Raw genomic sequence first — 55,608 nt, 5'->3', positions numbered from 1 at the left:
CGCACTATCCAAGATAGAATGCGAACCCCTACCTGACCCTCAACCCCCTCGCGGGGTGCGCCCCAGCGTACGTTTGTAGGCACAGGAAAACGCGCTCTGAGAACTGTAGCCAACGGATTCAGCGACTCTTGCAACAGACTGACCTGAGTCAAGTGCTTGCTGAGCCACTAGCATGCGCCACCGGATCAGGTAAGCAATTGACGGGATTCCGACTCGTGCCTTAAAACGATCCGTGAACGCGGTACGCGACATGCCTATCGCCGTCGCGAGCATGGGTACCGTCCACGGGTGGGCAACATTACCGTGCATCATTTGCAGCGCCTTACCGATTCGACGATCGGCCAGCGCCGTAATCCACCCGACACATTCCGACGGGCCGGAGGCGATATGGGCACGCACCGCTTCAATAACAAGAATTTCTGCTAACCGCTCGGCTATCAGCGATCCGCCCACCCCTTCCCGATCAACTTCACTTTGCAACGCGGCGAGCGTACGACCAATTGCATCGGCATTTTGAGAATCGCGTTCGATCGGCAAGTAGCGGGGCAACGCATCGAGAATAAATCCGGCACCGCCTTCGACGAATTCGCTGCCGCCACCGATCATAGCGGTCTCACGCCCCGTACCTAATCGAACCAGGTTCTGACCGGGCGCCGCGTACAGCGGCATCCCATCAGTGGGTTCGATTGCTGGGTCGCTTGCCACCACGTAACGCGTGCCGCTGAGCAGAGAGATGTCTCCGGCTACAAGCCGTCTTGGCGGGTCGTCGGGTAGCCATAGCCAACAATGACCACGAGTCACGGCTATGAATTTCAAACGGCTACGGCCATCAAAGGCGAGCGCCCAGTCGCCAGAAGCCTCTAGACCAGTGCCACGAACGCTTCGTGTGCCGATCGTAGCGAGAACATGAGAAAACGGGTCAGTCATAATTCTGGAGCATCGCGACAAAAATCCGATGAATCAAGCATAGATCCTCCAGTTGACCGCGAGTACTTTGAATCGCATGTCGCAAGGAGGTGAATGCTCATGACCATTCAGAACAAGACCGTTATCGTGACCGGCGCCGGAAGGGGAATTGGCCGTGCAACGGCTCGCCACTTGGCCGCATGCGGTGCACGTCTCGTTCTCGGCGCGCGCACCGAGCCCGAAATCGCCGCGGTCGCCGCCGAGATCAAAGCAGCTGGCGGCGAAGCAGCCTATCGCGCAACCGACGTAACCCGACGTTCAGAGCTTACAGCGCTAGTCGACCGCGCCTGCGAGCGGTTTGGCGGCCTTGATGTGATAGTCAGCAACGCCGGCATCGGGCCGATCTCCCGGTTCGATGCACTACGCGTCGATGATTGGGACGCCATGATCGACGTTAACCTGAAGGGTACCCTCTATGGCATCGCTGCCGCGCTGCCTGTGTTCGCTCGGCAAGAAAGCGGTCATATCATCAACGTCCTTTCGACGGCCGGGCTCCAGATCCTGCCAACCATGGGTGTATATGCAGCGACCAAGAATGCGCTACGAACGGCAACCGAAGCGTTGCGGCAAGAATCTGGTCAGGGCCTGCGTGTCACTGAAGTGTCGCCAGGTTTTGTTGATACCGGCTTCGCAGATTTCAGTATTACGGATCCTGAGCTGAAGGCAGCGATCAATAAACGAAAGGACGAGCTCGCTATCTCACCCGATGCCATTGCTCGAGCTGTCGCCTTCGCGATCGATCAGCCAGAAGACGTCGAGATAGGCAGCATCGTTGTCCGACCAACCGCGCAGCATTGATGCCGCCCCTTGGTTGGTATCTCCGCTGTTAACCCGCATCTGACAGGGGGTGGCCTTGCCGCGGGTGAAAAAGCACCCCTTTGACGAGCAATTCTTCGCCCAGTCCGGCATTTACCACCAGTGCTGTGGATAACGCCGATGCCGTGCCAGATTGTTGATGAGCACGGCGATGGTGAGCATCAACAAACAGCCGGCTGCCACCGGGAACAGCACATAGCCCCAGCCCAGGGCATGCAGCTCCTCGGAACCGATGACGGCGATCAGCGCCGTCGCCCCGCCCGGCGGGTGCAGGGTATGGGTCAGTTGCATGGCCAGGATCGCCGTCGAGACGGCGATCGCCGCCGACAGCCAGGTCTCGCCGAGCAGCTGCCAGCTGAGTACCCCGACGAGTGCCGAGAGCATGCTGCCGAAAAGCACGTTGCGGGGCTGGGCCAGGGGGCTCTCGGGGGCCGCATAGAGCAATACCGAGGTGGCGCCGAAGGACCCCACCATCAGTAGCGAGTGCGTACCGAGCGATTGAGCGCTCAACCAGCCCACGCCGGCAATGCCCAGGAAAGCGCCGAGCCACGACCACAGCGCGTCGCGCCAGCAAGGCGGCGTGCGTTCGACGCGCGCTCCCTTCATCTTGCCAATGTATGTTCTGACCATGGTCCTTCATCGCGCGTCGGGAAAGCCGGCTATCCTGCCAGAGCCTGTCAGGCGCTTGAAATAACCATTGGCTATAGAGGTAATTCCCTTCACCCGTGCCGAATCCGCGCCGGCACGCACTCCCGGCTCACGCCCCCTCCCGACGTCCTCTTTTCTTGCAAGTTGCCACAGTTGACAACGTGGTGCTAATGTAAACTATTATCATTAGCTTGTGCTAACACTAATCACCAACTTCTAAGCGACAAAAGAATGCACCCACACAGATCGCACCCTGTCAGGCTTTCCGGCTACGCCCTCCTTCCATTGACCACCGCCGTCCTCCTCGCCTTTTCTTCGGCACAGGCCGACGACAACTCAACCTCACCTGCCTCCGGGAGCGGTGATGGCAAGGACGCCGCGCTCGATTTACCCAGCGTCCAGGTGACTGCCGAGCGGCCGGTCGCCGCCACCGAGCGGACCGCCAGGGAAGAGGGCTCGGTCAGCGTGGTCGATGCTCAACGCCTGGAAAACACGGTGGCCTATTCCGCTGCCGACCTCTTTCGCTACGATCCCAGCATACTGACGACCGACCATGGGCGTTTCGGCCTCGCCGGTTTCAATGTCCGCGGGCTCGACGACAACCGGGTCTCGATCCAGCTCGATGGCGTCGAGATGGCCGAAAGTTACGGCCCGACCTCGAGTTATCTCGACACCGGGCGCCTGAGCACCGATATCGCCTCGCTTTCCGGTGTATCGGTGGTCAAGGGCGGCAATGCCCAGCGGGGGTCGGGCTTTGGTTCGGTTTCCTTGCGACTGCACTCGCCGCAGGACTTCCTCGACCCGAGCGGCGACGACACCCATGCCAGCGTTCAGGGAGGCTATCGCAGCGACAGCGATGGCGTCTTCGAAAGCGTCACGCTGGCCGCACGCCGGGGCGATTATGAGTCCCTGCTGGTCGCCACCAATCGCAATGGCGACGCGACCGAGAACCACATCGGCAGCGGTGAAAACGACCGGACCAGCGGCGATGGGCGCACCACACCCGATCCCGGCGAGGTGGACAACTACGATGTGCTGCTGAAACTCCAGAAGCTCAACGACAACGGGAAGATCGGGCTGGTGGCACAAAAGTACCGATCGACGTCCGACCTTCATCTCTATTCCCTGGAAGATGCCCGCCATGGCGACTATTACGCCGACGACTCGCTGACGCGCTATCGGCTGGGTATCTATCAGGACGCCGAATACCAGAGTCCCTTGTTCGACGCTTTCCACTGGCAGATCGACTGGCAACGCACCGAGACGGTCAACGACAGCTCGATGGTCTACAACGGCTACAATCGCCTGGTCGATCGCGATTTCGACCAGACCACCTGGCAGCTCAAGACGGACTTCAGCAAGCAGATCGATGCCGTGATCCCCCAGCAGCTGGCCTACGGGCTGACCCTGAAACGCGATGAGTACCAGAGCCTCAGCGAAGACTACAACCTGGATGCCGACACGGTGGACAAGTCGCGCTTTTCGCCACCGGGTACCGCGACGCGCGTCGGGCTCTATCTCCAGGACCGCTTGTCGCTGGCAGACGAGCGCGGCAGCCTGACCCCCGCGCTGCGATTCGACCATTACGAGTACGACCTCGACAACGATGGCCTTACCGCGCAATCCTACGAGGGCGCCAACGGCCAGGCACTGACCGGCCAGCTCGGCGGGACCTGGAACATCGCCCCGAGCACCGAGCTATTCGGCAAGACCGGCTTCGGCTTCCGCGCGCCTTCCTATGAAGAGCTTTACTACGACTACAACGCGGGCAGAGGCTATCGTATCGTCGCCAACCCCGACCTCGACGACGAGCACAGCCGCTTCGTGGAGTTCGGCATACGCCAGCAGGGCACTCTCGGCAGCGCCGAGCTCACGGGCTTCTACACCGACTACCGTGACTTCATCGAGAGTTCGGTCTCGGTGAGCATCGACCCCGCGAACTACCCCGCCGGGGAATACAGCACCAAGAACATCGATCGCGCCATCATCCGGGGCGCCGAATTCAAGGGCCGCCTGGACCTGCACCAGGCCATCGGCGTCAGCGATGGCTGGTATGCCCGCACGGCGGCGGCCTATATCGAGGGCAAGAACCTGGAGGATGGCGGCGCGATAGAATCCATCCCGCCCATTCAGGTCGTCGTTGCCCTCGGCTACCGGGCCCCCGGCCAGCAATGGGGCAGCGAACTCGCGGGCACGTTCGTCAACCATGTCAGCGACCACGATGCGGACGACAACTACGCGCCCGCCGCCTACCAGCTCTACGACCTGACCGGACACGTGAGCCTGGGTAGCCACCTGACACTGCGTGGCGGCGTCTTCAACGTGCTGGACAAGAAATATTGGGTGTGGGACGACGTCAGAGGCATCTCGGCAGGCTATGCCGGGGACGAGCGTTATACACAGCCAGGACGCAACTTCGGGGTCAGTGCGGAATACGTATTCTGAATTCTTGAAGCGATAGCCTGGGCAATATGCAAAACAACGGCACCCATCGCTATGGGTGCCGTTGTTTTATTTGGTTCACCGCATTTTGCCGGAAAATGCGGCACGGATCATCGGGAACACGCTCCCTCCCACAGCCCCTGCCGGTTAGCTTGTCCTTGTGGGGGCGAATTTATTCGCGATGGCGGGGCCTTGACGTTTCACGCCGATCCGCGAAGGACCTTGGGTTGCCACAGGCTGTCGCGGTGGCCGTATCAACGCTCGAGCAGCAGCGCCTGGCCGCGGCCGTCGGAGAAACTCAGCGTGGTGAGTTCGGCACCGAAGATCCGGGTGATCGTCTCTGTCGTGAGGACCTCCTCGGCACGGCCATGCGCGACGCGCTCCCCCGCCTGCAGCAACCAGACGCGATCGGCATAGCGCGCCGCCAGATTGAGATCGTGCAGGACGCACACGATGGCCAGCCCGTCCTGATGCGCGCAACGCAGCAGCAGTCGCATCAGGCGCTGCTGATGGCCGATATCGAGCGCACTGGTGGGCTCGTCGAGCAGGAGCATGCCGCCCGAACGCGGCCATTCGCTGTCTTCGCTGCTCGCCGCCAGCTGGCACAGGGCACGGGCGATCATGACGCGCTGCGCCTCGCCTCCCGAAAGCCGCGTGACCACGCGCGAGGCCAACGAGGTCAACTGCATCGCTTCGAGGGTGCCGGCCAGGCGGCGAGGGGACGGCTCGCCGCCGAGCGCCACCAGGTCACGCACTTTCCAGGCAAAGCTTGGCAATTCCTGCTGAGCGACGATGGCTCGCCGGGTCGCCAGTTCGCTGGGCGACCATTCGTCGAGTACCCGGCCATCCAGTTCGACGCGCCCCCGCTCGGCCTGGCGCAGGCCGGCCAGCATCGCCAGGAGCGTGCTCTTGCCGGCGCCGTTGGGTCCGACGATCGCCAGCATTTCGCCAGGGACGATGCGATCGCTGATCGGCCTCAGCGCAGGCGTCGAGGTCAGCCCCGCTTCTTTCAATCGCAGCATGCCGGTTCCTTAGTGAATCTGGCGACGTAGCAGCAGCCACAGGAAGTAGGTTCCGCCGACCAGGCTGGTCAGCAGACCCACCGGAAGTTCGGCGGGGCTCGCCAGGGTCCTGGCCAGGGTGTCGGTAACCACCAGCAGCAGCGCGCCGCCCAGCATCGAGGCCGGCATCAACAACCGGTGGCCCGGGCCCAGCCACAGCCGCAATGTGTGCGGCACCAACAGGCCGAGGAAGCCGATGATGCCGGCCAGCGCGACGCTCAGGCCGACGCCGAGCGCCGTGGCAACGATCACGCCGCGACGCAGGCGAGCCGTATCCAGCCCGGCACCGAAGGCCGTGAATTCGCCCAGCTGCAGCAGGTCCAGCCCATGCGAGCTGCGCAGCAGCAGGATCAACGTCGGCGGAATGACCAGCAGCGCGGCAACCACCCCCGGCCACAGCGAATGCGCCAGCGTCCCCATGCCCCACAGGCTGAGCTGACGCAACTGTTCGTCATTGGCGATGAACGCCAGCAGCCCGCCGGCGGCGCTGGCCAGCGTGTTGAGCACCAGCCCGGTCAGCAATAGTGCCGTCAGCGTGCCTCCGCCCTGGGCCCGCCGCCCCAGGGCAAAGACCAGCACGGTAATTCCCAGCGCACCGAGAAAGCCCGCCACGAACTGCCCGTACAACCCCCAGGCGCTGCCTGCGCCACCGAGCAGCACGATCCACGCCGACACCGCCAGGCCCGCGCCGCTGGCGATCCCCAGCAAGGTGGGGTCGGCGAGCGGATTGCGAAACAGGCCCTGCATCGCCGTACCGCTGGCCGCCAGAATGGCGCCGATCAGCACGGCGGCAAGCAACCGGGGCAGACGAAGCTGCCACCACACGTAACCATCCATCGTCGAGGGCAGTTCACCGAGCAATAGACTTGGCGAGAGCCCCACCGAGCCGCTGAACGCCGCCACGCCGAGTGCCGCCAGCAGCAGCAGGACGAAACTGCATAGCACACGATGCCGGTGGCGGGCGGCATCAGGCGGCCCGCCCGGATCGGTCACGATGGCCGACTCGCTCATTGCAGCGTTTCCAATGCCCGTCTGAGTTTCAACAAGGTCTCGGGGGTACGCGGACCGAAGCCCAGCAACGCCAGGTCATCGAAGACCAGCAGGCGTCGATGACGGCCGGCCGGTGTCAGCGACATCCCCGGCAGCGCCCAGACGCCCTCTTCACCGCCCAGCGCCTGCACGCCACGGGTCGTGGCGATGATGACCTCGGGCTGGTGCGCGACCAGGGCTTCCGAGCCGACGGGACGATACCCGTTGAGCGAGGCAAAGGCGTTGTCGATGCCCACCGCCTGCATGATTCCCCCGCCCCCGGTTTCCTGCCCGGCCGCCATGGGCGTCATGCCGGAATGGCTGAGCAGGAACATGCCATGCAGAGCGAGAGGCGGCAGCTCGCGCAGGGCCTGAATCTGCGTGGCCAGCGATTCGGCGAGGGCTTCCCCGCGCTGCACGGCTCCCACCGCGGCTGCCACCTCGCGCACCTTGTCCGGAATGGCAGCGAGGCGCTTCTCCGCAGGAATGGTGACCATCGAGACGCCGCTGGCACGCAATTGCGCCAGCACTTCTTCCGGTCCGGCATCGGCGCTGACGATCAATCGCTGCGGGTGCAACGAGAGCACGCTTTCGGCGGTCAGCCGTCGCAGATAGCCGATACTGGGCAGGGCTTCCAGTTCAGGTGGATAGAGCACGGTATCGTCACGCCCCACCAGTGAATCGGTCGCGTCCAACGCCGCCAGGATTTCGCCGATATCGCCACCGATCACCACCGTGCGTGGCGCTTCTTGGGCCGATGCGGCCGACGCGATGCACAGCGAAAGCATGATCGCCAGAAACGTCCTCGGCACGGCCCGCAACAGTGCGAACAGGGGGCATGAGACGAAGGCTGCCTTGCGGTAGCGAGGCGATCGGATAGCGGGGTACGGTGGCATCGAAGACTCGGTGGCAGGAATTTAATGCAAATAATAATAATTATCTTTACACGAAATACAACCGCCATGAGCGCCTTTCCTCCGCCCCGCCCCGGCAGGCGCATCGTGTACCTGGGGAAACGTGTAACCTGGAAAAGAGTGTGCATGCGCAGCGAGGCCCAACCGGCCTGTATTAACATGGCCCGTTGTGTCCCCCTATCTGGCCGCCCCTGTAAGGCGAGCAGCGTGTACAAGGAGAACCCATGACTGACTTCGACGATCCCCGGCTCGACATGGACGCTGCCATGCGGCAGACCCTCGCGCTGTATCACCAGCGTATCGAGGCCGAACGCCAGGGTCAGGGCGGCCCGCACCGGCACATGGCGGTGGGGCCGGCGACCGGGCGGCTCATCAACCTGCTGGCCGGCAGCCTCGACGCACCGCACATCCTCGAACTGGGCACGTCGCTGGGCTACTCGACGATCTGGCTCGCCGACGCCGCCCGCGCCACGGGCGGCCGGGTGACCACGCTGGAGCTGGAAGCCGAGAAATCCGCGTCGGCCAGAGAGATGGCCGAGCAGGCAGGGCTGGCCCGGTGGGTCGACTAGCGGGTCGGCGATGCGCTGGAACTGCTCGAGTCTCTCGACGGCCCGTTCGACTTCGTGCTCGTCGACCACTGGAAGGATCTCTACCTGCCGAGTTTCGAGGCCTTCCGCGACAAGCTCGCACCGGGGGCCATCCTGGTGGCCGACAACATGATCCGAGGCGGGGGCAGCGGCGGCCAGGCGGAATATGCCGCCGCCGTCCGCGCCACCCCGGGGATGACCAGCGTGCTGCTGCCGGTGGGCTCGGGGCTGGAGGTCAGCCGCTACGAGCCGTAACGGCGAGACAAGGCTCGCCTCGCTCGCCCGGAGCGGTCAGGTTGCGTCTATCGGCGGCGTACCGTGGGTGTGGAACGTCTCGATGGTTTTCATGCCCCAGGCCTGCCCCTTCTTGCGTTCCGCTTCGGTCCAGACGATGGGCTCCCAATCCGGGGCGAGAATCAGGCGCGCGCCGGCGTTGGCGAGTTCCACACGGTTGCCGGCGGGCTCCCACACGTACAGGAAGAAGGTGCCCTGGATCGCGTGCTTATGGGGACCCGTCTCGATATGCACGCCGTTCTGCAGGAAGATATCGGCGGCACGCAGGATATCCTCGCGCTGATCGGTGGCGTAGGTGACATGGTGCAGTCGCCCATCCCCCCTGCCATGTTCCTCGGTGCAGGCCAGGTCGTAGCTCTTGTTGTTGACCGTGAACCAGCAGCCGCCGATGCGGCCGTTGTCGAGCTGGATCAGTTCCGTCACGCGGCTGCCAAGGCAGGTTTCCATGAACAGACGGAATTCGCTCACGTCCTCGGCCAGCAGGTTCACGTGGTCCAGTCGCCGTGGCGCGGCACCGGTAAAGGCCGAGGCGGTGTTCTTCAGGGCGGCGCGCTCGGCCTCTTCCTGCGGCTCGTACCACACCGTGTCGTAATAGATCTCGAACACATGCCCGAACGGATCCTCGAAGCGGAACGCCCGGCCATGGCTGTGGTCGCCGTCGATCCAGCCGAGGGTCGTGTAGCCCGCGGCCTGGATCGCTTCGACGCGGCGCTCCAGCGCCTCCGGCGAGGCGGCGCGATAGGCAATATGCCCGACCCCGGTGGTTTCGGCCCGCGTCAGTTTCAGGGAGGCGTATTCGTAGTCGTCCCAGGCGCGTAGATAGGCACTGGTATCGTCCCGCCCGGACAGCTTCAATCCATAAACGCGGGTGAAGAAATCCAGGCTCTCTTCGAAGCGGTCCGTCAGCATCTCGACATGAGCCAGATGGGCAATATCGTTGCAATGCTCCATTACAAGTCCTCAAGGTTATCTGGTGGCGCAGCGACTGACTGCCACGGGGTCCCGGCCCGGCCCGGCCCGGCCCGGCCGATGGAGCGTCACTCGTACTTCAGGCCCTTCTCGGCCAGGCGCGCGCGCATGTCGTAGATGTCCAGCCCCAGCTCGCCGTTGGCCAGGCGCACGCGCTTTGCCTCCTCGCGCTCCATCCGCGCCTTCGACAGCGCCAGTACCTCCTCGGCCTCTTCGCGACGCACCACGACCACTCCGTCGTCGTCGGCGACGATGACATCGCCGGGGTCGATCAGCGCGTCGGCGCAGACGATCGGCACGTTGACCGAGCCCAGCGTCTCCTTGATGGTGCCCTGCGAGAAGACATGTCGCGCCCAGACCGGGAAATGCATGCCGCGCAGGTCGCGGGTATCGCGCACGCCGCCGTCGATGACCAGCCCGACGACCCCGCGCGCCTGGGCGGAGGTGGCCAGCAGGTCGCCGAAGAAGCCGTGGTTCGACGGCGAGGTGGGCGCGAAGACCAGCATGTCGCCGGCCTGCGCCTGCTCGATGGCGACGTGCATCATCCAGTTGTCGCCGGCGGCCCCGCTGATGGTCAGCGCCGAGCCCGCGACGCAGGCATCCTGCTGGATGGGCCGCAGGTATTCGGCAAGCAGGCCGCGGCGCCCCTGGGCCTCGTGGATCGTCGCCACGCCGCAGGCCTCGAGCCCGCGAATCGTCTCGGGAGCGGCGCGCTCGATCTGCTGCACGACACGATGTTCGTTCATGGTCTGGCTCCTTGGTCGTCAGAGACTCAACCGGCTGAAGACCCGGCGCGCGTTGCCCTCGAAGATCTTGTCGCGCTCGGCCTGGCTGAGATTCGGGTAGTTGTCGATGTAGCGCTTGGTGTCATCGAAGGGGTGCCCGGTTTCCGGATCGATGCCGCGCACGGCGCCGATCATTTCCGAGGCGAACAGGATGTTGTCGACGGGCAGGATGTCCAGCAGCAGATCGATGCCGCGCTGGTGGTAGACGCAGGTGTCGAAGAAGACGTTGTTCAGCACGCGCTCCTCGAGCCTGCCGAGCCCCTGGTCCTGCGCCAGCCCGCGGAAGCGCCCCCAGTGGTAGGGAACGGCGCCGCCGCCGTGCGGGATGATGACCTTGAGCGTCGGGAAGTCCTTGAACACATCGGACATCATCAGCTGCTGGAAGCCCGTGGTGTCGGCGCCGAGATAGTGGGACCCGGTGGTGTGGAAGCAGTCGTTGCAGGCGGCGCTGACATGGATCATGGCCGGGATGTCGTACTCGGCCATCTTCTCGTAGATCGGATAGAACGCCCGATCGGCCAGCGAAGGGCCCTGCCAGAAGCCGCCGCTGGGGTCGGGGTTCAGGTTGATGCCGATGAAGCCCATGCCGCCGACGGTGCGTTCGATCTCCGCCACGCACAGCGCGGGGTCGGCACCCGGCGATTGCGGCAGCTGCGCGACCGGGGCGAAATTGTCGGGGAACAGGTCGCAGACCCGGCGGATCAGGTCGTTCTGATGCTCGGTCCAGAACTGGCTGGTGTGGGCGTTGCCGATATGGTGGCCCATCCAGCTGGCTCGCGGCGAGAAGAGGGTCAGGTCGGTGCCACGCTCGCGCTGCAGTCGCAACTGGTTGTTCTCGATGCTCTCGCGGATCTCGTCGTCGGAGATGTCGAGGCGGCCCTTCTCGCCGACATGGTCGGGGTCGCTGGCCACGGCCGCCTTCTGACGTTCGCGATAATCGCCGACCTGGGGCGGCGTGGTGGTGTAGTGACCATGACAGTCGATGATCATGCACAAACTCCCTCGGATGGGGCAGCAACCAAGGCGATTGCCTGCCCACGGCCCATAAGATTTTCGGTTCTGCGGATGTTGCACGCGCCGGGGCGCCCTTCGTGCACTTCATGCAGCGCAACCCGTCGCGGACAGCGGCCAGGCAAGGCTCATCGACCGGCCGGACGCCAGCGCGCTGCCTCGGCATGTCCGCCGGCTAGCGCTTCCACACGGTGCCGGGCACGAAGACCCGCCCTTCGGCCAGCAGCCGCGCGGTCCTGAGCACGCCGCTACTGACGATGTTCCCCTGGGTATCGAGCCGCAGCTCGACGGTGAATTCACCGGTGGGATGCTCGATCGACAGGCGCTTGCGATCGCCGGCGGGCAGCGCCACCAGGGCGCCGGTCACCGAGCCGGGAATCAGGCAGGCGGTGGCGACGCTGACGGCCCCCAGCACCCCGATCGCCTGGTGGCAGCGGTGCGGAATGAACGAGCGCGTGGTCAGGGTGCCGCCCGCGTCAGGCGGAGCGACGAGCGTCATCTTGGGCACGGTGCGGGCCGCGACGTCGCCCAGGTTCATCAGCTCGCCCGCCTGCAGGCGGATGCGCTCGAGGCGTCGTTTGAGCGCGTCGTTGGCTTCTAGCTCGCTGCAGCTTTCGTGGCCCTCGATGTCGAGATCCCCGGCGCGCAGCACGACCACCGGCATGCCGTTGTCGATGCAGGTCACCTCGACGCCGTCGATCCGGTCGCTGGCGTTACCGCTCGGCAGCAGCGCGCCGCAACTCGACCCGGCGGTATCCTGGAACTCGACGATCAGCGCCGCGGCACTGCCCGGCACGCCCGAGATACGCGCATCCCCGGCGTATTCCACATGACCGCCGGGTGTCGGCACCGTGATGATGGCAAGCTGGCCGGTATTGACCATGTGGATGCGTACCGGGGTCTCGCCGTCGCGGGCCGCCACCAGCCCCCGCTCGATGGCGAACGGGGCGACCCCGGCCAGGATGTTGCCGCAGTTCTGGCCGTAATCCACGCGGGGCTCGTCGACCACCACCTGGGCGAACAGGTAGTCGATGTCGGCGTCGTCGCGCGAGGCACGGTCGACGATGGCCACCTTGCTGGTCAGCGAGTCGGCGCCGCCCAGACCGTCGATCTGGCGTGCGTCGGGGGAGCCCATCGCCGCCAGCAGCACGGCGTCGCGGGTCGCGGTATCGCGGGGCAGGTCGTCGGCGAGGAAATACAGCCCCTTCGAGGTGCCGCCGCGCATGTGCAGGTAGGGGATCGCTGTTTGCATGGGCTTTCTCTCTCTTTCACCCCGGTCGACATCGGCCCGGTCAACGCGGCATGGCCTCGTCACGGCACGCCTGTCCGAGGTGTGGATCTCTCGTTGCGCTTCATCGTGACATCCCGGCAATGGCGCTGAGTAATGCTTTATCCCGTACCTGCATGCGTTTTTCTTATGGGCGCTGTGATGCCAAGCTCTCCTCTTCCGCCATCACGCTAACCGGCCGCGCTGACTCTCAGTCGCGATCGATCGGCCCCGCGCAGCGCGTTTCATGCGTCATCTCCCGTTGGGCAGCCGCCACTTCCTCGGCGGAGAACCGGGTCGTATGGCGTGCGGCGAAACGCTCGAGGTCCGCGGGCGTGCAGGGTTGCCCGGTAAAGATAGCGACGTACTGCGCCACGCGGCTTATGCGCGTGTCCTTGCTCTCCTGGGTATGCATCGAGATATAGCCGATCTGCAGCAGGTAGACGGTCCTGGCGCGGGTGTCGGCTTCCGAGGCTTCGTAGCCGTAGCGGATGAACATCGCCTGCAGCGCCTCGAGGCGTCGTTCGTCGGCATGGCGGACCCGCTCGGCGACGGCGCTGTCCTGCAGGCTCCAGCTTCTGACGGCGTATTCGAACTCCGAGTCGAAGAGGGCGGGGTCGAACCAGCAGTCGAAGACGTTCAGCAGGGCCTCGACGATCGACGCGGCATATCTTTCGGTCTGCAGGACCAGGGCGCGGGTGTTCTGGTGTTCCCAGCGCTCCAGCAAGGCGGCAAGCACCTCTTCGCGATCCCTGAACAGCCAGTAGAAACTGGTGCGCGACGTGCCCAGCTTCCTGGCCAGCGGCACGATCTTGACGGCGCCTACGCCGGAGTCGATCAGCAGGTCGTACGCCGCATCGACCCAGGCAATCCGGTTGCTCGTGGAGCGGTCACTTTTCACGCGGTTCCCTCCCTCCCATGGGCGTGGCAGCGATGATAACAGAAGCCTTGTCAGCTCTCTGTACACAGATGTCATCATTATTGACAACCTAGTACAGCCACGGCTAGCTTGAATCGATATCACAACAACAAGCGAGTACTCACCGTGAACAACGACCCTCTGCTGCGGCCCCTGCAGCTCAAGCACCTGACGCTGAAGAACCGGGTCATGCTGACCTCGCACGAACCCGCCTACCCGGAAGACGGCATGCCCAAGAAACTGTACCGGGCCTATCACGTCGAACGCGCCAGGGCCGGCGTGGCGCTGACCATGACGGCGGGTTCCGCGGCGGTCTCGAAAGACAGCCCGCCCGTCTTCAACAACATCCTCGCCTACAAGGATGAAGTGGTGCCGTGGATGCGCGAGCTGACCGATGCCTGCCACGAACATGGCACGGCGGTGATGATCCAGCTGACCCACCTGGGGCGCCGCACCCGCTGGGACAAGGGCGACTGGCTGCCCATCGTCTCGGCGTCGAATCACCGCGAGGCCTCCCACCGCGCCTACCCCAAGAAGGCGGAGCTCTGGGACATCGAGCGACTGATCAGGGACTACACCGATGCCGCCGAGCGCATGCACGCCGCCGGTCTGGATGGACTCGAGATCCAGGCCTACGGCCACCTGATGGACCAGTTCTGGTCGCCGCTGACCAACGAACTCGACGGGCCCTACGGCGGTAGCCTGGAAAACCGGCTTCGCTTCACCTTCGAGGTGCTCGCCAGCATCCGCGCGCGGGTGGGCGAGGAGTTCCTGCTGGGTGTGCGCTATACCGGCGACGAATGCCTGCCGGGGGGCTTCGATGCCCGCGACGGCATGGCGATCTCGCACCGGTTGAAGGACAGCGGCCTGGTGGATTTCCTCAACGTGGTGAAGGGGCACATCGATACCGACCCGGGGCTGACGGACGTCATCCCGATCCAGGGCATGCCCAGCGCGCCGCATCTGGACTTCGCCGGCGACATCAAGCGTGAGGTCGATTTTCCCACCTTCCACGGCGCCAAGATTCAGGATGTCGCCACGGCACGCCATGCGATCGCCTCGGGCAAGGTGGACATGATCGGCATGACGCGCGCCCACATGGCCGACCCGCACCTGATGAAAAAGGTCATGGAGGGCCGCGAGGCGGAAATTCGCCCCTGCGTCGGCGCCAACTACTGTCTCGATCGCATCTACCAGGGCGGGGCGGCGTACTGCATTCACAATGCGGCGACCGGCCGCGAAACCACCATGCCGCATACCATCGCCCCGGCCGCTACCCGACGCAAGGTCGTGGTGATCGGCAGCGGGCCCGGCGGGCTGGAAGCGGCGCGCGTGGCCGCCGAGCGCGGGCACGAGGTGGTGGTGTTCGAGGCCGCCGACGCCCCGGGTGGCCAGATCCGCCTGACGGCACAGAGCGAACGCCGTCGCGAGATGATGGGGATCATCGACTGGCGGATCGAGCGCTGCCGGGCGATGGGCGTCACCTTCCATTTCAACGTCTTCGCCGAACAGGACGAAGTGCTCGCCGAGTCTCCCGATGTGGTCATCGTGGCGACCGGCGGCCTGCCCAACGAGCAGGCGCTGGCGGAAGGCAACGAACTGGCGGTGACGGGGTGGGACATCCTCTCAGGCCACGCCAGGCCGGGGCGCAACGTGCTCGTCTACGATGACGCCGGCGACCATACCGCGCTGCAGGCGGCGGAGATCATCGCCAAGGCGGGCAGCCGGGTGGAGTACATGACCGCCGACCGCGCCCTGGCGCCGGAAGTGATGGCCATGAACCTGGTGCCGTACATGCGCGCCCTGCAGGTGCGTGATGTCACCTTCACGCCGACGTTTCGGCTGACCGGCATCCGCCGCGACGGCGGCGCTCTGGTGGCCTCGATCAGCAGCGACTATACCCGGCTCGACCTGGAGCGACGCGTGGATCAGGTGGTGGTCAACTTCGGCACCCTGCCGTTGGACGATCTCTACGAGGAACTCAAGCCGCTGTCGAGCAACCGGGGCGCCGTCGACTACGACGACCTGATCGCCGGCAGCCCGCAATCGCTCGACAGCCATCCGGACGGCAAATTCCAGTTATTCCGGATCGGCGATGCGATTTCTCACCGCAACACGCATGCGGCCATTTACGATGCGCTCAGGCTGGCCAAGGACCTGTGAAATCGACACGTCAATTGCCCAATACCACCGTGCGCCCCGCATGCAGGAATACGCGACGCTCCAGGTGATAGCCAATGCCGCGTGCCAGCGTCAGGCACTCGATGTCGCGCCCCTTCGCCACCAGGTCTTCCGGGTAGTGGGCGTGATCGACCGGCTCGACGCCCTGGGCGATGATCGGTCCTTCGTCGAGATCGTTGTTGATGTAGTGCGCCGTCGCGCCGACCAGCTTGACGCCCTTCTCATACGCCTGGTGATAGGGCCTGGCGCCCTTGAACCCCGGCAGTAGCGAGTGGTGAATATTGATGGCGCGTCCCGCCAGCCGCTCGCACATGGCCGGCGACAGCACCTGCATGTAGCGCGCCAGCACCACCAGTTCCGCCCCGCTCTCCTCGATGATCGCCTGGATCTGGGCTTCCTGTTGCGGCTTGGTCTCGGGCGTGACGGGCAGATGGTGATAGGGTAGGCCATGCCACGTCGCCAGCGGCTCGAGATCCGGATGGTTGGAGATGACGGCGCGGATGTCCAGCGGCAACTGACCGATACGGTAGCGATACAACAGATCGTTCAGGCAGTGATCGGCCTTGGAGACGAGTATCACGGTCCCCGTGCGCTTGCCCGGCGGGGTCAGCTCGAAATCCATCTCGAACTCGGCGGCACGCGGCGCAAACGCCTCTTGAAACGCCTCGCCATGGAATCCTTCCAATTCGGGGCGAAATTCGGCACGGATGAAGAAGCGTCCGCCCAGCCGGTCATCGAAGGAGTTGAGCTCGATGATGTAGCAATGCTGCTCCTTCAGGAAACGCGTCACCACATCCACCGTCCCCAGACGACTGGGGCACTGGGCGGCAAGAATCCAGGTATCGGCCATTCGGCTCATGACGTTCACTTTCTTCGGCTGATGGAAAAGGCCGGCGCTGGGGCCGGCCTGATGATTTAACGTGCCACGCTGACGCCATACTCTCCAGCCGCATCCAACAGCCAGCGGTAACAATAGTCGGCGAAGCTGCGGCGCACCACGAGCTCCCAGGCATCCTCGCGCGGGCGGCGCAGCACGACCGAAGCCTTGGCGAACACCACGGTGACGCCCTTGCCCACCGGGAACGCCTGCGGATGTACATCGTAGGTCGTGGACTTCATCAGCACCTCGCGGGCCTGCGGCCCCGAAAGTTCGATGAGGGTCTGCCCGCCGCTGACATTGACGATGCTGAAGTGCGCCTGGCCCAGCGCCTGGCGCAGCCGGCTTTCCAGCGTAAACTCCTCGCCGGCGGGCACGATGACCAGCCACTCGTCGGGAGCCAGCCATTGAACCGAACGCTCGCCGCCATCATCCAGCGCCAGCGTGTTGGGCCGGGCCGGCAAGGCTATGCCCAGCACCTCGCGCACGGCCTCGTCCAGGACGATGGCGCCGCCACGCAGGACAAGGTGACCCAGGAAGGCGTGCTCGCGCAGCGTCACGCCCGCGCCGGCTTCACGAGGCGGGGCTTGTCGATGAAAGGACCACGCCAGCGGCGACTCGGCGCTCGGGTGCCCGGCGGGCCGGGTATCGAATTCTCTGACGTCAGACATTCTGGCGCTCTCCCTTGGGATCGATGAAGACGGGGCTGACGATTTCGGCCTCGTGGACGGTGCCATCGACCATCGGCAAGTAGACGGTATCGCCCATGCGTTCGTGACCGCCCTTGACCACTGCCAGGGCGAAGCCCTGTCCCAGCGAGGGGCTGTAATAGCTGGACGTCACGTGACCCGACATGACCATGGGAATGGCCTGCTTGGGGTCGAAGACGATCTGGGCGCCCTCCTCCAGCACCACCTTGGGGTCCTTGGGCTTCAGGCCGACGAACTGCTTGCGGTCGGTGCGTCGGGTATCGGAGCGCGACAGGGCGCGCTTGCCGATCCACGCGAACGGCTTGTCGTAGCCGATGGCCCACTGCATGCCCAGGTCCTCGGGGGTGACCGAGCCGTCGGTGTCCTGGCCGACGATGATCAGGCCCTTTTCGGCCCGCAGTACGTGCATGGTCTCGGTGCCGTAGGGCGTCAGCTGATACTTTTCGCCGTGCTCGAACAGGGTCTTCCAGACGTGCATGGCGTAATTGGCCTGGACGTTGATCTCGAAGGACAGCTCGCCGGTGAACGAGATGCGGAAGACCCGGGCCGGCACGCCGGCGACCGTGCCCTCGCGCCAGTCCATGAACTTGAACGCCTCGCGGTCGAGATCGATATCGGTGATCTCGGCCAGCAGCTTGCGCGCGTCGGGCCCGGTCACGGTCATGGTCGCCCAGTGGTCGGTCACCGAGTTGAAGTAGACGTCGAGTTCCGGCCACTCCGTCTGGTGCCAGAGCTCCAGCCACTCCAGCACCCCGGCGGCGCCGCCGGTGGTGGTGGTCATCAGGAAGTGGTTCTCGCCCAGGCAACTGGTCGTGCCGTCGTCCATGAGCATGCCGTCGTCCTTGCACATCAGCCCGTAACGGACCCTTCCCGGCGCCAGCTTGGCCCACTTGTTGGTGTAGACGCGACCCAGGAACTCGCGGGCATCCGGCCCCTGGATATCGATCTTGCCCAGGGTCGATGCATCGAGAATGCCGACCCGTTCGCGCACCGCCAGGCACTCGCGGGCCACCGCCTCGTGCATGCTCTCCTTCTTGCCATTGACGGTCCGCGGGAAATACCAGGGGCGCTTCCACTGGCCCACGTCCTCGAACTCGGCGCCCTGCTCGACATGCCACTGATGCAGCGCGGTATAGCGCTCGGGGTCGAACAGTTCGCGGCAGTGGCGGCCGACGATGGCACCGAAGGTCACCGGGGTGTAGTTGGGCCGGAAGACGGTGGTGCCCACCTCGGGAATCGTGCGTCTCAGGCAGCGGGCGACGATCGCCATGCCGTTGATGTTGCCCAGCTTGCCCTGGTCGGTGCCGAAGCCCATCACCGTGTAGCGCTTGACGTGCTCGATGGACTCGAAGCCCTCGCGGGTGGCCACTTCGATCCCCGCCGCGCTGACATCGTTCTGCAGGTCGACGAACTGCTTGGGCGCACGCAGGGTCGGCTTCTCGTGAGGGATCTGATAGAGCGCCACGCTCTCCCCTTCGCGGATTGGCGCCACAAGGGGCGCCTCGAAAGGCTCCGCCGACTGTCCATTGGCCTGGACCGCCTGGCTGCCGGCGTCGATGCCGTCGGCGATCACCGCCGGCAGCGCATAGATGCCCTGGGCGCCACCGGCCGACGTCATGCCCTTCAGCGTCCCCGGCACGAAGCCGAGAATGTCGTCGCGCCACAGCGGGCGGGTGCCGGTGTGCGAGGAGAGATGAATGACCGGGCTGTAGCCGCCGGAGCTGGCAATGGTGTCACAGGCCAGCTCCTCGACACGGCCGGCCAGCGTGAACAGCTGAGCATCGATCTTCGCCACGCGGGCGGCGCTGACGCGATTGGCGCCCTTGGCCTCGATCACCGCACTGTCGGTGATCACGCGGATGCCCAGCGCCCGGGCCCGCTCGACGAGCTCGCCGTCGGGATTGGCGCGGGCATCGACGATGGCCACCACCTCGCGGCCGGCTTCATGCCAGTCCAGCGCGGCCCGGTAGGCGTGGTCGTTGCTGGTCGAGAGCACCAGCCTGTTGCCCGGCACCACGCCATAGCGGCGGATGTAGGTGGATACGGCCCCGGCCACCAGGTTGCCGGGCACGTCGTTGTTGGCATAGACCAGCGGACGCTCATGGGTGCCGGTGGCCAGGACCACCTGGCGGGCACGCACCCGATGCAGGCGCGAACGTACCTGGCGACGCCCGTCGCGGGTCGGCGCGGTATCGCCCAGATGCTCGGTGCGACGCTCGTGCAGGGTCACGAAGTTGTGGTCGTGATAGCCGTTGGCCGTGGTACGCGGCAGCAGCGTCACGTTGTCCATGGCGCCGAGTGCCTCGAGGGTCCGCTCGACCCACTGCACGGCGGGCGCCCCGTCGATCGGCTCGCGGCTGTCCAGCAGCGAACCGCCCATCGCCTCCTGCTCGTCGCAGAGGATGACCCGTGATCCGCTGCGCGCCGCCGTGAGCGCGGCAGCCAGGCCCGCCGGGCCGGCACCGACGACCAGCACGTCGCAATGCCGGTTCATGTGGTCATAGTGGTCCGGGTCGGCTTCGGTGGGGCTGTTGCCCAGGCCGGCGCCCTTGCGGATGTATTTCTCGTAGGTCATCCACAGCGAAGCCGGGGCCATGAAGGTCTTGTAATAGAAGCCGGGCGGCATGAAGGCGCCACTGACCTTGCCCACCATGCCCATCAGGTCGCGCTGGACGTTGGGCCAGCCGTTGGTGCTGCGCGCCGTGAGCCCGTCGTAGAGGGCCTGCTGCGTGGCGCGCACGTTGGGCACCTGGGCCGCCTCGCTGGCCCCCAGCTGTACCACCGCGTTGGGCTCCTCGGCGCCGGCGGCGACGATCCCCCGCGGGCGTGAATACTTGAAGCTGCGATTGACGATATCGACGCCATTGGCGAGCAGGGCTGATGCCAGGGTGTCGCCGGCATGGCCCGAATAGCGCTTGCCATTGAAGGTGAAGTTCAGCGTGCGCGAGCGGTCGACCTGACCGCCTTGCGCCAGGCGGTTGGGCTGTGATGGTGACTGGCTCATCCCTGCGCTCCCTTGACCGATGCCAGGGCGGCATCGCTGGCTCCCACGGTCTGCTGGCCGCCTTCAGCGACCTGCACGTGACCGGCTTTCTCTTCACGCGCCAGGCTCTCGGCGGTGATCGTCGGTTGCTCGCCCATCTTGTACGTCTCGAGAATCTCGTAGCTCGCGGTGTGTCGGGTGATATTGAAGAACTTGCGGCAACCGATCGCGTGCACCCACAGCTCGTGGTGAATGCCGCGCGGGTTGTCGCGGAAGAACAGGTAGTCGCCCCACTCTTCGTCGGAACAGGCCTCGGGCTCCGCCGGGCGGGCGATATGCGCCTGCCCCTTGGGATGGAATTCCTCTTCCTCGCGGTGCTCTTCGCAGTACGGGCAATAGATGTGGAACATGGTAGCTCTCCCTTGAAGCGTCTTTCACAATCCGGCATACGATGAGCTTTCCCGACGACAAGCCTGCGCGAGGGCGCTGTGAACCCCTCCATGGGCGCTACTTTTGCCTTCCATGGCAAAAGACCCTCGCTCCGCCTTGTCCCCGGCGCTCATCTCGAAGGGCGTGTAGACCCGCACGCTCAGTGCGCGACGCCCGCGGCGCCGTGCTCGTCGACGAGAGCGCCCGTATGGAACCGATCGATGGAGAACGGCGCGGCCAGCGGATGCGCCTGGCCCTTGGCCAGCGTCGCCGCAAAGACATGCCCCGAGCCCGGCGTGGCCTTGAAGCCGCCGGTGCCCCAGCCGCAGTTGAAGAACAGCCCCTTGACCGGGGTGGCCGAGAGGATCGGGCAGGCGTCGGGGCAGGTATCGACGATGCCGCCCCACTGGCGGTTCATGCGCACCCGCGAGAAGATCGGGAACATCTCGACGATCGCCTGCAGGGTATGCTCCACCGTCGAGTAGCTGCCACGCTGGCCGTAGCCCAGGTAGCCGTCGATGCCGGCGCCGATGACCAGGTCGCCCTTGTCCGACTGGCTGATGTAGCCATGCACGTGGTTGGACATCACCACCGTGTCGAGAACGGGCTTGAGCGGCTCGGAGACCAGCGCCTGCAGGGGGTGCGACTCCAGCGGCAGCCTGAAGCCGGCCATCCTGGCCAGCACGCCGGAGTTGCCGGCCGCCACGCAGCCCACGGTCTTGGCCCCGATGTCGCCGCGGTTGGTATGCACGCCGACCACCCGACCGTCGAGGATCTTGAATCCGGTGACCTCGGTCTGCTGGAGGATGTCGACGCCACGCGCATCGGCCCCCCGCGCGAACCCCCAGGCCACGGCATCGTGGCGCGCCACGCCGGCACGCGGCTGCCAGGATGCGCCCATGACCGGATAGCGCGCACGCTTCGAGCAGTCGAGTATCGGCACGATCTCCTGCACCTGCTGCGCATCGAGCGCCTCGCTGTCGATGCCGTTCAGGCGGTTGGCATTCACGCGGCGCTGGATGTCGCGCATGTCCTGCAGGGTATGGCCGAGGTTCAAGACACCGCGCTGCGAGAACATCACGTTGTAGTTGAGATCCTGCGACAGCCCCTCCCAGAGCTTCATGGAGTGCTCGTAGAGCGCCGCCGACTCGTCCCACAGATAGTTGGAGCGCACGATGGTGGTGTTGCGCGCGGTGTTGCCGCCGCCCAGCCAGCCCTTCTCGATCACCGCGACATTGGTGATCCCGTGCTCCTTGGCCAGGTAGTAGGCCGTGGCCAGGCCGTGACCGCCGCCGCCGATGATGATCACGTCGTACTCTTTCCTGGGCGTGGGATTGCGCCACTGGCGCTGCCAGTTTTCATGATGGCTGAGCGCGTGCTTGACCAACCCGAAGCCGGAATAGCGTTGCATAGACTTTTCTCCTCGATCGGCCCTTGGACCGCTGACGGTCGGGTTCAGGCCACGGATGTTTCGCTTTCGGCCATCTCGCCGCTATGGGCTTCGCCATAGACCGGATAGCGCGCGCACAGCGAGGCCACCTTGTCGCGCACCTCGGCTTCCACCGCCCCGGTGTTGCCCCCGTCGGCGAGCACATCGAGGATGTCGCAGATCCAGCCCGCCAGCTGTTCGCAATCGGTTTCGACGAAGCCGCGGGTGGTGACCGCCGGCGTGCCGATGCGCAGGCCCGACGTCACGAACGGGCTCTGCGGGTCGTTGGGCACGGCGTTCTTGTTGACGGTGATGTGCGCCCGGCCCAGCGCGGCATCCGCGTCCTTGCCGGTCACGCCCTGCTTGATCAGCGAGACCAGGAACAGGTGGTCGTCGGTGCCACCGGAGACGACGTCGTAGTCATGCTCGACGAAGACCCGGGCCATGGCCCGCGCATTGGCGATGACCTGACGCTGGTAGTTGACGAATTCCTGGCTCATGGCCTCCTTGAAGGCCACGGCCTTGGCGGCGATCACGTGCATCAGCGGGCCGCCCTGCTGGCCCGGGAACACCGCACCGTTGAGCTTCTTGACCATCGCCTCGTCGGCCTGGGCGGACAGGATCAGGCCGCCGCGCGGACCGCGCAGCGTCTTGTGGGTGGTGGTGGTCACCACGTGGGCATGCGGCAGCGGGCTGGGATAGAGCCCCGCGGCGACCAGCCCGGCGACATGCGCCATGTCGACCAGCAAATACGCGCCCACCTCGTCGGCGATGGTGCGGAAACGACGCCAGTCGACCACGCGCGAGTAGGCCGAAAAGCCCGCGATGATCATCTTCGGCCGGTGCTCCCGCGCCAGACGCTCGACTTCGTCGTAGTCGATCTCTCCCGTATCGGGGTTCAGGCCGTACTGCACGGCCTGATAGTGCTTGCCGGAGAAGTTGGGTGCGGCGCCGTGGGTCAGGTGGCCGCCGTGGGCCAGGCTCATGCCCAGCACGGTGTCGCCCGGCTTGATCAGGGCCATGAACACCGCCGCGTTGGCCTGGGCGCCGGAGTGCGGCTGGACGTTGGCGTAGTCGGCACCGAACAGGTCGCAGGCGCGTTCGATGGCCAGCGCCTCGACCTTGTCGACGAACTCGCAGCCGCCGTAGTAACGCCGACCGGGGTAGCCTTCGGCGTACTTGTTGGTCAGTTGAGTGCCCTGCGCTTCCATGACGGCGCGACTGGCGTAGTTCTCGGAAGCGATCAGCTCGATGTGCGCTTCCTGGCGAGACACTTCTTCGGCGATGGCTTGTGCAATCTGCGCATCGAAGTCATTGAGGCTGGATTCGTTCATGCCACTCTCCTGGCGTTGATTGTGGATCCCTAGCTAGCAAGGCTTGAACGAGAATGAGCTCACAAGCCAAGAAAGAAGCCGGTTCATTGTATGGATCTGGATAATTCGGGAGTCAGAACGTCGTGGCCGAATGGTTGCACACCGCGCATCACGAGCCTCGGGACAGGGAGCAAACGGCTCCGGCGCCAGCCCCGGACGGGATATCGATTCATGAGTCATCCAGCCTACTCCGACACGTTGTTCTTATGATCGGGCCGACGCTCGCGCACGATGTCAGCGCTTAGCTGAATTTAAAGCCAAGGAGGGGGTCGGAGGATTGAACAGATGCGACATGTTTCATGACAGATCCCGCCATCGGAGGCGCGAATTTGAAGCGCCCGCTTCAAGCTCGCGCGGATTTCACGAATAGCGGTTCAGGATCAATGGCTTGCCAGGGATGCCTGGGTCATGGAAGCGCGTCGCCATGGATATGCAGAAAATGAGGGTCGACGGCGGGGCTATCCGGTTCTCCCGCGCGCTTGCGTATATCGGAGGGGGACATTCCAAACGTGATGCGAAAATGGCGGGAAAAGTGCGCCGTATCCGCAAAACCGCAGCGTTCGCCGATCTCGGTGACGCTCTTGCCCGTATAGTGCAGCAGCCATAGGCCATAACGCAGGCGCAGCTCCCGCGCGAATTTCTGGGGGCCGATCCCCAGGGTCTCCCGAAAGCGCCGTTCCAGGTGACGCCGCGAGGTGCCGACCCGCTCGGCAAGCAGGTCCATCGGCATGGACTCGCCCAGGTGTTGCTCGAGCAGGGCAATGGCGCGCCTGACCAGTCTATCCTCGATCCTGCCGAACACCACCGGCTGGGGCTGGGCATAGCTGCCCGGGCGGACCTCATCGATCAGCATGATGTGCAGGCTCTTCATGGCCCAGGCCTTGCCCATGTGGCGCTCGATGAGGTAAGCGGCCAGATCCGCCGTGGAGGCGCCGCCCGCGCAGGTGAGGATGTCACCCTCATCGATGAAGAGCCGGTCGGCCACGGGTATCACGGCCGGGAAGCGCGCGGTGAGATCGCGATGATGGTACCAGCTGACGCAACAGCGGCGCCCCTCCATCAGCCCGGCCTGGATCAAGGCGAAGATCCCGGTGCACACCCCCACCAGCGGCACCTTTTCCGCTGCCGCGCGGCGCAGGTACGCCAGGGCCTGCGAGTCGGTCCGGTCCTGCTCGTCCTGCACGCCCCCGATCACCACGATGTAATCGAACTCCCGGGGGGCACGCAGCGGAACGCAGGGCGTGATGGCCGCGCCGCAACTCGACATCGCATCCCCGCCGTTGCTGGTCATGAACGTCCAGTGGCAACGCAGCTGACGGCTACGGTCTCCCTCGTCGGCGGCCAGGCGCAGGCAGTCGACGAACGCGGCGAAAGGCAGCAGCGTGAAGCGGTGCAGCAGGACGAAACCCACTGATAGCGGTTCGCCGCGGGCAGTATCGGGGCGGGAGAGCATCGAACGGAATCGTCCTGAAGCGAATGACGCAGCCCACGATCATGCAAGCTCGGGGTGCATGCCGGATATAGGATTCCATGGCATAACGGCAGGCTGCGGCAGCCTTCGCGCACCTTGGACCTTCGATAACCTTCGCTCAGAGTGTCACGGGTCTCGGCTCGCAGGCAAATGGTGCTAGCGGTGGCCGGGACGCTACGGGCTTTGAGCGTCCCCGAAGGGCGCCGGCGCGATCCGGGCGGCAATGAGATCGAGCATCCGCTCGCGCGGCAAGCGCCTGTGCCAATGCCGTCTTGCCGCAGCCCGCCACGCCCATGACCACCACGTGCGCCTGCAGGCGAAGTAGCGTGCCCGTATCGATATCCTTCACCTCGTCTACGTTTGGCAAATTCCCTACTCCGTCTCGCTCAGGGCGCCTGGGTGGCGTCCCGGGCCGCGCCGTCGCAACGCCGTGATCACCGCGAACAGGACGAGCGCGGTAGAAAGACCGATGAAGACGCCGCTGATCGGCTGAACCAGGAAGGTCATCCAGTCGCCCCGCGACAGCAGCAGCGCCCGTCGGAAGTTCTCTTCCAGCATCGGGCTGAGGATGAAGCCCAGCAGCAGCGGCGCGGGGGGAAAGCGCAGGAGTTTCATGCCGTAGCCCAGGACCCCGAAGGCAATCACGAGGAAGATGTCGAAGGTCGAGTAGTTGATGCTGTAAACGCCGATGCAGATGAGCGCGAGAATGATCGGAAAGAGCACGGCGTAGGGGATCTGCAGCAGCCGTGTCCAGATGCCGACCAGCGGGATATTGAGAATCACGAGGATCGCGTTGCCGATCAGGAAGCTGACGACGAGCCCCCAGAACATCTGGGGCTGTTCCTCGATCAGCCCGGGCCCCGGATTGATGCCGTGGATCATCAGGGCGCCCAGCATCACGGCCATGACCGCATCGCCGGGCACCCCCAGTGTCAGCGTCGGGATGAAGGCGGTCTGTGCCGTGGCGTTGTTGGCGCTCTCCGGGGCGGTCACGCCCTCGATGGCGCCTTTGCCGAAGATTTCCGGTGTCTTGGAAATGCGCTTCTCGAAGGCATAGGCGATGAAGACCGCCATGGACGCGCCGGCGCCTGGCAGAATCCCGCAGATGGCCCCGAATAGCGAGCCCCGGCCCATCGAGGGCCAGGCCCGGCGGAAGTCGCTGCGACTGGGGAGCATGTTGCGAAAGCCGAAGCTCTCGGGCTTTTTATCCCGGGCGACATGGGCGCTTGCCATGACCTCGGATACGCCGAAGATCCCCATCGCCACGGCCACGATGCTCAGCCCATCGGCAATACCGGGAATGCCGAAGGTGAAGCGGAACTGCCCGGAGGTCACGTCCTGCCCGACGATGCCGAGCAACAGGCCGACCGCGACCATCGAGACCGAGCGCAGGAAGCTGTCACCGCCGATGGCCGAGGTCCCGATCAGCGCGAAGAGGATCAGCGAAAAATACTCTGCCGCTCCGAACTCGAGCGCGAAGCGGGCGAGAACCGGTGCAAAGGTCCCCACGAGAACGATGCCGAACATCGAGCCGACCAGCGAAGCGATCGCCGTAATGAAGAGAGCCACCCCCGCCCGGCCCTGCTTGGCCATGGGGTAGCCATCGAGACAGGTGACTGCGGCCGGCGGCGTTCCCGGCAGGTTGAGCAGGATCGAGGCCGTGGATGCGCCGTACTGCCCCCCATAATAGATCCCGGCGAGCATGATGATGGCCTCGGTGGGATCGATATAGAAGGTGATCGGCAGCAGCATGGCGATGGCCGGCAGCGGCCCGACGCCGGGCAGCACACCGACGACCATGCCGAGCGAGACGCCCGCGAAGCAGTAGAAGAGCGCCGACCACGAGAAGGCCACGCCGGCGCCAAGGACGAGATTGGACAGCAGATCGCTCATACGATTCCCCGTATGACGGTAAGCGGCAGGCCCAGACCGACCACGAAGATCAGCCAGGCCAGTAGCGGTGTGACGATGGCAAGGCCGAGGGTGCGTCGGGCCGACAGGGTCGGTGCGGCAAGGCTTGCCACGCAGACGAGACCGACGGCGGCCGGCACGAGGCCCGCCGGACGCAGCAGCAAAGCGAAGACGATCATGGAGGCGGGTACCAGGAGCCGGCTCCGCCAGGCGGCCCTGCTCCGGTCCGCCAGCGTGGCGTCGAGCGGCACGTTCACACGGGATTCCAGCAACAAGATCAGCAGGCCGAGACCGAGCGCGGCGATCCCGATCAGCAGCGGGTAGTAGCCTGGCCCCATCCGCGTGGGGCTGCCGAGCCGCATGCCGAGCGCTTCATGGATGACAAGGGCCCCTATCAGGCACATGCAGCCACCCGCTACCAGTGTTCCGCGATCGAGGCGCTTCAGCGACATCACCACGTGCCCACCTTTTCCCCGGGATTGGATCGAGGGGCCTCGGGGTAATGGATGCCCCTCTGCCCCGAGAGACCCCGGTTATCCACCGGGCTGAACTCGGGCTCAGCAAGCCCCGCGAGCCGGCCCCCGGCGATGAGTTCGAGGTCCTCGCCATAGAGGTGTTCGATCAGCCGCGCTTCGAGCTGCGCCCGGATCTCGGCATGCGCCTCGCTGGCGGCCAGGTCGTATCGCTCCTCGGGGTCCCGCTCCAGGTCGAAGAGCTGCCGCCTGTTGCCGGCCGGGTACCAGATGAGTTTGTATCGCTCGTCCCGAAGCATCCGGGAGGCGCGTACCCCGAGGTGGGACTCGCCGTAGAGATAGGGACGTCGCGCATCCGTGGCCAGGCTTTGTCCTTCGCAGGTTTCGGGCACCGGCAGACCGGCGAGATCGAGCATGGTCGGCATCAGGTCATGCAGCGCCACGAGGCGATCGTCGGTCCCGCCCTTGGTGCCGCAGCGCTGTTCACCGGCGCGATCCACGACCACCAGCGGCACGCGGGCCGAGCCATCATACATGACGCGTTTTCCGTACAGCCCATGGTCGCCCAGCATGTCGCCATGATCCGAGGTGAGGACGATGATGGTGTCGTCCAGCAACCCCTCTTCGCGCAGCGTGCCGATCAACAACCTGAGCTGATGGTCGATATGCGTGCAGAGCGCGTAGAAGGCGCGCCGCGTATCGGCCAGCTGTTCAGCCGGAAGCTGAGCGTAGTAGCCCTGCACCGCACGGACATTGAAGGGGATGGCGTCCCCCTCCGACCAGTCGGCAGTGACAGGCTCCGGAACGTTGCGACGCGCATAGCGATCGACGTAATCCTTGAGCGGGACGATGGGCGGATGCGGGTGGGTGTAGGAAACATGCCAGAACCCCGGGCGGGTCGGATCGCGCCGCTTGATCATCCGCGCCGCGGTTCGCGTGGTCCAGTTGGTGACATGCATCTCCTCGGGCAGGTGCCAGGTCCGCCAGGCATATTCATTGTTGCTCATGCCGTGCGCGAACTGCGCCCCCGGGTAGCCCCGGTCGGCCAGGTACATCTCGTAATCGTCAGGGCCCCCCAGGTGGCCGCGCCCTTCTTCGGCGAGAATGGCATCGTTGAAGCCAATGCGATCGCGCGGCGGGAATACGTGCAGCTTGCCCATGGCGAAGGTCTGGTAGCCGGCCTGCCCGAAACACTCGGCGAGCGTCGGCATGCCCTCGGGCATCGGCCGGTCAGGCTGAAAGTCCCGGTCGCCGTGCCCCCGCGCGGTCATCCCCGTCATGATCGATCGCCGCGAGGGGATGCAGATCGGCGTCTCGGCATAACACTGGGTGAAACGCGTGCCCGCCTGGGCCAGCTGATCGATGGTGGGGGTTTCAATGACCGGATGGCCCGCGCAACCAAGAAGCGAAGCCGGCCACTGATCCACGGTCACGAACAAAACATTGGGCTTCACGAATGAGCCTCCTGATGGTGGGGTGGGGGTGTCGGCGGCCTCGCCAGGAAACCGCCGACGGTGCGGCTGGAAAACTTACCGCTCGGCGGCGCCGGACTCTTCGACCAGCTTGCCGAGCTTGGCGTTTTCCTCCTGGATGAAGGTCGCGAACTCCTCGGGTGTGCCGCCCACGATCCCAATGTTCAGTGCCTTGAAGCGTTCCTGCACGTCGGGCTGCTTCAGGGCATCTGCGACGGCGGTATTGAGCTTGTCGACGACCGCCGGATCGGTACCGTCGGGTGCGCAGAAGCCGTGCCACGCGGTGTAGTCCACGTCGATGCCCTTTTCCTGCATCGTCGGCACGTCGGGAAGCGATTCGACGCGCTCGGAACTGGTCACGGCAAGCGGCGTGACTTCGCCGTCCTCGATGGAAGGAATCAAGGTGCCATCGATGAAGGCGCCGACCTCGCCCGAGATGAGGGCCGTCCGTGCCTGCGATGCGCCGTTGTAGGGAATGTGCAGCGCTTCGATCCCGGCCTGGGACTTGAAGTATTCGAAAGCCAGGTGCTGCGCGGAACCTTGGCCCGAGGAGGCATAATCGATCTCCGGGTCCGCCTCTCTTGCGAGTTCGAGGAATTCCTCGAACGTGGATACGCCCAGCTTCGGTCCGACACCGAGGATCAGGGGAACCGAGGTGATCTGGATGACCGGATCGAAGTCATCGACCGGATCGTATGTCAGGTTGTTGTAGACATGCGGATTGATGCCCATCGTGCCGATTTCACACATGACGATGGTGTAGCCGTCCGGGTCTGCCTGGGCCACTTCACCAGTCGCGATGGTACCGCCGGCTCCGGCGCGGTTTTCCACCACCACGGGCTGTCCGAGCTCTTTGGATACCGGCTCGCTCAGCGTTCGGGCGACGCGGTCGTTGTTTCCCCCGGCCGAATAAGGCACGACGATATGCACGGGCTCGGTCGGCCAGTTTTCCTGCGCCATTACCGGCGCGGCCAATGCAACAAGCGCAATTGTGCTGCCTACGGGTTTAAGAAAAGTCATGGCGTATCTCCTGATAAAGCCTTGTAAATTATTATTCCAACAGGAATTTTTATACTATGGTTGGGCATTTGCCTATGGTAAAATAAGCATTGCTTATCAATGAGCGGTGCACTTCATACAATGGATCAGGCACAACTCAAGGCAATAGTCGTGCTGAGTGAGGAGCTCCATTTCGGCCGCACCGCACAGCGACTCGGGATAACCCAGCCGGCCCTTTCTCAAAAAGTTTCCAAGGTCGAGAACGAGCTTGGAGTCATCCTTTTCACCCGCGCTCATCGCCGCATCGCTGTCACCGAGGTGGGCCGCATCTTCATAGCGCATGCGCGCTCGGCACTCATCGAGATGGAAACCGCCGTGCGCATGGCACAGAAGGCAAGTGCTGGGCAGGTGGGTCAACTGCATCTTGGCTTCGTGGAAAATGCCAGCTTCGATGTTCTGCCCAAGGCCGTCTCCGCTTACCGGCGGCGCTTCCCCGAAGTCGACCTTCGCCTCAGCGAGATGATCTCTGCCGAACTCCTGGAAAAGCTGCTGGCCGGACGCCTCGACATCGCTCTGATGCGGCCGATCAAGACGGAGCTGGAGCTCAAGAGGCGGCTCGTGCATCAAGAACCCTATGTGGCCGTCCTGCCGGTGGACCACCCCTTGGCCGCTGCCTCGTCCGTCAGGATCGAGGATCTCGCGAAGCTGCCGATGATCATCGCGGCTGGGGCCAAGGCGACCTATCTCCGGGAGCAGTTCGGGCCGCTCTTCGCCCGGTTGGGTCATGACATCGTGGTTGGGCAGGAAGTCAATCAGCTCCCGGCGATGCTGAGTCTCGTAAGCAGTGGCATCGGCTACGCACTTCTACCGAAGTCCGTGACCAACATTAACGTTCCCGGGGTGACTTATCTCCCGCTGGCCACGCCGAACGCCCCCCAGGCTGAGCTCGTAGCCGTCTGGCGAGGCGACGAGACCAATCCGGCAATCAAGTACTTTCTCTCGTTCCTGCCGAGGGTCGATGAAACGCCTTGGGAAGTGGCAAGCAGAAGCCATTGACCGCGGTAACAATGTCGGACATCGCTCACCGGACCCGCTCGCCGAGCGGGCCTCGCGCTTGCTGGCGCTTTCCAATAGACAGGACATGCACTCACGCCGCTGAACGCTGTCAGCGCCCCTGGGCGCCCCGGCGCAGCCAGTCGTGCACGAAGGCAAGCTTGCGACGCGAGATGGCCGACAGCACGAACGGGTAGAGATCCGATAACCCCATCGAGCGATTGACGTTGTTGATGCCCACGGCCAGTGACGCCGCGACATAGATCAGGCGCTCGGCATCGGCTTCCGCATAGGGGTCCCAATTCAGGCTCGGCAACTGAGGCGAAGACAGCCCCGCCGCAACGAAACTGTCGGCGATATCCGTCAGGTGCAGCAGGTGCGCCGCGGTCTCGGCCCAGTCCTCGTGGGGATGTGCCGAGGCATAGGTGGTCAGGAAACGCTGCTCCCAATCGGCGGGCGGCCCCTCCCTGTAGTGATGCTGGAGTGCGGCTGGATAATCCACGCGCTCGTCACCGAACATGCCCCGAAAAGCATCGAGGAAATCGGCGCGCAGGCTGAGTCGCCACCAGATCATGTGGGCTATTTCGTGACGCATGTGACCGATCATGGTCCGGTAGGGCTCCTCCAGCGCCTGACGGCGGGTGGTCCGCAGCACCGGGTCCGCCTCGGCCACGCTGATCGTCACCACACCCTCGACATGCCCCATGGGCACCGGTGTCGGCCCCTCGGCGAGCATGTGAAACAGGGGGCGTACGCCCGGGTCCTCCGGCCGGAACCAGTTCCAGCGTCCCAGGTTATCGAGCACCCAGCGCTTGGCCGCCTCGGTCTGTGCCCAATTGGGGATGGCATCGGGGATTTCGGGGTCCGGGGCAAGCGCGGTCATGGCGCATGATTGGCAGAAGGCGCCCTGCTCGGGAGCGATCCAGTTGCAGCCGATCACCTCGCGATTGGCGCAGAAGGGCAGCATGGGCAGGAAGGCCCGCGCCTGCGGGTCGTAAGCGACGGGGGTGCCATCGGCCGTGGCGAGGTTGTCGAACCACAGTGAACCGGAACCGACGGGATTGGAAAAAACGCGCATGATGGAGGGCTCCGCAGCAGGCATCGCAAAGACAAAAAACAGTTGTTAAGAATAGCTGCCTCCCCCTTTATAGCGAGCTCCGAATCCTCCTCTCCGGTTCGGCGTGGCCATGGCCCGACATTGGCCGCCATCCCCTGTGACTTCCCAGAAGCGTTATCTTCCATCTACCTTTGTATAATTGATCACAATAGTGATGATCACAATACTGATCATCCCTGCGGATACGTTCACGGACGCAGAACCTCTAACAACACACAACAAGAGTACCCCTATGACACGCCCCAACCGCCCCCTTTCGCTTGCTCTCGCTACCGCTCTGATGGGCGTCGCGCTGATACCGCTTTCCACCGCCGCGCTGGCCAAGGAACTGAAGATGGGGTTGATCACGCCGCCCCAACACGTCTGGACCCAAGCCGCCCGGCAGTTTGCCGACCGCGTCGAAACCGACAGCGAGGGCGATCTCACCGTGGCCATTTTCCCCGCCGGGCAACTCGGCGACGAGCCTGCCATGTTCTCGCAGATGCAGTCGGGGCTGCTCGACATGGGCATCATGACCGCCGCCATTACCAGCCTGCGCGAACCTTCGGTGGTGGGCTGGTTCACGCCTTTCCTGTTCGATAGCGTGGACGAGGCCGAACAGGCGGCCCGGACCCAGGCCGCCCAGCAGATGCTGACCAATCTGGGCGACAAGGGTCTGCACGCCTTCGGTTACACCTTCGCAGGCATGCGCCACGTACTGATGCGCGATACCGCCGTGACCGAGCTGGACGATGTGGACAACCGGAAGATTCGCATCATTCCCATCCCCGCCATGCAGACCTGGTGGAACGCCGCCGGGGCGACACCGACTCCGGTGCACCTGCCCGAGGTCTACCAGAGCCTACAGAGCAAGATGATCGACGGCGTCGACATCGATCTGGACGCCCTGGTGGGCTCCGGTTTCTACGAAGTGGCCGATCACTTGACCCTGACCAACCATATGGCCTTCCCGGCGATCTCGATGGTCAGCGACACGACCTGGGACAGCCTGAGCGACGAGGAGCGTCGGATCGTCGAAACCGCAATGCAGTCGGCCCTGAGCTGGGCCAACCAGTCGCAGATACAGGCCGAGCAGGATAACCGCGCCTTCCTCGAGGAGCGTATCGACGTCCAGGTCCTGAATGACGCCGAGTCGGTGTTCGCCGAGGCCAATGCCGCCTTTGACGACACCTTCTCCGGTAACCCGCTCATCAGCCGGTTCCAGGAGCAGGTGGCGGAACAGCAAGGCGGCGCGCAATAAGTCTGCGCTGGCTTCACGCCCCCGGGACGGAGGTTCTGCATGTCCACTAGACACGATACGGCCCTGATCCGAGCCAGCCGCGCCGTCGTGCGCGTTGAGCAATGGCTGTGCAGTGCGCTGATCGTTGCGTTCAGTGTGCTGCTGATCGTCAATGTCATCTCGCGCTACGCCTTCGACAGCCCGTTGTTCTTCGCTGAGGAGCTGGCCGTTTACATCCTGATCTGGATGGCCTTTCTAGCGATTTCCATCGGCATCCACCACGACAGCCATGTGCGCCTGACTCTGCTGACCGGGTGCCTGCCCGTGTCACTCAGACAGGTGTGCTACTGGGTTACGGAAGGACTCACATTGCTGATCCTGGCCGTACTCCTCAAGTACTCGATCGACTGGGTCCGCTCGCCGTCGGTGACCTTCGATATCGCGCTCACGCTCGGCTGGCCGAAGTGGGTGTTCTACCTGATCGTGCCGATCTTCTCGACCACGGCCCTGCTGCACGTCGCTGCCCGGCTAAGTGACCCCTCGCGCCGGGCCGCGGCCCTGGGCCTTGCGAGCAAGGAGTCCATGCCATGACCTTCAGTGTCTTCGTATTGCTCATGCTGATGGGCATGCCGATCGCCTTCGTGCTGTTGGCAACGACCCTGGCTTTCGTGGTTCAGGGTGGCAACTTCCGCATCCTGGAGACACTGCCCCAGGTGCTGTTCGGCTCGCTCGAAGTCTTCGACCTGCTGGCGATTCCGCTATTCATTCTGCTTGGCGAAATCATGAACGAGGGCGGGATCACCAAGCGCATCGTACTTGCCGCACGCGCCTGGTTCTTCTGGCTGCCGCACAGCATCGCCTACGTGTCGCTGACCTCGAATCTGATGCTGGCCTCGATCATGGGCTCGGCAACCGCGCAGATCGCGATCATGAGTCGCGTGATGACGCCGGAGCTGGAAAAGGACGGCTACGACCGCGGCTTCGCCGCCGCACTGACGGCCGGTGCCGGTCTGCTGGGACCGATCATCCCGCCCTCGATGATCTTCATCATCTACGGAGTGATCGGCCAGGTCTCGATCGGAGCGATGTTTCTCGGCGGCATCCTGCCCGGGCTGGCCCTGTTCGTGATCATCAGCGGCCTCATTGCATTGATCGCCCGGCGCGCCAAATCGCCAAATGCTCCCCGCCAGGTACCTATCGACAAGTGGCCGGCCACCCGCGGCGCGATGCTGACACTGTCGATCCCGCTGGTCATCGTCGGCGGCATCGCCTTCGGTATCGTCACGCCCACCGAGTCGGCCGCCGTGGCCACGCTGCTGGCGGTATTCATCGGCGGTCTGGTGTTCCGTGAGCTCAAGCTGGGCAGTCTGCCGGCCGTGCTTGACCGCACCGCGCGCAACACGGCCATCGTGCTGTTCCTGATTGCCGCGGCCAAGGCGTTCGGCTGGGTACTGGTGTTCAACCAGATCCCGCAACAGGTCGCCGGGCTGATGCAGAGCACCACCCAGAGTCCGCTGCTTTTCATGCTGCTGGTCTTCGCCATGCTGCTCGTGGTCGGAATGGTGCTCGATGGCATCGCCGCGCTGATCATTCTCGTCCCGATCCTGTTGCCGGTCGCCCAGCAGAGCTATGGCATCGACCCGGTGGCTTTCGGCGTAGTTGCCTGCATGACCCTGACGCTGGGGCTGCTGACCCCACCCGTTGGCGCCGGGCTGTTCGTGGCCTCTGCGGTCAGCGATGTCAGCCTGTCGCGGATCACGCTGTGGATCCTGCCGTTCATCCTGGCCGCTTGCCTGGTGATCCTGCTGACCATCTTCCAACCCCTTCTGGCCACGGCATTCCTGTAAGCCGCGGGTCGACTGCAACACCAGACGAGGCGCTCCATGGACAATGACACCATTCTTATCGCCGGCGGGGGCATCGGCGGCCTGGCCGCCGCCCTGGGCCTGGCACGTCAGGGCCTGCCCTCCGTGGTACTGGAAAAGGCCCCGGCGCTCGGTGAGATCGGCGCCGGCATCCAGATCGGGCCCAACGCCTTTCATGCCTTCGATTACCTGGGGGTAGGCGACGAGGCCCGCGCCAAGGCGGTCTATATCGACGACCTGCTGTTGATGGACGCCATGCAAGACGAGCGCGTCGCCGCCATTCCCCTGGGCGATGCGTTTCGTGAGCGATTCAACAACCCCTATGCCGTGGTCCACCGTGCCGACCTGCACAAGGTCCTGCTCGATGCCTGCTTGGCCAACGATAAGGTGGAACTGCGCACCAACAGCGCAGTCGCCGGCTATACCCAGGGCCCCGCCGGCGTCACGGTATCCCTCGAACAAGGCGAGGCATTGACCGGGCGTTGTCTGATCGGCGCCGAGGGCCTGTGGTCGCCGATTCGCCAGCAGCTGGTTGGCGATGGCGCTCCGCGGGTTTCAGGGCATACCACCTACCGCTCGGTGATCCCCACCGAACAGATGCCCGAAGAGCTGCGCTGGAATGCCGCGACCCTGTGGGCCGGTCCCAGGTGCCATATCGTGCACTATCCGCTCAAGGGCGGCGAGGTCTACAACCTCGTGGTGACCTATCACAACGACGCGCCCGCGCCGGTGGCCGGCAAGCCGGTCACCAAGGAGGAGGTCCATCGCGGCTTCGGCCATGTCGCCGAACGTCCGCGGCAGATCATCGAACACGGCACGGACTGGAAGATGTGGGTGCTGTGCGACCGCGAGCCCAACGACCATTGGATCGATGGCCGTGTGGTCCTGCTCGGCGATGCCGCCCACCCCATGCTGCAATACATGGCCCAGGGCGCCTGCATGGCGATGGAGGACGCCGTGTGCCTGTCCTACCATCTGGGCCAGAAGAGCGACCTCGAAGCTGCCTTTACCGCCTACCAGCAGGACCGCTTCGCCCGTACCGCCCGGGTCCAGACCTATTCACGGTTGATGGGCGAGTACATCTACCACCCCGATGGCGGCAAGGCCGCCATGCGCAACGCCACCATGCGCGCCATGCGGCCCGACGATTTCTACAACCGTCTCGAATGGCTCTATGGCGGCAATGGCCTGAGCAACGTCACCCAATAACACCCAGCCCACCGGAGGTGTGCCATGTCATTGACCGAAGCACCGCAGACCACGCCCGAACGCCAGGCGTACTACGCCAAGATAGACGGCCAGAATTTCAGCGCACTGTGGAATGTGCTCAGCGGCATCATCACGCCTGCGCCCAAGAGCGCCTGTCAGCCCTATCTGTGGGAGTTCGGCCCAGCCCGGGATTTGCTGATGGAGGCCGGCAGCCTGATCACTGCCAAGGAGGCCGAGCGCCGCGTACTGATACTCGAGAACCCCGGCATGCGTGGCCAGAGCCGAATCACCACCTCGCTGTATGCCGGCCTGCAACTGGTGCTGCCCGGTGAAGTGGCCCCGGCCCATCGCCATAGCCAGTCCGCGCTGCGCTTCGTGATGGATGGCGGCGGTGCCTGCACCGCCGTCAATGGCGAACGCACGCTCATGGAGGTCGGCGACTTCGTGATCACGCCGCCCAATGCCTGGCACGATCATGGCAACGAATCGGACAGGCCGATGATCTGGATGGATGGCCTGGATATTCCCATGCTGTCGTTCTACGACGCTTCCTTCGCCGAGGGCCTGGGTGAAGACGTGCAGGCAATCACCAAGCCCGTTGGCGATTCGATGGCCCGCTATGGCGCCAACCTGCTGCCGGTGGATTTCGAGCGCAAGGGCCTGGCCTCGCCGCTGTTCAACTACCCCTATGCCCGCACGCGCGAGGCGCTCGAAGCAATGCGCCGACGCGACGAATGGGACCCCTGCCACGGGCTCAAGATGCACTATATCAACCCCGCCGACGGTGGCTCGGCGATGCCCACCATCTCCCCCTTCGTGCAGCTACTGCCCAAGGGGTTCGCCACCGCCGCCTACCGTTCGACCGACGCCACGGTCTTCACCGTGGTCGAGGGAACCGGCCGCACCACCATCGGCACCACTACCTACCACTGGAAGCCCAAGGACATCTTCGTGGTACCCAGCTGGCACTCCGTGATCCATGAGGCCAGCGAGGACGCCGTGCTGTTCAGCTACTCCGATCGCGTCGCCCAGCAGAAACTGGGTATCTGGCGCGAAGCCCGCGGCACGCACTGATTCACTTCCCTGACGACAGGAGTCCCCATGACCGATTACATCTTTGATCCGCCCCCCGTCCCCAGCGTTGCCATCGACGGCGACGAAAAGCGCCTCCCGGTACGCCGCATCTTCTGCGTCGGGCGCAACTACGAGGCCCACGCCCGCGAGATGGGCCGCGATCCGAGCCGCGAGTTCCCGTTCTTCTTCACCAAGCCCGCCGATGCCATCGTGCCCGACGGCAGCGAGGTGCCCTATCCGCCGGAGACGAAGAACTTCCACTACGAGATGGAACTGGTCGTGGCGATCGGCAAGGCCGGCTTTCAGATTCCGGTGGAGCAGGCCAACGACTATATCTTTGGCTACGCCGCCGGCAACGACCTGACCCGCCGAGACCTGCAGCTCGAAGCACGCGAGAAGGGCCGGCCATGGGACTGGGGCAAGGCCTTCGATGAATCCGCGGTGATCTCACCCATCCGCAGGGTCAGCGATATCGGGCATCCCAGCCGGGGTCGTATCTGGCTCGCGGTCAATGATGAGATCAGGCAGGACCAGGACATCGCCGACTTGATCTGGGACGTTCAGGAAATCGTCTCGATCCTTTCCCATACCATGCGTATCCGTCCGGGAGACCTTATCTACACGGGCACCCCTGCCGGCGTCGGCCCCCTCGAAGTCGGCGACAAGGTGACCGGCGGCATCGACGGCATCGGTGATCACTCGATCGTCATCGTCGCGCCACGGGAGGGGCTATGAGTCGGGTACTGCACAACTTCTTCCGCAGCTCGGCCTCGGTGCGGGTACGCGCCGCCCTGAATCTCAAGGGCCTGGATTACGAGCATGTCTCCTATACCCTGCGCCAGGGGGAGCATCGCTCCCCCGCCTTTCTGTCACTGAACCCCCAGGGGCTGGTGCCGGCGCTACAACTCGGGGATGGCACGGTACTCGCCCAATCCCTGGCAATCATCGAGTATCTCGACGAGGCTTACCCCGAACCGGCATTGCTGCCTGCCACCCCCCTGGATCGCGCCTGGATCCGTAGCCTGGCCCAGGCGATCGCTTGCGACATCCATCCCGTCAACAATCTGCGTGTGCTCCAGTATCTGGACGAGAAGCTGGGCATCGACGAGGAAGGCGTGGCTCGCTGGTTCCGTCACTGGGTCGCCGAAGGCTTCGCACCGCTGGAACGCCAGTTGGCTGCCGACCCGCGCCGCGGCCGGTTCTGCCATGGCGACGCCCCCGGGCTGGCGGATATATGCCTGTTCGCGCAAATCGCCAATAACCGGCGATTCGCCGTGGATATGACGCCCTACCCCACGCTCGCGGCAATCAACGCCCATTGCCTGGAGTCACCGGCCTTCGTCGAGGCCCTGCCTGAAAACCACCCCCACGCGAGTTGAGACTATGCGAAGACACCCCTAGCATTCAGGCCGAGCCCCGAACAGCTACGCCCCCCTTCACCGATAATTAGCCGGGACAGTCGATACCATGAGCGAATCCCCTCTCGCCGAAGCCAATACCCTGCCCGGCAACCTGCTCCGGCGTTGCCATCAGATCAGCGTGGCGATCTTTCTCAAGAAGTGCGAGGCCTTCGGCCTGACTCAGTTGCAGTACGTTATCCTCTCCGCGCTGGAGGAAAAGGGGTCGCTCGACCAGATTACCCTTGGCGGCTTCACCGCGCTCGACCGCAATACGGTGGCCGTGGTGGTGCGCAAGCTCGAGGAGCGGGGGCTGGTCACGCGGTATCGCAACCCAGAGGACCGGCGATCGATGCTGGTCACGCTCAACGATGCCGGGCGTAGCCTGCGCCATGAAGCTGAGGAGGCAGTCAGAGACACCCAGAATGATATCCTCGCGCCGCTCGACGAGAGCGAACGAGAAACCCTGAGCAAACTGCTACGCAAGATCTCCGACACTAACAATGCGCTGAGCCGCGTACCCATCAAAGGTCTCGGGTAGCATATTCTCTTTATGCACAAGGGAAGAGCAAAAACGAAAAAGGGCCTGCGATTTCTCGCAGGCCCTTCTCGATATTCTGGCCCGCCCTGAAGGATTCGAACCTTCGACCTTTGCCTCCGGAGGGCAACGCTCTATCCAGCTGAGCTAAGGGCGGTCTTGATGTGGCGCCGAAGCGGCATCAACGCGCCGTATCGTACCTGCTCGCCCTCGGGGTGTCCATAGCGGGCGCCGGGGCCACAACGGCTACTGGGCGAAGATCTGGCGCAGGTCGGGGGCCTCGTCGAGCGCTTCCTCGATCGACAGCGAGGCCTCGATCGCCTTGAGGTGGCGACCCATGAACGCCGCCGCGCGCTCGCCGCGCCCGGCTTCGAGATGGCCGATCAACTCATCGTGATCGTGCGACTCGCAGCCCAGGTGGCCGGCACTGCCGTACACCGCGAGGATCAACGACGAGCGCGAACACAGCCGGCCGACGAATTCGGCGAGCGTGGCATTGCCGCACAGCCCGGCCAGGCGCTCGTGGAACTCGGCGGAGAGCTTGATCGCCACGCTCTGCTCGCCCTGCTTGAGCAGCTGGCGTTCGCGGGCGGCCAGCTCGCGCAGCGCCCGCGCGTCGGCGTCGGTCATGCGCCGGGCGATGTCCGCCATGATGCCGCACTCGACCAGTTGCCGCGCGGCGAAGACGTCGCGGGCCTCCTCGGCGGTGGGCCGGGTGACGCTGGCGCCGCGACGCGGGGTCAGCGTCACCAGTTGCTCATGGGCGAGGCGCTGGAGGATCTTGCGAATGCCGGTGCGGCTGATGTCGAAGACCTCGGCCAGGGCATCCTCGCGAAGCCGCGCGCCCGGACGCAGGCGGTGCTCGACGATGGCGTTGCTGATGGCCCGGTAGATGACCTCGTGGCGCTGCGCGCCGTCGCCGTCCTTGCCGCGCCGCCGCCTCGCCGGCTGGCCGCGGCCCGCCACGGCGTCGGGCGATTGCTGGCGCTCGGTCATGCTCGAGTCCTCATATCAGTGATCGGCGATATCGGCCAGTGTATACGGCTCGACCCATCACGGGCGACCGCCAGGCACCGGGCCGTTACGCCATCAGCTGCCCCGGTAGGTGGAGTAGCCGAACGGCGAAAGCAGCAATGGTACATGGTAGTGCTGGGTGGCATCGGCAACCCCGAACCGCAGCGGGATACGGTCGAGAAACCGCGGACGCTCGCCCGCTGCATTGCGCGCATCGAGATAATCGCCGGCGTGGAACAGCAGTTCATATTCGCCGGGCGTGAACGACTCGCCCTCGAGAATCGGCGCATCGCAACGGCCGTCGTCATTGGTGACCACCTCGCCCAGCGAGATCCGGTCGTCGCCGTCGAAACGGAAGACCTCGATGCGCAGTCCATTGCCCGGCCGCCCCAGAGCCGTGTCCAGGACATGTGTCGTCAGGCGTCCCATAGGCTTTGCTCCTTGCTTGTGCCGGCACCGTGCGAACGAAAGATCCGCGGCACGTTTAACAACCGGTTTGTATACCGTTTAATGGTGGCCTGTTCCACGCCGGACAGGCAACCATCCGCCGGCGATTGGCTCGATACGGCGCGACCAGGGAGACCACCGAGATGAGCACCCCGCTTCTGACCCCCCGCCCCAGCACGCTGGATCGCGATACCTTCGTCGGCCACTACGGCGACGTCTACGAACACTCGCCGTGGATCGCCGAGCTGGCCTGGGACGACGGCCTGAACGCCGCGCAGGACACCCCCGAGGGGCTGGCCACGGCGATGGCGGCGATCCTCGACGCGGCCCCGGCCGAACGCCAGCTGGCGGTGATCCGCGCCCACCCGGACCTTGCCGGCAAGGCCGCCGAGCGCGGCGAGCTGACCGCCGACTCCACCCGCGAGCAGGCCGGCGCCGGCCTCGATCAGTGCAGCCCCGAGGAGTATGCGCGCTTCCACCGCCATAACGCGGCCTACCAGCAGCGCTTCGGCTTTCCGTTCGTGATGGCGGTCAAGGGCAGCGATCGTCACCGAATTCTCGCCGCCTTCGAGCGTCGTCTCGAACACACCCCCGAACAGGAGCGGCGCACCGCCATCGGCGAGGTCAATCGCATTGCCCGGCTGCGCCTTGAGGCACGCGCCGGGCAGTGAGGGCATGCCAGCCGCCCCGCGCCGGCCCCGGGGTCCGGAGTGGAAAACGATTCCGCAACGGCGGACACCGCCCGGGCAAGCGTGTATTCTGGGTCGCCAATCGGTAACTTCGAGCAATACGGAGAACGGGGCGTGACTGTAGAGAGCAAGCGCAAGCCCGTCGGCCGCCCGGCGAGTACCGGCAAGGGCGGCGGAGGCCACAGCCAATCGCTGGTCCGCGGCCTGAACATACTCGAAGGCCTGGCGGCGGCACCGGGGGGACTCGGCCTGTCGGACATCGCCCAGATCGTCGGCCTGGCGCCCTCGACCACCCACCGCCTGCTGCAGGCCCTGTACAAGCAGGGCTACATCGCCCAGGACGCCGAACTGGGACTGTGGAAGATCGGCGTCAAGACCTTCCAGGTCGGCAACACCTTCCTCGAAGCGCGCGACTTCGTCGCCACCGCCCGCCCCTACCTGCGCCAGCTGACCCGGGAGAGCGGCGAGACCGCCAACCTGGCGATCCGCGACGAGGGCATGGCGGTGTTTCTCGCCCAGAGCGAATCGCCGCAGATGATGCGCATGATCACGCGGCTGGGCTCACGGGCGCCGCTGCACGCCTCCGGCGTGGGCAAGGCGCTGCTCGCCTGGCTGCCGGAGCGCGAGATCGAGCGCATCCTGCAATCGCGCGGGCTCGACCGGGTCACCGAGAATACCCTCGACACCCCCGCCCGGCTACGCGAGAGCCTGACCACCATCCGCCGCCAGGGCTACGCCTGCGACCGCGAGGAGCACGCCATCGGACTCAACTGCGTGGCCGCCTCGCTGCACGATCAGGACGGCCTGCCACTGGCCGCCATCTCGGTTTCGGGGCCGGTGGCGCGGATCCCCGAAGCGCGTCTGGTCGAACTCGGCGGCCTGGTCAGCCGCGCCGCGCGCGAGATCAGCGAACGGCTCGGCGGCCACGTTCCGCGACACTGACACGCCGTTCCCGCGCTCCGGCTCAGGCCGGGGAGCCCGCCCCCCGCGTCAACGTCGCCAGCGCCTCGCGCTGGCGGCCGTCGGCATCGAAGTTGTCCGGCGCCAGCCAGCGCTCGAAGGCCGCCTCCAGCGCCGGCCACTCGCCATCGATCACCGAGAACCAGGCGGTATCGCGGTTGCGCCCCTTGACCACCGTGGCCTGGCGGAAAACGCCCTCGAAGCTGAACCCCAGCCGTTCGGCGGCGCGACGCGAGGGCGCATTGAGCGCATCGCACTTCCACTCGTAGCGCCGGTAGCCCAGCGCGAAGGCCTCGCGCATCAGCAGCAGCATCGCCTCGCTCGCCGCCGGCGTGCGCTGCAGGCGTGGCGAGAAGTGGATATGCCCGACCTCGATGCTGCCGGCGTCCGGGGCGATGCGCAGAAAGCTCGCCACCCCCGCGGCGAGGCCGCTCGCCTCATCGACGATGGCGAAGAACAACGGATCGCGCCGGCCGGCCATCTCGGCCAGCCAGTGGCGATAGGCGGTCTGGTCGGGAAACGGCCCGTAGGGCAGGTAGGTCCAGTTGCGCTCGCTGCCGGGTAGGCTCATCGCCCCCCATAGCGCCTCGCCATGGCTGGGTTCGTCGAGGGGCTCGAGGCGGCACAAGCGCCCCTGCAGGATTCGCCGTTCGGGCCAGGCGGCGCCCCGCCAGCCGGGCACGGGATCGCCGACCGGGGGACTGTCTTCCAGCTGTGACATGGCGCATCTCCACGTGAAGGTTCACGCCAGTCTACGCCATGGGCGTCGCGCTGGGCTCCTCAGGTATTGAGGATCACGCCGCCGTTGAGGTGCAGCGTCTGGCCGGTCATGTACGAGGATTCCTCGCTGGCCAGGTAGACATAGGCCGGGCCCATCTCGCTGGGCTGGCCGGCACGATCCATCGGCACCTGGCCGCCGAAGCCCTCGACCTTCCCGGCGTCGAAGCTGGCCGGGATCAGCGGCGTCCACACCGGCCCGGGCGCCACCGCGTTGACGCGGATGCCGCGCCCGACCAGCGACTGCGACAGCGAACGCACCAGGCCCTGGATGGCGCCCTTGGTCGCCGTGTAGTCGATCAGCGTATCGTTGCCCTTGAAGGCGTTGACCGATGACGTGGCGATGATGGTATCGCCCTCGTGCATGTGCGGCAGCGCCTGCTTGGCCATGTAGAAATGGCTGAAGATGTTGGTCTGGAAGGTGCGCGCCAGCTGGTCGTCGGGTATCTCGGTGACGTCGTCCCAGTCGTACTGCTCGGCGGCGTTGTTGACCAGGATGTTGATCCCGCCGAACACGCTCAGGGTGCGCTCGACGATCTCGCGGCAGAAAGCGGGATCGCCGACGTCGCCCTGGATCAGCTCGCAGCGCCGTCCTTCGGCTTCGACCAGCGAGCGGGTGTCCAGGGCATCGCGCTCCTCGTCGAGGTAGGCGAGCACGCAATCCGCCCCTTCGCGGGCGAAGTGCAGGGCCACCGCGCGGCCGATGCCGCTGTCGCCACCGGTGATGATCGCCACCTTGCCCTTGAGCTTGTCGGTACCGCGATAGCTGTCGCGGATGAACTCCGGCTCGGGCTGCATCGCGTATTCGTCGCCGGGTTGCTTGCGCTGTTCCTGCGCGGGGAAATGCTGCTCGCCCATGACATTCGCTCCTTGAAAGGTGGAAACTATCCTGTCTTACCATAGAAGCCGCCGACGCCCAGGCCAAGCGAACCGCAACAATGCAAAGCCCCCCTGAAGTCCTCATGCCCAGCCTGGAGGAAGAGGCACCTGACAGTGGCCTCTTCCTCCGCGCGCGAGGATCGCCTAGCGTCGCCCAGGTAAGGTCAGAAGCTCAGCGTGACTCCGGCATTGTAGGCCCGACCGTCCAGCACACGACCGTAGTTGTCGTAGTCGATGCGCTTGTCGAAGACGTTGTAGACCCCACCGTAGAGAGCGAGGTTCGGCTTGAGCTGGTGGCGAACGCCAGCATCCACCAGGGTATAGCTCGGATAGGCCTCGCTGAGCCCGCCGCGACCGGCGACCTGTTCCGCTTCCCCCTTGAAGCGTGCCTTGGTCCAGACGTGGGTCAGCCGCGTGGCATCCCAATTGACGCCTATACTGGCACGGTGCCGAGGCTGGTCGTTGAGCGGTAGCCCCGCATTGTCGCCGCTTTTCTGCTCGCTATCGGTGTAGGTGTAACTGGCGTTCAGGTCGAGCATGGGGGTCACCGCCCAGTCGAGCCCGAGCTCGACGCCGTCGATGGTCGCCTCGTCCACGTTCATGTATTGATAAAGCGCCGTGTACTCCTCGCCCAGATAGCCGCAGGAAGGATCGCCCTCGCGGGTATCGCACACCACGGGTTTCTCGATCTTGTCTTCGAACTTGGTGTGGTACACGGTGGCACTGGCCAGCAGGTCCGAAGTGGCTTGCCAGTAGGCGGCGAACTCGTACGTCGTACTCTTTTCCGGCTGCAGGTCGGAGTTGCCGACATCGCGGCAGTCCGCGCAGCGTGGCCCCCCGCCACCCTCGAGCCAGTTGGAATCGCCTTCCTTGAGATCCGGCGTACGGTAGCCCGCGCTGACACCCCCCTTGAAGGTAAGCGCGGGCAAGGCATCGAAAACGCCATAGAGACGTGGCACGAACTCACTACCGTAATTTTCATCCTTGACCCAACGGGCACCGGTTGTAAGCGAGAAACGCTCGGTGAGGAACCACTCATCCTCGGCGAACAAGGCACCATCCCAGCGCTCCAGTGCCGCGACCCCCAAGGCACGGTCGGGATGCTCGATCTCTTGCTGACGATATTCAGCGCCGAGGGTCAGCAGATGACTCGCCAGCGGAATCACGGTCGAGGACTTGAGCGTGGTGCGTTCGTAGGTCGACGTGTAGGAGCCGTCGTCCTGATCGAGGTCGACGTGCTTGACGAAACTACGCGTCTTGATTCGATCGCCCCAGTCGATGTCATGCGTCAGCGTCTGGTGCCTGCGGCGTGTTTCGAATTCGCTGTCACCACGGCTACCGCTGCGGCCCCCGGTCGCCTGCATGTCCTGATCGCCGTAACCGGCTTCCAGACTCAGCCTGTTGTCATCGTTGGGCGTCCATGTCAGCTTTCCGGTGTAGGTGTCACGATCGTATTCGGGATGACCGTACTCGATATCATCCTCGTTGCGCCCCAGCGTCGAAGCGCTGAAGGTAGCTGCCAGCGTATCCTCGATAACCGGCCCCGAAAGATAGACGCTGCTCTGCTGACGATTGCCCGAATCGCTGTCTTCCTGAATCAGTGTTTCGGTGGTCACGGAGCCGGTCCAGCGGTCGGGCACAGGACGCGTGATGACGTTGATGACGCCGCCCAGCGCATCGGAACCGTAGAGCGTCGACATGGGCCCACGGATGACTTCGATACGCTCGATCGCCGACATCGGCGGTAGCCAGCTGTACTCGGCACCGCTGCCGAAGCCGTTGTAATAGGCTTGGGAGGAGTCCTGCGGTACGCCGTCCACCAGAATCAGCGTGTATTGGGCGTCGAAACCGCGAATCGAGACTTCACCGGTTCCGCCCTTGCTGGTCGGTCCATCATCGACGTAGACCCCCGGCACGTCCTGAAGCGCCTGGGTGATGTCGCGGTAGGATTTCCCTTGCAGTTCTTCCCGGGTGATGACGGAAATGCTGGCAGGCGCATGAACCGGGTCGACCGCATATCCCGAGGCCGAGGCCGAGGTCACGGTAAGGGGCTCGAGCGTCTCGGTTTCCTGTGCCCAGGCCGACGAAACGGTCGTGCCTAGCACGGCCGATAGGCTGGCCAGTGCCAGACGGCGGCCGGTGGCCAAGTGTTGCGGCGCGGTTGCTGGCGTTCGACTCGTGGCTGACATGTGATGTTCCCGTTGTTTGCGTGGCAATGAAATAAGGGCTCATCGAAGTCCGGTCCGTCATGCGCGGTGCACGCATCCGCCAAGCGAATGCCGTGCCACGCTATCTTGTGGTTATGGTTACGATCATCACTCGCTCGCGTCATCGGCGTCTGACGGCGAGGAGCCCAGCGCGCGTATGAGCGCCGTGGTGTCTTCAAGCGCGTCGATGATGCGCCGCTGCTTCTCTGGCGGTAGTGCGAGACTGCCGTGTAATGCTGCCTTGAGATCCATGCGCGCCTCGAGCATGGCCTGGGCCAGCGTCGAGCTCTCGTTGTCGGGCATATGGAGCTCGTAGGCACGCCGCATGGCCGACAGCTTGCGCCCCGCGCGCGTGAGCCGCTCGGTGGTGCGCGCCACCTCGTCGCGATGCGCGCGACAGTGGCCCCGCCCGGTTTCGGTCAGGGCGTATACCTTGCGTCGCCCACGCTTGAAGCGTTCGATCCATCCCTGCTCGGCAAGCGTCGACAGCGCCGGATACAGGCTACCCGGGCTGGGCCGGTAGAAGCCCTGCGACAAACGCTCGATCCGCTCGCTCAAGGCGCTGCCGTGGGCCGGTTCTTCCTCGATCAGGCTAAGCAACAAAAACGACAGCTCGCGGGCATTCAGCTTGCGCGCGGTCGGCATGCCCATCGGCAGGCCTCGCTCACTCGACGGTGCCTGACTCATGCGGTATCGACGCGCTTATCGCCGCCACACCACTGGCTGATGCTGAACATCCCCTTGCCCACCGGCATCAACCGAGTGGTATAGCGCTCACGCTGATTGAGAATGAAATGCCGGAAATCGCCCGGCTCCCCCGCGAGATGATCGAGATTGTCCGCCACGACCCAGGCGCCCTCGGCCAGCCTGTTTTCCAGGCTCTCGAGCACGGGGCGATAGAGCGATTTCTCGCCATCCAGAAACACGAAGTCGACCGGGCCCTCGATATCGACCAGTGTCTCGGTGGCATCGCCCAGGCGAATCTCGGCGCGGGCCGCCAGGCCGGCATCGCGGAGATTGGCGAGCGCATGGTCGCGCTTGTTGGCATAGAACTCACTGCCGATGACGATGCCATCGTTATCGGCTGCCGCCGCGGCCAGATAGAGCGTGGAGATGCCGAACGAGCTGCCGAACTCCACCAGACGACGGGCTCCGCTGGCGCGGGCCAGAAAATAGAGCAGCGCACCCTGGGCCGGGCCAATCGATAGATAGGCGTGCTGATAGTAATTCGCCTCGCGGAACGACCGCGGTCGCGATGCCGTGACACCACGCGCGTCATCCGCCTGGCGACGAGCCTGGCGCTGTTCGCGTTGTGCGCGGGCGCTTCGGTGTTCGCGGTCGAGAACGCGCTGAAGGTCTGAGTGATCGAGGGTACTGATCATGAGGGAAACGACGCCTCCATTGGGTTGTCGGCTTCATGGCTGGGCGCGAGGCCTTCGGCATCGTCCCCTTCCGCGTCGCAGGTCACGATGACCGGACAGTGGCGACGAGGATGGGTGAGCACGCTGACCGGCTGGCGATAGACCCTCGTCAGACGCCCCGCATCCAATACCTGCCAGGGCGTTCCCTGAGCTTCAACGCCTCCATCGGCCAGTAACACCAGACGGTCGGCATGAGCCGCCGCCAGGTTGAGATCATGCAACACGACCACGACGCAACTGCCCGCACGGGCCAGAGCACGAGCGCTGCGGAGCAAACGCTCCTGATGGCGCAGGTCGAGTGCGGCAGTGGGCTCGTCGAGCAGCAGGATCGAGGTTTCCTGCGCCAGTACCCGTGCGAAGGTCGTGCGCGCCTGCTCGCCGCCGGAGAGTGTCATCGCGTCTCGCGACGCCAGATGCTCGATCTCGGCGGTGCGCAAGCTCTCGGTGACGACCGTATCGTCACGTGCCGGCGGCAAGTCACGCAGCGCCCGTCCCATGCGCACGACCTCCTCGACTTGATAGGCGAAACGCAGCACGCTGTCCTGCGGCATGACCGCGCGATGGGCGGCCAGTTCGGCGACGCTGAGATCCTCGAGGCGACGGCCCGCCAATGAGACATGGCCCGTGTCGGGGCGCACGTCCCCGGCGGCCAAGGAGAGCAGTGTCGACTTGCCGGCGCCATTGGGACCGATCAGGGCCGTGACGTGACCATAAGCGCATTCCAGGTCGATCGCGTTCAGCACACGCCGACCGCCCAGCGACAGCGATGCCATGACGACGGCGATTGCCGGCTCGGGATTGGCGTGTGTCTCGTCATGTGGCGATGTCATGTGTGCCTCCCCATGCTTCGTCCACGCGCGATCAACCACAGGAAGAACGGTCCTCCGAGAGTCGCCGTCAGGATGCCGATGGGAATCTCGCTGGGCGGATCGAGCGAACGGGCACCGATATCGGCCAGCATCAGCAGCAGTCCACCGGCCAGGGCGCTGAGCGGCAATAGGTGGCGATGGCTCGGCCCCATCAGCAGGCGAATCAGGTGCGGAATCACCAGGCCGACGAAGCCGATCGTCCCGGTGAAGGAGACGGCGGCAGCCGTCAATAGCGCAGTCAGCACGACCAGACGGCGACGCAAATGAGTCACGTCGACGCCCGCGTGGCGCGCCTGGCGTTCACCCAGCGCCAGCAGATCGAGCGGCGCTGCCTGGCGACGCAGCAGCCAACCGGCAAACACGACGATCGGCGTGATCACGCCGACGGCCCGCCAGTCGATGTTACCCAGCGAGCCCATCGACCAGAACAATAGACTCTCCAACTGCTCGGTGCTGGCGAGGTAGGTGAGGTACCCGGTGATGGCACCAGCGATGGCATTGATGGCAATGCCGATGAGCAACAGATTGGCATTGCCTCCCTGGCGCGTGCGCATCGCCAGCGCATAGATAAGAGCCGTGGTCGCCGCGGCGGAAACGAAGGCGCCCAAGGGCAGCGTCCATGGACCCAACGCGTCCAGCTGGAGCACGATGACCGTCACCGCCCCCAGGGAAGCGCCACTGCTGACGCCGACGATGCCGGGATCGGCCAGTGGATTACCGAAGAGTCCCTGTAGCGCGGCACCGGACATGGCCAGCGCCGCACCGACAAGCAGTGCCATCAACGCTCGCGGCAGGCGCAACTCCCAGAACACGACATGGGCCAGTCGCTGACCGTCATCGACATCGAAGGGCATTGCCACCGCTGCCAGCATCTGCCCTAACGTCAACGGCACCTGACCCGTCATGGCAGCGCCGGCCAGCGTCAGCACAACGGCTCCCGCCAGCCCGCAATAGAGGGGCATCGCGGCAGGACGACGACGGTGCGGACGCTCGGTATTCGTGAGGTATCGCGGCAAGGTCAGTCTCATGGCGATGCGTCCGTCACATCTGTTGCCAGGGCTCGCGCCAGGGCCAGTGTCGCGTCTCCGCTTGCCACGGCGTCGAATTTCACCGCGGCATGTGGCAGCACGATCAGGCGCTCGTGGCGCGAGGCCGGCGTATGGGCCAGCCCCGGTACTTGCCGCCAGATACCGTCGCGTCCACCCAGTGCGGAAAGCTCGAGGTCGGATACCAGTACGGCCTGCGGCGCCATGGCAATGACGCCCTCCGCCGTCAGCGACTGGTAGCGCTCCAGGCCCGCACGGGCCCCGACGTTGATCCCGCCGGCACGTTCGATCAAGCCATGGGCCGCCGTCGAGCGTCCGGCAGCGGTCACGGCGCCCGTCGTGCCAGCGCCGCTGCTCGATACATGCAGCACCCTGGGCGACGCATCGTTTGCCGCCACAACGCGGGCCGCGTCGGCGTAACGCGCCTGAATCGTCTCGATCAATATCTCGGCCTCGGCCTGGCGGTCGACCAGCTCGGCGATGCGTCGTATACGCTCAAGCGCCGGACGCTCGCGGGACACCATGTGACTCTCGATGCTCAGCGACTCGGCACGCGCCAGGATCGGCGCGTCCCGCCCCGGATTGCCACCAATGACCAAGGTCGTGCCCGCCGCCAGCAGGCCTTCCGGCGTCGGCAGCCGGCGGTAGCGCGTCACATCAAGCAGCGATTGCCGAAACGACGGATCTTCAGGCATCAGCGCCAGTTCGCCCCCGGCGCCCAACGCTTGGAGGATTTCCACGTGTCCCGGGTCCATGACCGCGATGCGCCTCGCGTCACCTTCGCCCGCATAGGCACTGGCACAGACGAGAAGCCAGAGCGAAAGCATCCGGATGAACCATTGCGCGCCTCCCGTACGCCGATCGCGCCGAGTCGGCGCGATTTCCAGCACTTGCGGTTCCATGGGATCAACCTGCCACTGAACGAGGTTCTAATATCGTACGATATTTTGAATAATAATCAAAATCATTTGTGTTCAGTCTTGTCGTACGTGTTCGAAAAACGATCACACCGCCTCGAGTTCCACAACACCATCTCTATTACGAGCAGAAGCTGACAGCCAAGCCTCCCCATGAAGAATGGGTGAAGCCAAGGTCCGGGATGCGTAAACTACGCACAGCGATCCCCTGCGCCACTTGCGAGGCTACCGATGACTACCCACCTGCTGTCCGTCGATTCGTTGTCCAAGGATCAGGTCGATCACCTGCTGCGCGTGGCCAGCCGCATGGAACCGATCGCGGCACGACGCAAGGTGACCCGGGTGCTGGAGGGCGCGGTGCTCGGCAACCTGTTCTTCGAGGCCAGCACGCGCACCCGGGTCAGCTTCAACGCGGCGTTCTGCCGGCTCGGCGGCAGCGTCTGCGACACCACCGGCTTCACCTTCTCGTCGATGGCCAAGGGCGAATCGCTCTACGACACCAGCCGGGTGATGAGCGGCTATTGCGACGCCATCGTCATGCGCCACCCGGACCAGGGCTCGGTGGCCGAGTTCGCCGAGGCGACCAACGTGCCGGTGATCAACGGCGGCGACGGCCCCGGCGAGCACCCCAGCCAGGCGCTGCTCGACCTGTACACCATCGACAAGGAGTTCACCCGGCTCGGCAAGCACCTGGGCGGCGCCCACCTGCTGCTCACCGGCGATCTCAAGCACGGCCGTACCGTGCATTCGCTGATCAAGCTGCTGTCGCTCTACGAGCCCCTGCGCATCACCCTGGTCTCGCCGCCTGGACTGGAGATGCCCGGCCAGCTGGTCGACCTGGTCGCCTCGCGCGGGCATCGCGTCGAACAGCGCGAAAGCCTCGACAGCGACTTCGGCGACCTGGACGTGGTCTACACCACGCGCATCCAGAAGGAGCGCTTCACCGACGAGCTGTCGGAAAGCTTCGCCGGCGTCTCGCAGGACTTCCGCGTCGACCGCGCCTTCCTCGACAATCATTGCAGCGCCACCACCATCGTCATGCATCCGCTGCCGCGGGACAGCCGCCCGGGGGCCAACGACCTCAACGTCGATCTCAACGGCGACCCGCGCCTGGCGATCTTCCGCCAGACCGACAACGGCATCCCGGTGCGCATGGCGATCTTCGCCACGCTGCTCGGCGTCGAGGAGCTGATCGAGAAGGAGATGCGCGACGTGCGCTGGTTCGTGCCCGAGACCTTCGGCGTCGACGACCGCCAGCTTTGAGCCGGCACCGGCGGGCGTCATACGGCGCCCGGCCACCTTGACCCGCCGGCTTGCGAAGCGGCACTCTGCTGGGCATCCGGTCGAATTCCGGCCAAACCTATGGCGCCTTATGCATGGCTGACCCTTTCGGTACTTCCGCTGAACATCCCGCGCCGCCAGACCCGCCGCCAACGACATCGCCGCTTACCGCCGCGCAACTCGGCCGCCTGCTCCAGCGGGTCGCCCGTCAGGATCGTTCCGCCTTCGCCCGGCTGTACGAAGCCACGGCGCCGAAACTCCTGGGCACGGCCCTGCGTATCTTGCACCAACGCGGCTGGGCGGAGGACGTGGTGCAGGAAGCGTACGTCAAGATCTGGCAGAAGGCCGGGCACTTCGATGCCCGAAAGGCCTCGCCGATCACCTGGATGGTGACCATCGTCCGCAACGGCGCCATCGACGAACTGCGCAAGCAGCCGCCGGGGACCGCAACCGGGGAAGACGCGCTGGAAAGAACGGCCTCGTCGACGCCCGATGGCCACGCCCAGCTGGAGCACGATCAGTCCGTGAGTCGACTGCATCGCTGCCTTGACGAATTGCCGGAAGCGCGCCGGGACATGGTGCGGCTGGCGTATCTGAATGGCTGGTCGCGGGCCGACCTGGCGACGCACTTCGAGCAACCGGTGAACACCGTCAAGACCTGGCTGCATCGAGCACTCAAACAACTCAAAGGGTGTCTTGCCCCATGACAGATGCTGATGCGCTCGACATGCTGGCCGCCGAGTTCGTGCTCGGCACGCTGGACGCTCGCGAGCGCGCCTCGGTGGCCCGGCGACGGCTGAACGAGCCGGAGCTCGAGGCGTGCATTCAAGCCTGGGAGGCGCGACTGGCGCCACTCGGCGACGAGATCGAGTCGATCGCGCCCAGCCCCGACCTGCTGGCACGCATCGAACGCCGGATCGACGCACTCGACGAGTCGCCCGTATCGCCCCAGGTCGTCGCCCTGCGCGGTCGCCTGAAGCGCTGGCAGTGGAGCACCGGACTGGCCTCGCTCGCGGCCCTGCTGCTGGCCGCGGTACTGCTGTTCCAGCCGCGCCCGGCGCCCGACGCGTCATCGTTCGTGGCGGTATTCCAGGAAAATGACCAGCAGCCGGCGTTCCTGCTCGCGGTCGATCTGGAGAACCGCCAGTTGAGCATCCGGCCGGTCACCGCCGAACCGTTGCCGAACCGCTCCTACCAGCTGTGGATCAAGGCCGACCCGCTGGGTCCCAAGCCACGCTCCGTCGGGGTGTTGAACGCCGACCTGACCATCGAGCGCTCGGCGCTGCGCGACTACGATCCGGAACTGCTCAAGCAGGCCACCTTCGGCATCAGCGTGGAACCCGAAGGCGGCTCGCCCACCGGCCAACCGACCGGGCCGGCGATCCACGGCTATCTCTACCCCACCGACGCGGAACCTGACGGCCAGCGCCTCTAGCGATTTTTCTCGCCACACTGAAACCTCGCGCGCGTTCTTCCGTAGCTAGGGATGACGTCATCCGGAACAACGGTTCCCGGTGGCGCATCACCGACAGCAAGGAGAGAACGATGAACAAGCAACTGCTGACAGGCGCCTTTTTGACCGCCGCGCTGAGCGCCGGCATCGCACAGGCCGACGACACCATGAAGGTCGGGGTCCGGGCCGACGACCAGTCGGTCGCCGAAGGCACGGTCTCGGCGCAGAAGGTGATGGCCGAGCACAACGGCTGGCTGGTGGTCCACCGTACCGACGACAGCCACAAGCCGGGCCCGGTCGTCGGTCATGCACCCCTCAAGAAGGGCGAGAACACCGATGTGGCCGCCATCCTCACCGAGCAGGTCGAGTCCGGAGACATGCTGATGCTGATGCTCCACGGCGAGGAAGGCGGCACGCAAACGGGCGTCTTCGAATACACCCTGGGCGCCAAGGAGGATGGCCCGGTCAAGAAGGATGGCGAGCTGGTGATGGCCACCATCACCGCCGAGTGAGCGATACGACACGGCCGGCCCTCGGGGCCGGCCGTGTCGTATCTATGCATCCGTGCTAGCTATGCCCGTGTCCCGCCGTCCGGTTAGCCAAAGGGCCGCGCCGGCAGTCCCTCGTCCCGGGCGAACCAGCTCTCGAGGATCAATTGCGCGGCGAGTCCGTCGACGCTCTCCTCACGGTAGTTGCCGCGATGGCCGAGGCCGCGGGCGATGGTCTTGGCCTCGCGGGTCGAGCCACGTTCGTCGACCATCTCGCAGGGCTTGCCGTAGCGGCCGTAGAGCCGCTTGCCGAACTTGCGCGCGCGGCGGCTCATGTCCGATTCGCTGTCGTCCATGTTGAGCGGCAGACCGACCACGAACAGGTCGGGCTGCCACTCCTCGACCAGCCGCGCGACCACGTGCCAGTCGGGAATGCCGTCGCGGGCGGGCAGCGGATCGAGCGCCGTGGCGCGGCGGATCAGCTCGTTGCCCACCGCCACGCCGATGCGCCGGGTGCCGAAGTCGAACGCCAGCACCAGCCGCTGCCCCGCCGTGGCCATCAGCTGTGGCCGGCCTGGCTGGTGAGCAGATTGAGATCGACCCCGAGGATCCCCGCCGCGGCGTTGAGCCGCTGTTCGGCGGGCAGGTCGAAGATCACCCCCGGCTGGGCCTCGACGGTCAGCCAGGTGTTCTCCTTGAGCTCCTTCTCGAGCTGGCCAGCCTCCCAGCCGCAGCAGCCCAGGCAGACGATGAACTGCTCGGGGCCCTCGCCGGCGGCGATCGCCTGGAGCATGTCCATCGAGGTGGTCAGCGCCACGTCGTCGGCGACCTGAATGCTGGAATCCCACGGCGTGCTGCTGCCGCGGTGCAGGATGAAACCGCGATCGCGATGGGTCGGCCCACCGAAGAACACCGGCTGGTCGCGTACCGGGCACTCCTCGGCGTCGAGTTCTAGCTGCTCGAGCAGTGCGTCGAGGGTCAGCTCCAGGGGATGGTTGATGATCACCCCCATGGTGCCGCTGTCGTCGTGATCGCACAGGTAACTCAGGCTCCCCGCGAAATTGGGGTCCTCGAGATGAGGCATCGCCAGCAGGAAGTGGTTGCGCAAGCTTTGCATGGGTCTCCCGGGCGTCAACGCACGCCGAAATTGTTGCCTTTCCCGTACTGCCAGACCCGCGTGATGGTCAGGCTGTCGCGCTCGCCCATGCCCCGGTCGAAGGGTCGGTAAGGCGCCGCGCCACGGACCGTGTCGAGCGCGGCCTGGTCGAGTTCGGGCTGTTGCGAGGATTGTATCACCTCTGCCTGGCGTAGCTGACCGTCGCGACCGATCACCACGCGGATGCGCAGCTGGCCGTCCAGTGCCTCGGGGGCCGGGTAATAGCGGTTGCCGTACTCCTCGACGCGCCGCGACCAGGCATCGATGTAGCGCGCCTCGGCGGCCCGCTGCGCGGCCTTCTGGCTTTCACTGCCACCACCGCCGCCGGCCGCGCTCGCGTCGAAGCCGCGCTCGCGCACGCTGGCCGAGGCCTGGGCGAGCAGCGCCTGGGCATCGGGCGTCGACGAAGCCTCGGGCGGAGCCGCCGGTTCCGGCGGCGCGTCGGGTCGTGGGGCAGGCTCGGGCTTGGGCGGCGGTTCGGGGGTCGGTGGCTGCGGCGCGGGTTCGGGTTCCGGC

Annotated in this window: 55 protein-coding genes and 1 tRNA gene; 20 read left to right on the top strand and 36 right to left on the bottom strand. The window is 65.1% G+C overall.

Annotation, left to right across the window (positions count from 1 at the left end; translation table 11 throughout):
* Positions 1-39: 39 nt before the first annotated feature.
* A complete protein-coding gene (locus tag HR9077_RS08635) occupies positions 40-927 on the bottom strand; it encodes an AraC family transcriptional regulator (protein WP_136066605.1) in 888 nt (295 codons plus the stop codon).
* Between the two features lie 99 nt (positions 928-1,026).
* Here HR9077_RS08635 and HR9077_RS08630 point away from each other — a divergent pair, with 99 nt between their 5' ends.
* On the top strand, positions 1,027-1,764 hold the full coding sequence (locus HR9077_RS08630) for an SDR family oxidoreductase (protein ID WP_136066604.1): 738 nt from the start codon (positions 1,027-1,029) through the stop codon (positions 1,762-1,764).
* Between the two features lie 111 nt (positions 1,765-1,875).
* Here HR9077_RS08630 and HR9077_RS08625 read toward each other — a convergent pair whose 3' ends face one another.
* Positions 1,876-2,412, bottom strand: a complete 537-nt coding sequence (locus HR9077_RS08625) for an HPP family protein (protein ID WP_136066603.1) — start codon at positions 2,410-2,412, stop codon at positions 1,876-1,878.
* 420 nt (positions 2,413-2,832) lie between these two features.
* On the opposite strand from HR9077_RS08625, the gene HR9077_RS08620 reads away from it, so the two are divergent.
* The gene (locus HR9077_RS08620) at positions 2,833-4,875 is read left to right on the top strand and encodes a TonB-dependent hemoglobin/transferrin/lactoferrin family receptor (RefSeq protein WP_168380920.1); all 2,043 of its coding nucleotides are present in this window, start codon (positions 2,833-2,835) and stop codon (positions 4,873-4,875) included.
* Positions 4,876-5,126: 251 nt separating this feature from the next.
* On the opposite strand, the gene HR9077_RS08615 is transcribed toward HR9077_RS08620, so the two are convergent.
* From HR9077_RS08615 to HR9077_RS08605, 3 genes are read right to left on the bottom strand one after another with little or no spacing between them, the layout of a single operon-like run.
* Positions 5,127-5,894, bottom strand: a complete 768-nt coding sequence (locus HR9077_RS08615; RefSeq protein ID WP_136066601.1) for an ATP-binding cassette domain-containing protein — start codon at positions 5,892-5,894, stop codon at positions 5,127-5,129.
* Positions 5,895-5,903: 9 nt separating this feature from the next.
* Complete coding sequence (locus HR9077_RS08610) at positions 5,904-6,944, bottom strand: FecCD family ABC transporter permease (protein WP_136066600.1); 1,041 nt, start codon at positions 6,942-6,944, stop codon at positions 5,904-5,906.
* Entirely contained in the window at positions 6,941-7,774 is an 834-nt protein-coding gene (locus HR9077_RS08605) for a heme/hemin ABC transporter substrate-binding protein (protein ID WP_244613113.1), read from the bottom strand. Before HR9077_RS08605 ends, HR9077_RS08610 begins: the two co-directional genes overlap by 4 nt.
* A gap of 326 nt (positions 7,775-8,100) precedes the next feature.
* Between HR9077_RS08605 and HR9077_RS22020 the strand changes: the two genes are divergently transcribed.
* Together HR9077_RS22020 and HR9077_RS22015 are read left to right on the top strand one after the other, a co-directional pair.
* On the top strand, positions 8,101-8,445 hold the full coding sequence (locus HR9077_RS22020) for an O-methyltransferase (protein ID WP_210725890.1): 345 nt from the start codon (positions 8,101-8,103) through the stop codon (positions 8,443-8,445).
* A 54-nt stretch (positions 8,446-8,499) separates the two neighbouring features.
* Positions 8,500-8,718 carry an O-methyltransferase gene (locus tag HR9077_RS22015; protein WP_210725889.1) on the top strand — a complete coding sequence of 73 codons (219 nt, stop codon included), beginning with the start codon at positions 8,500-8,502 and terminating at the stop codon, positions 8,716-8,718.
* A gap of 36 nt (positions 8,719-8,754) precedes the next feature.
* On the opposite strand, the gene HR9077_RS08595 is transcribed toward HR9077_RS22015, so the two are convergent.
* The 5 genes from HR9077_RS08595 to HR9077_RS08575 all read right to left on the bottom strand — a co-directional run bounded on the left by HR9077_RS08595 (position 8,755) and on the right by HR9077_RS08575 (position 13,690).
* Positions 8,755-9,708, bottom strand: coding sequence for a VOC family protein (locus HR9077_RS08595; RefSeq protein WP_136066599.1), 954 nt, complete (start codon positions 9,706-9,708; stop codon positions 8,755-8,757).
* Positions 9,709-9,794: 86 nt separating this feature from the next.
* Positions 9,795-10,472, bottom strand: coding sequence for a 4-carboxy-4-hydroxy-2-oxoadipate aldolase/oxaloacetate decarboxylase (locus HR9077_RS08590; protein ID WP_136066598.1), 678 nt, complete (start codon positions 10,470-10,472; stop codon positions 9,795-9,797).
* An 18-nt stretch (positions 10,473-10,490) separates the two neighbouring features.
* Positions 10,491-11,501, bottom strand: a complete 1,011-nt coding sequence (locus tag HR9077_RS08585; protein WP_136066597.1) for an amidohydrolase family protein — start codon at positions 11,499-11,501, stop codon at positions 10,491-10,493.
* 196 nt (positions 11,502-11,697) lie between these two features.
* A complete protein-coding gene (locus tag HR9077_RS08580) occupies positions 11,698-12,774 on the bottom strand; it encodes a 4-oxalomesaconate tautomerase (RefSeq protein WP_136066596.1) in 1,077 nt (358 codons plus the stop codon).
* A 226-nt stretch (positions 12,775-13,000) separates the two neighbouring features.
* Positions 13,001-13,690 carry a TetR/AcrR family transcriptional regulator gene (locus HR9077_RS08575; RefSeq protein ID WP_244613111.1) on the bottom strand — a complete coding sequence of 230 codons (690 nt, stop codon included), beginning with the start codon at positions 13,688-13,690 and terminating at the stop codon, positions 13,001-13,003.
* A gap of 144 nt (positions 13,691-13,834) precedes the next feature.
* Between HR9077_RS08575 and HR9077_RS08570 the strand changes: the two genes are divergently transcribed.
* Positions 13,835-15,871 carry an NADH:flavin oxidoreductase gene (locus tag HR9077_RS08570; RefSeq protein WP_136066595.1) on the top strand — a complete coding sequence of 679 codons (2,037 nt, stop codon included), beginning with the start codon at positions 13,835-13,837 and terminating at the stop codon, positions 15,869-15,871.
* A 10-nt stretch (positions 15,872-15,881) separates the two neighbouring features.
* On the opposite strand, the gene purU is transcribed toward HR9077_RS08570, so the two are convergent.
* The 11 genes from purU to HR9077_RS08515 form a co-directional block, all read right to left on the bottom strand.
* Entirely contained in the window at positions 15,882-16,748 is an 867-nt protein-coding gene (gene purU / locus HR9077_RS08565; protein WP_136066594.1) for a formyltetrahydrofolate deformylase, read from the bottom strand.
* 56 nt (positions 16,749-16,804) lie between these two features.
* Positions 16,805-17,437 carry a sarcosine oxidase subunit gamma gene (locus HR9077_RS08560; protein WP_136066593.1) on the bottom strand — a complete coding sequence of 211 codons (633 nt, stop codon included), beginning with the start codon at positions 17,435-17,437 and terminating at the stop codon, positions 16,805-16,807.
* Positions 17,430-20,480, bottom strand: a complete 3,051-nt coding sequence (locus HR9077_RS08555; protein WP_136066592.1) for a sarcosine oxidase subunit alpha family protein — start codon at positions 20,478-20,480, stop codon at positions 17,430-17,432. Before HR9077_RS08555 ends, HR9077_RS08560 begins: the two co-directional genes overlap by 8 nt.
* Entirely contained in the window at positions 20,477-20,869 is a 393-nt protein-coding gene (locus HR9077_RS08550; protein ID WP_136066591.1) for a sarcosine oxidase subunit delta, read from the bottom strand. Before HR9077_RS08550 ends, HR9077_RS08555 begins: the two co-directional genes overlap by 4 nt.
* Before the next feature lie 179 nt (positions 20,870-21,048).
* Positions 21,049-22,299: a sarcosine oxidase subunit beta family protein gene (locus HR9077_RS08545; RefSeq protein ID WP_136066590.1), complete on the bottom strand. Its 1,251-nt coding sequence runs from the start codon at positions 22,297-22,299 to the stop codon at positions 21,049-21,051.
* A gap of 44 nt (positions 22,300-22,343) precedes the next feature.
* Complete coding sequence (glyA, locus tag HR9077_RS08540; RefSeq protein WP_136066589.1) at positions 22,344-23,651, bottom strand: serine hydroxymethyltransferase; 1,308 nt, start codon at positions 23,649-23,651, stop codon at positions 22,344-22,346.
* A gap of 445 nt (positions 23,652-24,096) precedes the next feature.
* Positions 24,097-25,143: a GlxA family transcriptional regulator gene (locus HR9077_RS08535; protein ID WP_136066588.1), complete on the bottom strand. Its 1,047-nt coding sequence runs from the start codon at positions 25,141-25,143 to the stop codon at positions 24,097-24,099.
* 390 nt (positions 25,144-25,533) lie between these two features.
* A complete protein-coding gene (locus tag HR9077_RS08530) occupies positions 25,534-27,054 on the bottom strand; it encodes a tripartite tricarboxylate transporter permease (RefSeq protein ID WP_136066587.1) in 1,521 nt (506 codons plus the stop codon).
* A complete protein-coding gene (locus tag HR9077_RS08525) occupies positions 27,051-27,524 on the bottom strand; it encodes a tripartite tricarboxylate transporter TctB family protein (RefSeq protein WP_244613115.1) in 474 nt (157 codons plus the stop codon). Before HR9077_RS08525 ends, HR9077_RS08530 begins: the two co-directional genes overlap by 4 nt.
* Complete coding sequence (locus HR9077_RS08520; protein WP_136066585.1) at positions 27,524-28,999, bottom strand: sulfatase-like hydrolase/transferase; 1,476 nt, start codon at positions 28,997-28,999, stop codon at positions 27,524-27,526. The genes HR9077_RS08525 and HR9077_RS08520 overlap by 1 nt, the downstream gene beginning before the upstream one ends.
* Positions 29,000-29,074: 75 nt before the next feature.
* Complete coding sequence (locus HR9077_RS08515; RefSeq protein ID WP_136066584.1) at positions 29,075-30,037, bottom strand: Bug family tripartite tricarboxylate transporter substrate binding protein; 963 nt, start codon at positions 30,035-30,037, stop codon at positions 29,075-29,077.
* A 120-nt stretch (positions 30,038-30,157) separates the two neighbouring features.
* Here HR9077_RS08515 and HR9077_RS08510 point away from each other — a divergent pair, with 120 nt between their 5' ends.
* Entirely contained in the window at positions 30,158-31,072 is a 915-nt protein-coding gene (locus HR9077_RS08510; protein ID WP_168380919.1) for a LysR family transcriptional regulator, read from the top strand.
* A gap of 109 nt (positions 31,073-31,181) precedes the next feature.
* Here HR9077_RS08510 and HR9077_RS08505 read toward each other — a convergent pair whose 3' ends face one another.
* Complete coding sequence (locus tag HR9077_RS08505; RefSeq protein WP_136066582.1) at positions 31,182-32,147, bottom strand: zinc-binding metallopeptidase family protein; 966 nt, start codon at positions 32,145-32,147, stop codon at positions 31,182-31,184.
* A gap of 271 nt (positions 32,148-32,418) precedes the next feature.
* Between HR9077_RS08505 and HR9077_RS08500 the strand changes: the two genes are divergently transcribed.
* From HR9077_RS08500 to HR9077_RS08465, 8 genes are all read left to right on the top strand, one after another.
* Positions 32,419-33,426 (top strand): TRAP transporter substrate-binding protein, encoded by a 1,008-nt coding sequence (locus tag HR9077_RS08500; protein WP_244613109.1) that lies wholly within the window; start codon positions 32,419-32,421, stop codon positions 33,424-33,426.
* A gap of 39 nt (positions 33,427-33,465) precedes the next feature.
* A complete protein-coding gene (locus tag HR9077_RS08495) occupies positions 33,466-33,996 on the top strand; it encodes a TRAP transporter small permease (RefSeq protein WP_136066581.1) in 531 nt (176 codons plus the stop codon).
* Complete coding sequence (locus HR9077_RS08490) at positions 33,993-35,252, top strand: TRAP transporter large permease (RefSeq protein ID WP_136066580.1); 1,260 nt, start codon at positions 33,993-33,995, stop codon at positions 35,250-35,252. The genes HR9077_RS08495 and HR9077_RS08490 overlap by 4 nt, the downstream gene beginning before the upstream one ends.
* A gap of 36 nt (positions 35,253-35,288) precedes the next feature.
* On the top strand, positions 35,289-36,479 hold the full coding sequence (locus HR9077_RS08485) for a 3-hydroxybenzoate 6-monooxygenase (protein ID WP_136066579.1): 1,191 nt from the start codon (positions 35,289-35,291) through the stop codon (positions 36,477-36,479).
* A gap of 24 nt (positions 36,480-36,503) precedes the next feature.
* The gene (gene gtdA / locus HR9077_RS08480; RefSeq protein ID WP_136066578.1) at positions 36,504-37,553 is read left to right on the top strand and encodes a gentisate 1,2-dioxygenase; all 1,050 of its coding nucleotides are present in this window, start codon (positions 36,504-36,506) and stop codon (positions 37,551-37,553) included.
* 27 nt (positions 37,554-37,580) lie between these two features.
* A complete protein-coding gene (locus HR9077_RS08475; protein ID WP_136066577.1) occupies positions 37,581-38,288 on the top strand; it encodes a fumarylacetoacetate hydrolase family protein in 708 nt (235 codons plus the stop codon).
* On the top strand, positions 38,285-38,932 hold the full coding sequence (maiA, locus tag HR9077_RS08470) for a maleylacetoacetate isomerase (protein ID WP_136066576.1): 648 nt from the start codon (positions 38,285-38,287) through the stop codon (positions 38,930-38,932). The genes HR9077_RS08475 and maiA overlap by 4 nt, the downstream gene beginning before the upstream one ends.
* A gap of 88 nt (positions 38,933-39,020) precedes the next feature.
* The gene (locus tag HR9077_RS08465; protein WP_136066575.1) at positions 39,021-39,491 is read left to right on the top strand and encodes a MarR family winged helix-turn-helix transcriptional regulator; all 471 of its coding nucleotides are present in this window, start codon (positions 39,021-39,023) and stop codon (positions 39,489-39,491) included.
* A 77-nt stretch (positions 39,492-39,568) separates the two neighbouring features.
* On the opposite strand, the gene HR9077_RS08460 is transcribed toward HR9077_RS08465, so the two are convergent.
* The 3 genes from HR9077_RS08460 to uraH form a co-directional block, all read right to left on the bottom strand.
* A tRNA-Arg gene (locus tag HR9077_RS08460) sits at positions 39,569-39,645 on the bottom strand.
* An 89-nt stretch (positions 39,646-39,734) separates the two neighbouring features.
* On the bottom strand, positions 39,735-40,484 hold the full coding sequence (locus HR9077_RS08455; protein WP_136066574.1) for a GntR family transcriptional regulator: 750 nt from the start codon (positions 40,482-40,484) through the stop codon (positions 39,735-39,737).
* 93 nt (positions 40,485-40,577) lie between these two features.
* On the bottom strand, positions 40,578-40,931 hold the full coding sequence (gene uraH, locus HR9077_RS08450) for a hydroxyisourate hydrolase (protein ID WP_136066573.1): 354 nt from the start codon (positions 40,929-40,931) through the stop codon (positions 40,578-40,580).
* A 161-nt stretch (positions 40,932-41,092) separates the two neighbouring features.
* On the opposite strand from uraH, the gene uraD reads away from it, so the two are divergent.
* Together uraD and HR9077_RS08440 are read left to right on the top strand one after the other, a co-directional pair.
* Positions 41,093-41,620, top strand: a complete 528-nt coding sequence (gene uraD, locus HR9077_RS08445; protein WP_136066572.1) for a 2-oxo-4-hydroxy-4-carboxy-5-ureidoimidazoline decarboxylase — start codon at positions 41,093-41,095, stop codon at positions 41,618-41,620.
* A gap of 132 nt (positions 41,621-41,752) precedes the next feature.
* Positions 41,753-42,580 (top strand): IclR family transcriptional regulator, encoded by an 828-nt coding sequence (locus HR9077_RS08440; RefSeq protein ID WP_136066571.1) that lies wholly within the window; start codon positions 41,753-41,755, stop codon positions 42,578-42,580.
* Between the two features lie 22 nt (positions 42,581-42,602).
* On the opposite strand, the gene HR9077_RS08435 is transcribed toward HR9077_RS08440, so the two are convergent.
* The 8 genes from HR9077_RS08435 to HR9077_RS08400 form a co-directional block, all read right to left on the bottom strand.
* On the bottom strand, positions 42,603-43,319 hold the full coding sequence (locus HR9077_RS08435) for a GNAT family N-acetyltransferase (RefSeq protein WP_136066570.1): 717 nt from the start codon (positions 43,317-43,319) through the stop codon (positions 42,603-42,605).
* Positions 43,320-43,378: 59 nt separating this feature from the next.
* Positions 43,379-44,233, bottom strand: a complete 855-nt coding sequence (locus HR9077_RS08430) for an SDR family oxidoreductase (protein ID WP_136066569.1) — start codon at positions 44,231-44,233, stop codon at positions 43,379-43,381.
* A 185-nt stretch (positions 44,234-44,418) separates the two neighbouring features.
* A complete protein-coding gene (locus tag HR9077_RS08425; RefSeq protein WP_136066568.1) occupies positions 44,419-46,443 on the bottom strand; it encodes a TonB-dependent receptor domain-containing protein in 2,025 nt (674 codons plus the stop codon).
* Positions 46,444-46,569: 126 nt separating this feature from the next.
* On the bottom strand, positions 46,570-47,148 hold the full coding sequence (locus HR9077_RS08420; RefSeq protein ID WP_136066567.1) for a PadR family transcriptional regulator: 579 nt from the start codon (positions 47,146-47,148) through the stop codon (positions 46,570-46,572).
* Positions 47,145-47,843 (bottom strand): O-methyltransferase, encoded by a 699-nt coding sequence (locus HR9077_RS08415; protein WP_136066566.1) that lies wholly within the window; start codon positions 47,841-47,843, stop codon positions 47,145-47,147. The genes HR9077_RS08420 and HR9077_RS08415 overlap by 4 nt, the downstream gene beginning before the upstream one ends.
* Positions 47,840-48,712 carry a heme ABC transporter ATP-binding protein gene (locus HR9077_RS08410; protein WP_210725888.1) on the bottom strand — a complete coding sequence of 291 codons (873 nt, stop codon included), beginning with the start codon at positions 48,710-48,712 and terminating at the stop codon, positions 47,840-47,842. The genes HR9077_RS08415 and HR9077_RS08410 overlap by 4 nt, the downstream gene beginning before the upstream one ends.
* A complete protein-coding gene (locus tag HR9077_RS08405; RefSeq protein WP_210725887.1) occupies positions 48,709-49,779 on the bottom strand; it encodes a FecCD family ABC transporter permease in 1,071 nt (356 codons plus the stop codon). Before HR9077_RS08405 ends, HR9077_RS08410 begins: the two co-directional genes overlap by 4 nt.
* Complete coding sequence (locus HR9077_RS08400; protein ID WP_136066565.1) at positions 49,776-50,699, bottom strand: ABC transporter substrate-binding protein; 924 nt, start codon at positions 50,697-50,699, stop codon at positions 49,776-49,778. Before HR9077_RS08400 ends, HR9077_RS08405 begins: the two co-directional genes overlap by 4 nt.
* Before the next feature lie 246 nt (positions 50,700-50,945).
* On the opposite strand from HR9077_RS08400, the gene HR9077_RS08395 reads away from it, so the two are divergent.
* The 4 genes from HR9077_RS08395 to HR9077_RS08380 all read left to right on the top strand — a co-directional run bounded on the left by HR9077_RS08395 (position 50,946) and on the right by HR9077_RS08380 (position 53,960).
* Positions 50,946-51,977, top strand: coding sequence for an aspartate carbamoyltransferase (locus HR9077_RS08395; protein ID WP_136066564.1), 1,032 nt, complete (start codon positions 50,946-50,948; stop codon positions 51,975-51,977).
* Between the two features lie 113 nt (positions 51,978-52,090).
* Positions 52,091-52,702, top strand: a complete 612-nt coding sequence (locus tag HR9077_RS08390; protein ID WP_136066563.1) for a sigma-70 family RNA polymerase sigma factor — start codon at positions 52,091-52,093, stop codon at positions 52,700-52,702.
* Complete coding sequence (locus tag HR9077_RS08385) at positions 52,699-53,430, top strand: anti-sigma factor (RefSeq protein WP_136066562.1); 732 nt, start codon at positions 52,699-52,701, stop codon at positions 53,428-53,430. Before HR9077_RS08390 ends, HR9077_RS08385 begins: the two co-directional genes overlap by 4 nt.
* A gap of 110 nt (positions 53,431-53,540) precedes the next feature.
* Complete coding sequence (locus tag HR9077_RS08380) at positions 53,541-53,960, top strand: DUF7282 domain-containing protein (protein WP_136066561.1); 420 nt, start codon at positions 53,541-53,543, stop codon at positions 53,958-53,960.
* A gap of 83 nt (positions 53,961-54,043) precedes the next feature.
* On the opposite strand, the gene ruvX is transcribed toward HR9077_RS08380, so the two are convergent.
* From ruvX to HR9077_RS08365, 3 genes are all read right to left on the bottom strand, one after another.
* Positions 54,044-54,496 (bottom strand): Holliday junction resolvase RuvX, encoded by a 453-nt coding sequence (gene ruvX / locus HR9077_RS08375; protein WP_136066560.1) that lies wholly within the window; start codon positions 54,494-54,496, stop codon positions 54,044-54,046.
* Entirely contained in the window at positions 54,496-55,053 is a 558-nt protein-coding gene (locus tag HR9077_RS08370; RefSeq protein ID WP_136066559.1) for a YqgE/AlgH family protein, read from the bottom strand. The genes ruvX and HR9077_RS08370 overlap by 1 nt, the downstream gene beginning before the upstream one ends.
* 14 nt (positions 55,054-55,067) lie before the next feature.
* Positions 55,068-55,608 (bottom strand): energy transducer TonB (locus HR9077_RS08365; protein WP_136066558.1); only part of this gene is annotated, 541 nt, incomplete at its 5' end.

The organism is Modicisalibacter radicis (assembly GCF_900961225.1).
In the GTDB taxonomy this organism is placed as follows: domain Bacteria; phylum Pseudomonadota; class Gammaproteobacteria; order Pseudomonadales; family Halomonadaceae; genus Modicisalibacter.
Note: the sequence above shows the minus strand (reverse complement) of the source record. Positions and strands in the feature narration are given on the sequence as shown.

What these genes read in the sequence shown, in the direction of transcription:
- purU (WP_136066594.1), bottom strand. Translation starts at nt 16,748, where the DNA reads ATGAGCCGAATGGCCGATACCTGGATTCTTGCCGCCCAGTGCCCCAGT.
- HR9077_RS08455 (WP_136066574.1), bottom strand. Translation starts at nt 40,484, where the DNA reads ATGACCGAGCGCCAGCAATCGCCCGACGCCGTGGCGGGCCGCGGCCAG.
- HR9077_RS08560 (WP_136066593.1), bottom strand. Translation starts at nt 17,437, where the DNA reads ATGTCTGACGTCAGAGAATTCGATACCCGGCCCGCCGGGCACCCGAGC.
- HR9077_RS08415 (WP_136066566.1), bottom strand. Translation starts at nt 47,843, where the DNA reads ATGATCAGTACCCTCGATCACTCAGACCTTCAGCGCGTTCTCGACCGC.
- HR9077_RS08595 (WP_136066599.1), bottom strand. Translation starts at nt 9,708, where the DNA reads ATGGAGCATTGCAACGATATTGCCCATCTGGCTCATGTCGAGATGCTG.
- HR9077_RS08585 (WP_136066597.1), bottom strand. Translation starts at nt 11,501, where the DNA reads ATGATCATCGACTGTCATGGTCACTACACCACCACGCCGCCCCAGGTC.
- HR9077_RS08410 (WP_210725888.1), bottom strand. Translation starts at nt 48,712, where the DNA reads ATGACATCGCCACATGACGAGACACACGCCAATCCCGAGCCGGCAATC.
- HR9077_RS08500 (WP_244613109.1), top strand. Translation starts at nt 32,419, where the DNA reads ATGACACGCCCCAACCGCCCCCTTTCGCTTGCTCTCGCTACCGCTCTG.
- HR9077_RS08555 (WP_136066592.1), bottom strand. Translation starts at nt 20,480, where the DNA reads ATGAGCCAGTCACCATCACAGCCCAACCGCCTGGCGCAAGGCGGTCAG.
- HR9077_RS08635 (WP_136066605.1), bottom strand. Translation starts at nt 927, where the DNA reads ATGACTGACCCGTTTTCTCATGTTCTCGCTACGATCGGCACACGAAGC.
- HR9077_RS08625 (WP_136066603.1), bottom strand. Translation starts at nt 2,412, where the DNA reads ATGGTCAGAACATACATTGGCAAGATGAAGGGAGCGCGCGTCGAACGC.
- HR9077_RS08530 (WP_136066587.1), bottom strand. Translation starts at nt 27,054, where the DNA reads ATGAGCGATCTGCTGTCCAATCTCGTCCTTGGCGCCGGCGTGGCCTTC.
- HR9077_RS08550 (WP_136066591.1), bottom strand. Translation starts at nt 20,869, where the DNA reads ATGTTCCACATCTATTGCCCGTACTGCGAAGAGCACCGCGAGGAAGAG.
- HR9077_RS08425 (WP_136066568.1), bottom strand. Translation starts at nt 46,443, where the DNA reads ATGTCAGCCACGAGTCGAACGCCAGCAACCGCGCCGCAACACTTGGCC.
- HR9077_RS08385 (WP_136066562.1), top strand. Translation starts at nt 52,699, where the DNA reads ATGACAGATGCTGATGCGCTCGACATGCTGGCCGCCGAGTTCGTGCTC.
- HR9077_RS08545 (WP_136066590.1), bottom strand. Translation starts at nt 22,299, where the DNA reads ATGCAACGCTATTCCGGCTTCGGGTTGGTCAAGCACGCGCTCAGCCAT.
- HR9077_RS08515 (WP_136066584.1), bottom strand. Translation starts at nt 30,037, where the DNA reads ATGACTTTTCTTAAACCCGTAGGCAGCACAATTGCGCTTGTTGCATTG.
- HR9077_RS08390 (WP_136066563.1), top strand. Translation starts at nt 52,091, where the DNA reads ATGGCTGACCCTTTCGGTACTTCCGCTGAACATCCCGCGCCGCCAGAC.
- HR9077_RS22020 (WP_210725890.1), top strand. Translation starts at nt 8,101, where the DNA reads ATGACTGACTTCGACGATCCCCGGCTCGACATGGACGCTGCCATGCGG.
- HR9077_RS08535 (WP_136066588.1), bottom strand. Translation starts at nt 25,143, where the DNA reads ATGCTCTCCCGCCCCGATACTGCCCGCGGCGAACCGCTATCAGTGGGT.
- HR9077_RS08485 (WP_136066579.1), top strand. Translation starts at nt 35,289, where the DNA reads ATGGACAATGACACCATTCTTATCGCCGGCGGGGGCATCGGCGGCCTG.
- glyA (WP_136066589.1), bottom strand. Translation starts at nt 23,651, where the DNA reads ATGAACGAATCCAGCCTCAATGACTTCGATGCGCAGATTGCACAAGCC.
- HR9077_RS08395 (WP_136066564.1), top strand. Translation starts at nt 50,946, where the DNA reads ATGACTACCCACCTGCTGTCCGTCGATTCGTTGTCCAAGGATCAGGTC.
- HR9077_RS08630 (WP_136066604.1), top strand. Translation starts at nt 1,027, where the DNA reads ATGACCATTCAGAACAAGACCGTTATCGTGACCGGCGCCGGAAGGGGA.
- ruvX (WP_136066560.1), bottom strand. Translation starts at nt 54,496, where the DNA reads ATGGCCACGGCGGGGCAGCGGCTGGTGCTGGCGTTCGACTTCGGCACC.
- HR9077_RS08370 (WP_136066559.1), bottom strand. Translation starts at nt 55,053, where the DNA reads ATGCAAAGCTTGCGCAACCACTTCCTGCTGGCGATGCCTCATCTCGAG.
- gtdA (WP_136066578.1), top strand. Translation starts at nt 36,504, where the DNA reads ATGTCATTGACCGAAGCACCGCAGACCACGCCCGAACGCCAGGCGTAC.
- HR9077_RS08430 (WP_136066569.1), bottom strand. Translation starts at nt 44,233, where the DNA reads ATGGGCGAGCAGCATTTCCCCGCGCAGGAACAGCGCAAGCAACCCGGC.
- HR9077_RS08590 (WP_136066598.1), bottom strand. Translation starts at nt 10,472, where the DNA reads ATGAACGAACATCGTGTCGTGCAGCAGATCGAGCGCGCCGCTCCCGAG.
- HR9077_RS08400 (WP_136066565.1), bottom strand. Translation starts at nt 50,699, where the DNA reads ATGGAACCGCAAGTGCTGGAAATCGCGCCGACTCGGCGCGATCGGCGT.
- uraH (WP_136066573.1), bottom strand. Translation starts at nt 40,931, where the DNA reads ATGGGACGCCTGACGACACATGTCCTGGACACGGCTCTGGGGCGGCCG.
- HR9077_RS08505 (WP_136066582.1), bottom strand. Translation starts at nt 32,147, where the DNA reads ATGCGCGTTTTTTCCAATCCCGTCGGTTCCGGTTCACTGTGGTTCGAC.
- HR9077_RS08435 (WP_136066570.1), bottom strand. Translation starts at nt 43,319, where the DNA reads ATGTCACAGCTGGAAGACAGTCCCCCGGTCGGCGATCCCGTGCCCGGC.
- HR9077_RS08615 (WP_136066601.1), bottom strand. Translation starts at nt 5,894, where the DNA reads ATGCTGCGATTGAAAGAAGCGGGGCTGACCTCGACGCCTGCGCTGAGG.
- HR9077_RS08475 (WP_136066577.1), top strand. Translation starts at nt 37,581, where the DNA reads ATGACCGATTACATCTTTGATCCGCCCCCCGTCCCCAGCGTTGCCATC.
- maiA (WP_136066576.1), top strand. Translation starts at nt 38,285, where the DNA reads ATGAGTCGGGTACTGCACAACTTCTTCCGCAGCTCGGCCTCGGTGCGG.
- HR9077_RS08510 (WP_168380919.1), top strand. Translation starts at nt 30,158, where the DNA reads ATGGATCAGGCACAACTCAAGGCAATAGTCGTGCTGAGTGAGGAGCTC.
- HR9077_RS08420 (WP_136066567.1), bottom strand. Translation starts at nt 47,148, where the DNA reads ATGAGTCAGGCACCGTCGAGTGAGCGAGGCCTGCCGATGGGCATGCCG.
- uraD (WP_136066572.1), top strand. Translation starts at nt 41,093, where the DNA reads ATGAGCACCCCGCTTCTGACCCCCCGCCCCAGCACGCTGGATCGCGAT.
- HR9077_RS08580 (WP_136066596.1), bottom strand. Translation starts at nt 12,774, where the DNA reads ATGCAAACAGCGATCCCCTACCTGCACATGCGCGGCGGCACCTCGAAG.
- HR9077_RS08525 (WP_244613115.1), bottom strand. Translation starts at nt 27,524, where the DNA reads ATGTCGCTGAAGCGCCTCGATCGCGGAACACTGGTAGCGGGTGGCTGC.
- HR9077_RS08405 (WP_210725887.1), bottom strand. Translation starts at nt 49,779, where the DNA reads ATGAGACTGACCTTGCCGCGATACCTCACGAATACCGAGCGTCCGCAC.
- HR9077_RS08465 (WP_136066575.1), top strand. Translation starts at nt 39,021, where the DNA reads ATGAGCGAATCCCCTCTCGCCGAAGCCAATACCCTGCCCGGCAACCTG.
- HR9077_RS08380 (WP_136066561.1), top strand. Translation starts at nt 53,541, where the DNA reads ATGAACAAGCAACTGCTGACAGGCGCCTTTTTGACCGCCGCGCTGAGC.
- HR9077_RS08490 (WP_136066580.1), top strand. Translation starts at nt 33,993, where the DNA reads ATGACCTTCAGTGTCTTCGTATTGCTCATGCTGATGGGCATGCCGATC.
- HR9077_RS08610 (WP_136066600.1), bottom strand. Translation starts at nt 6,944, where the DNA reads ATGAGCGAGTCGGCCATCGTGACCGATCCGGGCGGGCCGCCTGATGCC.
- HR9077_RS08495 (WP_136066581.1), top strand. Translation starts at nt 33,466, where the DNA reads ATGTCCACTAGACACGATACGGCCCTGATCCGAGCCAGCCGCGCCGTC.